This is a genomic window from Dorea sp. D27, assembly GCF_001185345.1.
Taxonomy (GTDB): domain Bacteria; phylum Bacillota; class Clostridia; order Lachnospirales; family Lachnospiraceae; genus Extibacter.
This window is the reverse complement of record NZ_KQ236745.1, coordinates 80326-137996: the sequence shown is the minus strand read 5'-3', so window position 1 is coordinate 137996 and position 57671 is coordinate 80326. Positions and strand designations below refer to the sequence as shown.

Sequence of the window (57671 nt, the reverse complement as noted above, 5' to 3'; positions counted from 1 at the left end):
CATGACACCAGGTACGATGACAGATACTGCCATACCTAAGAGCAGGCTTCCGATATGACACAATATCATATTGCCCGCGTAAGCCATGACGAAGTAAGACACCGCCAGCATCAGACAGCCGACCGCCACGGAACAGTGCCTGGACGCCCTGACAAGCCTGCTGTACAAAAGCCCCATCACAACTCCGCCCACTGCAAAGAATGCAAGTCCAAGGCCTGCGTCTGCCGCTGTCCCGAGCCCTCTTTCCTGAACGAGGAATGACAGGAAGATAGAGTATACCTGTATCGACACGAAGACTGCGAACATGAATACGACCCACAGCCATGTTGCTTTTGTCAGATGTACGGACTGCTTCTCCCCTGACACTTCATTTTTGGCTGCCACCTTCTGCATCGGAAGGACGAACAGCGCTGCCGCAAGCGTCAGTATAGCCATAATATGTACATAGAATACATAATTCCACTGGATATCCGCCAGCCATCCTCCTGCGAACACCATGACGGCCACTCCTCCCATCTGTGATGCCTGTAGCGTTCCCTGTACCTTCTGTTGTTCCTCTCCCGAAAAATTATCCGCAACCAAAGCGGTGCTCACAACCTGAGATATGCCTACCCCAACGCCGAGGACCGCCCTCATGACGAGGATAAGTCCGAAAGATGTCGTTAAGAACGCGGGAACCAGTCCTCCTGCAAGGAAGCAAACCGCTCCAGTAACCGCAATTATTTTTTTCGGCACATATTCCATCACTTTTCCTACAATCAGCGTTGTAGGTATGATAGCAAAACATGGCACAGATATAAGATTCTGAATCATCGTTTGTGACGCGTCGGGAAAGTTGGCACCAATCGTAGCCAGCGCGCTCGTAATCCCGATAACCCCCATCATAAGAAGTGCAATTGCATATATGCTTAATTTAATTCTGCCTTTTGCATTACCCATACCTTTCTCCTTCCTTTTTCTCTGATACACATATTGTTTAATTTCTAACGATATCGTCTATGTCACTATCTTACCTCATTGCACTTGTTAAATCATTATCAATACTTTTCAAAATAATATTTATTTTCAGTCTGAAATGAAAAATGTATTTGCAATATCTAACAGATTTGACGCAGCCCATTTGCAATAAACTGCAAATGAATTTCCTGCCGATTCCATTGTCTTTTTATTATCAAGAACGTATAATGGATATTAAATCAGTAGAAAGGTGGTTTTGTTATGACATTGACACTTACACGAATAGTGCATCATCTGGAAGCATACTCTCCCGACATCATAAAGGACTGTGATTATCCAATTTCTGCCGTACGCTTTTTCAGTAAAAGGGAGCTTTCTGTCGAACAAGGTGTGCTTTTTATAGGAAGTGCAAAAGAATTGCCGCCCATTCCTCCGGTAGGCCAGATATCTTTTATCGTGACTGGAAAGTCTGTTCCGGAATCTTATCTCTGCCCCGAGGCAGGATGTACCCTCGTCACCGTGCCTGACGGCACTGACCCGCATCAGTTGTGCAACACCGTGTGGAAGCTTCTGGAAGAAGAAGTCCATACTTCAAAAAATATTCTGAAACTGCTGAAAGTCAAAAAAAGTAAGACAACCTTACAGGAGCTGATGGATCTTGGATATGAAATACTTGGAAATCCGCTCCTTCTTGTAGATGTTTCCCTCTGCTTTATCGCGCACGCCGGAGGGAACAGCTCAAGCCAGGAGCCTCTATGGGAATGGACTTTGAGCAAAGGGTACGTCTCTGACCAATATATCAATCAGATTCATATGGATATGATGGAAGACCTGACCTCGGATTCTCCAAGAGATGATTTTATATGGGAAAAGGGAATCCTGAACCACAGCCAGCTCGTGTACAAGATCAACGACAATGGTAAGCCGCTGGCATATCTGAAAGTACTTGCTCTCAATAAACCGATTTCCAGAAGTGACGAGGACATCGTGGAGGCTCTCGGCAACTGCATCTTGTATTTCCTGCTCGAATCTACCAATACTTACACCCCCAGTTCGCCCCTCGCCGAATCCTTTTTCATTGCCCTGCTGAATGAAAAGCTGTATGACGAAGACGCCATAGAGGAACGTATACATCAGTTTAATATAAAGCTCTATGATTACATAACGATACTAGTAATCGAACTGGCGGAAGACTATATGCAGGATGTCAATAAGATCTATATGTTGAAAAGAGTTCTCCAGAACTTCCTTGCCAGAAACACGATCATCTACTATAAAGGCTGCCTTGTCGCCGTGTTCGACACGAAGACGGACACCTTGTTTACGGAATCGGATTACAGACAGTTCCATGGCCTTCTGGAAAAGCAGAACTGCCGGGCCGGAATCAGCTATACGTGCAGGAATCTCTACTCTCTGCCGGAACAGTTCTCCCAGGCTGTCTCCGCCCTGAATACATCTTGGAAGCTGCATCACAGGAACCGGATCGTCAGGTATTCGGATTACCTGCTCCAGCACATATTTTTAAACTATGCAGACCGGGAATCTCTGAATTATCTTATCCATCCGGCCATAACAGAGATATGGAAGATGGACACTGATAAACGGGATCTCTTTCTGGAGACGATACGGGGATATATCAACAGCGGCACAGAGATTTCGACCGCGTCAAAGAAAATGTACCTGAACTATAACACGCTGAAGTACAGGATAAACAGAATCGTGGAGATGACCGGCCTGGATTTTACGGATGCACAGACCATCTTCCGCCTGCAGCTCTCCTTCATGATACTCGACATGAAAAAGCAGATGCTGTCTGGCGATTCTTAGCACGTATTCTGCCATACTCTAAAGAAATGATAAGGCAGAAACTGATGCAGGAAGGAGAACGGCTGTTATGATGGTTATATCCGCTGCCGGAAACCGTGTCGAAGGACTTGCACTTTCAAAGCTGATGGGCCTTAGCTTTACAGGGCTTATCCTGATATGGTTTATACCTGCTCCCTATCATTATATCCTGGCTCTTCTCCCATCCTTCTGGATTGGAAAAATACTGATAGATGGAGCAGGTTTCCTTTGTATCCGGCTTGCTATCCTGCGCTATATGGATTGCCCTTTTTACAATAATATTCTTGAAAAGAGTGCAGTCCTGAATGGTGTTGGCAGCAGGATGCCACCGTTTGGGTTATACGCCGCTGGCATCGTTCAGTTCAAACAAATTACCTTCCGGGTCTCTGAAATAAGTACAGCGCATCCCCCATGCTTCGATGTATTGTGGTTCGCCAAGAAATGGCACGCCTGCTTCTTTCAGACGTAAATAGTCTCCGTCCAGGTCAGTCGTAGGGATAACCGCTGTGACAGTGTCCGGCTGCGTACCGGACTCCGGCTGTTCATACCCCCGGAACATCGGCATCGCTTCACCTGCAAATATAGCAAAGCAAGGTGCTGCATCCCTGCCTGCTGCAAAAGAAGTGTAAGGTCCGTTCCTATCGCCCCAAACCGGAATCAGGCCGATCTTCTCCGTGTAGAAGTCAAAGCATTCCCCATAATCTTTCCGCACGAGAACGCGGATTGTCGTTTCATTAAATTTCATCTTTGTAATTCCTCTCTTTCTGTGATACATTACAGAACTATTATAGATTTAATATTTTGCAATTTCACTGTAAAAATCGGACATATTCGACCTGTAAACCTGGGGCGTAATGCCGCACACGAGCCTGAAGTCCTTTACAAAATGGGATACATCATAATAATGCAGCTTTTCACATATGAATGCCAGGGGATTGCCCTTTTCATTCAGAAGCCGGATGGATCTGTTAATTCTCACCAATCTGGAAAAGGATTTCATACTCATACCGAGGTAAAGGTTAAACAGCCTGTTCAGATGTCTGGGTGAATAATAAGCCTTATCTGATATCTCTATAGAAGTTAGAATGCCTTCCATACGGATGATATCTCCAATCGCATGTGCAAGCTCCTCAGGGTATGGAAACCGAACACTCTGAATCAGCTTCTCTTCCATTCCACACAATAACTCATCTACCGTAACAGATGTTCTGAAAATGTCCATCATCGCCTTATCCAGAGAGCAATCCACCTCTGAAAAGGGCACGATCTTGTCAGTCAGCTCATTTTGATTCATCTTTTTAAAAGTGGAAAAGCCTGCAGGTTGAAATTCAATAATGAATATGACGTCACATCTATTTGCAATGTCACCTACTCTGACCGGCTTCGTAGCCGGCCCGAATATAAAACTATGAAGCTCAGTATGATAGTCAAAGAGCACAAGTGTAACGCTGCCATGGGGCATGACAGTATACGCGTCTGATATGGCCTGCCGGTCAGGAAAAGTGACCGTGAAATTGGATATGAGATTCCTGAGCTGCCCACATGGGAGCATGTATGCGAAATTATCTTCGCGTATCAGTATCTCTCTGTTTTCATTTATATGCTGTAAACTGCTTTTATCTATCATGATTATCCTTTTTATGTCATCTCCGTCAGGTAGAAGAAAGTCGCTTTTTCATCGTCTTTTCCACTGCATTCAGTATATTTTCGTAGCCGGTGCATCTGCACAGATGGCCAGACAGCTGCTTCTTGAGCTCCTCTCTCGTATATTCCCTGCCTGATTCCAGTATCTCTACAGCACTCATAATAAATCCCGGGGTGCAGAAGCCGCACTGTACGGCAGCCTCGTCTATAAATGCCTGCTGGATATCCGACAGCTCCCCGTCCGGTCCCATGAGCCCCTCCAGCGTGCGGATATCCCTTCCGTCCGCCCACACTGCGAGATAGATGCAGGAATTATAACACTCGCCGTCTATCATTACATTGCAGGCTCCGCATTCGCCGACCTCGCAGCCTTTTTTTACGCTCGTCAGACGATAGTCGTTCCTCAGCATATCCGTAAGAGACGCGCGAACGTCTACCATGGTCTCCACTGCTTTCCCATTGATGGTACACGTCACGAGTCTGTACTGCTTACCTGGAACGCTTCTGCTTTCACTTCTGTTCATCGCTTCTCACCTCCTGCCCGGTTAACTGCTTCTTCCATCGCTCTCCTTGCAAGCACCTGGGAGATATGTTCCCGGAACGCCTTGCTTGCCCTCCAGCTTTCTCTCGGGCGGATATCCTTCAACACTTCCGCCGCAAACTGACGGTATGTCTCATCCTCCGCCTTCTTCCCCTTTGCCGCACGCTCTGCGGCCGGACAGCGGAGCGGAACCGGTCCGGCCACGCCGAAGGCTATCCTCACATCTTCCAGACATTCCTTATCCTCCGAAAGCTTTACGTTGACGGAACAGCCGAGCGTCGCAATATCCATTGCATTTCTCATGGCGTATTTGATATAGTGTCCTGCATACCCTTCGTAAGAGGCTTTTGGTATCAATACGGCGGTCTCAATTTCTCCATGTCTCAGATCAACGCATCCTGCCTTAAGGTAAAAGTCCTGGATAGGAACGACGCGCACCCCGTCCGGACCGGCCAGTTCAACAAGCGCGTCATATGCGAAAAGCGTGGACGCGGAGTCCGCCGATGTGACACCGTTACACGTATTTCCTCCGATAGTTCCGATGTTGCGTATCTGGGGGCCACCGACTTTATCTACCGCCTCTCCGAGCACATGCATATGTCTCTGGATGAGCGGGTTCTTCGTGACATGTGAAAAACTTGTGAGGGAACCGATTCTCAGCGTCCCATCCTCTTCCAGCATAACCCCGCGCAGTTCATCCAGCCCGTAAATGCTTACAAGCTCCGGTTCCTTCAGCTTCCCTTCCCGTATCTTAATCAGGATATCGCTGCCTCCTGCAATCACTTTTGCATCCGGGTGCTCTTCCAGCAATCGTATTGCATGCGATACACTTTCCGCCTCATACAGTGCTTTTAAATCATACATCAAGCAGCCCTCCCTTCTTAAATTCCTCAAACAGGACATGCGGGCTCAGGGGTATCTGACTGATGCCGATGCCAGTAGCCTGAAGTACCGCGTTGCGAATGGCAGGCGCCACCGAACAGACCGGCGGCTCACCGAGCGCCTTAGTGCCAAAGGCACTCGTAGGCTCATAATTCTCCACGAACTGTCCTTCCAGATGGGGATGGTCCATAGCCGTAGACAGTTTATAGTCGAGCAGGTTGCCGTTCAGCGTCCTGCCTGTCACTGCATCGAACTTTTCCATTTCGGACAGTGCATATCCTATTCCCATGCTCATACCGCCGTGCACCTGCGCCTTCGCCAGTGCAGGGTTGATCAGCCGTCCGCAGTCATGGACATTCACGATATCGATCAGTCTTACTTTACATGCCTCGATATCTACTTCAACTTCCGCCATCGTACAGCCGAAGGAATAAGCATTGCTTTTAATCTGATAGGTGCTCTCCGCTGTCAGGTGTTCACTGTGGCTGAGGCTGTAGAGTGCTTCTGTTGCCAGTTCCCCCAGCAGCAGCATTGGACGGCCGTCGCTCTTTCGCACGATGACGCCTTCCTGCAGGTCAAGCTGGCTGACTGGCATACGTGTAAGTTCCTGAGCATAGGCCAGTATCCGTTTCTTCAAAAGTCCTGCTGTCTGTTCTATGGAGAAGCCGGCGGTATAAGTCTGCCTGGACGCATACGCTCCCGTTCCAAAGGGTGTCACATCTGTATCCTGGGATGATATGATATGTACATTTTCAAACGGTATGCCGAGCGCATCCGCCGCCATCTGGGAAAACGCCGTGTCTGCCCCCTGCCCGATCTCTGTTTCACCGACCTGCACCTGTACGGATCCGTCTTGATTGAGCACCATCCTGCACGAAGATGTCTCCAGAGAGATGGGCCAGACCGCCGTATTGTACCAGAATACGGCCAAGCCTATCCCTCTGCGGATATTCCCGGTCTGCACGGCATATTCCCGTACCTTCCTTTCATAATCCATATATGCCGAAGCCTTATCCATACACTCATTAAACGTGTCGTAATAATTTTCATTCTTGGAAAATACGTCCACATATCCCTGTGGCATCACGTTCTTTCTTCTGAATTCAATGGGGGACATGCCGACTGCTCTTGCCACATCGTCCGTGTGGCTCTCTACCGCGAACATAGCCTGTGGTATTCCATAGCCTCTCATGGCTCCGGCCACCGGCCTGTTGGTAAATACGGTATAACAATCCGCCTCCACATGCGGGCAGGGATACAATTGTGGAAAAGCTCCCATCCCCTTAGCCACGACGCCGTGGCCGTGTGACGCATAGGCTCCCTGGTTGGAGTATGCCGTCAGCTTGCGTGCGGCATACGTGCCGTCCGGCCTGACCCACGATACGATGTGGCTTCTGATTGCGTGCCGCACCCTCGTACAGTTGAACGCCTCTTCCCTGCTTATGTCCAGCTTCACGAGATGCCCGCCGCACTGCATGCTCAGATATGCACAGAGCGGCTCATAGAGGACATCCTGCTTGTTGCCGAACCCGCCGCCGATATACGGCTTGATGACCCGCACCTTCCCCCACGGAATTCCAAGCGCCTGCCCTACGACCCTGCGCACGATGTGGGGAATCTGGGTGGAAGCCGTGACATTGATCTTATGGTCTGCCTCATACGCATAACAGACAAAGTTCTCGATATGGCAGTGCTGCACCGATGGAGTATCATACCACCCCTCTATCCTGATGAGTCCCGGTTCCTTTATAGCCTCTTCGTAATTGCCGCTGCGGATGCCCGTATGATTCAGCACATTGCCCGGATATGCGTCATGCAGCTGTGGCGCTCCGTCCTTCATGGCATCCTCTACGTCCAGAACGAACGGATATTCTTCATATGTTACTTTGACGAGCCGCGCTGCCCTGGCTGCCGTCACTTCATCTTCCGCTACGACTGCCGCCACGTCATCCCCATAAAACCGCACCCGGTCCGTCAGCATGAGCCGGTCCGAGACATCTTGATGGGCCTCATCCGTAGACCACGGATGCCCCGCTGTAGGGTAATAGTTTTTCGGTACGTCAAAGCAGGTTATTACCCGGACCACGCCAGGGAGCTTCTTTGCTTCTTCCGTATCTACGGAAAGCACCCTGCCGTTCGCCACTGTAGAATGTATGATCCGGGCGGCATATGCCTCCCTGCCGCATAGGTCATCCGTGTACCTGGCCCTTCCGGTCACCTTGTCATACGCGTCCACCCGGTTTACGCTTGTACCGACTGCTCTCTTTCGCTGCTCCATCTGCTCACCTCCAGAACACTTCTTCACCGGCTGCATATTTGCCGGTAATCTCAGCCTCACTGCTTAAGTATATGAGCCGTTCGAGACGGTCAGAAATGTCCGTTCTCTCACGGTCTGATACCGCACTGTCATCTATGATAACCGCATCAAATTCATAACCTTGTTCAAAACTCCCCACTTTTCCGAAGAATGCACCGCCTCCCTTCGTCGCCAGATAAAAACTTTCCGCGGCCGTCAGAGGCTTCAGCCCGCTGTCCACCAGCCGCCACCGGAGCTTGGATGCCTGTATTGCATGTGCCATGGCCGTAAAGAGGTTCTCCGTCGAACCGCCCGCCACGTCGCTGCCGAGCCCCGTCGGAATTCCTTCTTCGAGAAAAGCCCGCACCGGAGCTATCCCGGATGACAGGTTCATATTAGATTCCGGGCAGTGGGCAATGAACACTCCATTCTCTTTCATCCTCCTGCGTTCCCGCTCATCCGAGTGCACACAGTGGGCCATCACAGTCGGTGCATCCGCTCCGAACAATCCGAACCTGTCATAGGCATCCCCATAGAACTCCGACTCCGGACATAGCTCCTGCACCCATTCCACTTCACTTACGTTCTCAGACAGATGTGACTGTACCGGAAGTCCAAACCGCATCTGTATCTTTTTCAGATGTTCCATCAACGCATCCGTGCAGGTAGGGATAAATCTGGGTGTCAGTATGGGCTTCGTATTCCTGTACCGTTTCCGGCAGTCCTTGATCCACTCCACCGTATCTTCCGCAGAAGCGTCAGCATCTGCTTCTGTCAGGTAATCCGGCGCATTGCGGTCCATATTTACCTTCCCCACCAGTGTACGAAGTCCGGACTCCTCCAGCTTATCCATCAAAAGTTCCGTGGCCGGCACATGTACCGTCCCAAAGATGCACGCCCGTGTCGTAGCACTGAACTTCAGCTTCTGCGTAAACCTCTCGTACGCTTCGGCCGCATAAACCGTATCCTCATATTTTGCCTCTTCCGGAAATGTATGTTCCTTCAGCCAGTCCAGAAGTTCCAGATCCATCCCAAGTCCCCGGAACGAGTACTGCGGTGCATGCATGTGCAGATCCACAAGTCCCGGCACGATAAGCGCACCTTCCGTATCCCGCACCGGACAGTCCTCATACCCCCCCGGAAGCCTCTCATACACGCCTTCCGATATTCCGTTTCTGCATACTACATACCCGTCCTTTAATTTCGTAAGCTCTGTCGGGGTCCTGCTGTAGCAGATGTCTCCTTTTAATATAAAAATAGATTCATTCACCGGTCAAACCTCCTTCTTCCTCAGCAGCCCGCAAATATCCGCAGACTGTTACATCGTGCGGATACTTATAGACAACTATTTACGGTAGTTGGTAGAAACGCTCAACCGATTATGAACCTATATAAGTCTCCATATTTTTTGTTGCTTCTTAATTTTATCGTATCACAGGAAAAGCTGTCAGTCAATGCTTAACTCTGGCTGTTCATCCTCTCATTCAGATCATTTAGATATACCCACCGTTCCATCTTCGTCTCCAGCATCTGTTCCGTATCTTGCTTCTCCTGCAGCAATGCATTCAAGGCTGCTGAGCTGGTGGCATTCTCAAGTATGCGTTCCTCCAGATTCCTGACCTGCTCTTCCAGCGCTGCAATCTCTTCATCAATCACTTCAAATTCCTGCTGCTCTTTGTACGTGAACTTCAGCTTCTTCTCACCCGTTTTCCATGATTTCGCAGTCTTTTCCTTCTGCTTTTTCTCCCGTTCAGATTCCTTGTATCCACTTCGGCCCCTCTTTAGCAGGTAGTCCGTGTATCCGCCCTCATATTGGACTATCCTGCCTTCTCCTTCGAACGCAAAGATTCTGCTAACGATGCGGTCCAGAAAATAACGGTCATGTGATACGGCTATCACAATTCCTTCGAACTGATCCAGATAGTCCTCCAACACGTTCAGCGTCTGGATGTCGAGGTCGTTCGTCGGCTCATCCAGCACCAGCACATTAGGTGCCCCCATTAGAATACGCAACAGATACAGCCTTCTTTTCTCGCCGCCGGACAGCTTCTCAATCCTGCTCCACTGAAGTGCACCGTCAAACAGGAACCGCTCCAGCATCTGGGATGCGCTTATCGTTCCCTCCGGTATGGTGACATACTCTCCGGCTTCCTTCACATAGTCAATGACACGCATGGAATCATCCATATACTCATTTTCCTGAGAAAAATAGCCCACCTTAATCGTCTCTCCCATCTCCACAGAGCCGGAATCCGGCTCAAGGTTCCCGGTGATTATCTTTAGAAGCGTACTCTTGCCGCATCCGTTTTCACCTACGATGCCAATCCGGTCATTCCTGAGGAAAATATAGGAATAATCTGCTATTACAGCCCGTCCGCCATATGATTTGGCTATATGTGCAGCTTCTACCGTCTTCTTCCCCATTCTGGAAGACATGGAACTCATCGCTATGCTTTTCTCCTGCTCAGGAGCGCTCTGTTCCTGGAGCGCCGCGATTCTACCGATGTGGGCTTTCTGTTTTGTGGATCTGGCCCGCGCGCCCCTGGCCAGCCATTTGAGTTCGGTCCGCAGCAGGCTCTGCCTCTTTCTCTCCGCCGCGCTCTCCATGTCCTGTCGCTGCATCTTCAGATTCACATATTCCGAATAGCTGCCGGGATAGTTATAGAGCCCTGCCCTCTCAATCTCTACGATTCTCGTTGCAACCCTGTCCAGAAAGTAACGGTCATGAGTCACCATCACGATGGCTCCCCGGAACTTGATAAGATATTGTTCGAGCCACTCTGCCATCGCACCGTCGAGATGATTGGTCGGCTCATCCAGCACAAGTATGTCCACAGGCGCAAGAAGCACTCCCGCCAGTGCCGTCCGCTTCTTCTGTCCCCCGGACAGCGTATCTACTTCCGTGTCATAGGAAGGAAGGCCAAGGCGGTTGATCATTGCCTTGGCTTCGCTTTCTATCGTCCATTCATTGCTCTTGTCTACATTGTCTTTCAGCACGGCTTCTAAAATAGTTGCTGCTTCATCGAAAACGGGATTCTGCGGCAGATAGCGCAGCTTTACGTTACTGCCCGCGCTTATGACGCCGCGGTCTGCCCCCTCTACACCCGCCACAATTTTGAGCAGGGTGCTCTTGCCGGTTCCGTTGACGCCGACGATGCCGATTTTATCATGGTCATGGATACTGAATTCCACACCGTCCAGCAGGATTTTATCTGTAAAGGATTTTGTGATACCTTCCATTGTCAGTAAGTTCATGGCTTATTCCTCATTTTTCTCTGCAAACGGGTCTTTCCCTTCCGGTATTGCTATATTCAGCACCATGGCTACCAATGCCGCAGGTACGATTCCGGAACCTCCGAACACATAGCCGACCCACTCAGGAAGCTGGTTCAGCACGTCTGCTGTTGAACCGAGCCCGTAACCGAAGCCGAGCGCTACCGCCACAATCGTGACGACCCTGTTATTGACGCCTCTCTTCGTCACAAGCTGGATACCGCTGACGACGATAGAAGAAAACATCATGACCGCTGCGCCGCCAAGCACCGACTGCGGCATCATCTCAAACAGCGCTGCAATCTTTGGAAAGAATCCGCAGAGAACGAGAATGCCCGCACCCATGGACAGCGCGAACAGATTGACGATCTTCGTCATTCCCACCAGCCCCACGTTCTGGCTGAAGGATGTGTTCGGCAGCACTCCGAAGAATGACGCTACAGAAGATCCAAGCCCGTCGCATATGACGCCGCCGGACATCTCCTTATCCGTAGCTTCTCTGCCGAGCCCTCCTTCCGTAATGCCGGAGATATCGCCTATCGTCTCAACTGCCGTGACAACGAACATAATCAGCATCGGAACGACCGCCTTGATGTCAAAGACGAATTTGACCGGCATGAACTTAGGCAGCGAGAACCATTCCGCACCTGCCACCTTCCCCCAGTCAAGCACCCAGGAGCACGTAGCGGTGACCGCCTTCTGCGTCCCGGCGTCCACATACTCGTATGTAGTCGGAAGGAACATTGCCAGCGCTGCACATAAGATATATCCGATGATGATGCCGAAAAGGATAGAAGCCGCGCTGCTGATTCCTCTTGTAAAGTGCTTCAGCAGGATGATGCTTACCAGCACGACGGCACCTACGAGCAGATTCACCGGAGAGCCAAAGTCGCCGTTCGTATTGCCGCCGCCGAATGAATTGATGCCGACTGATATGAGGGAAAGCCCGATAGCCATCACTACCGTACCGGTCACGACCGGTGGGAAGAACCGTCTCAGCGGCTTCAGAAAGAAACCGAGCACCCCCTCGAACAGCCCTCCAATCAGGCTTGCCCCGAGTATGGCACCGTAGGCAATCACGCCGCCGCCCATAGACGCGCAGATTCCCTTGCTCACACCGATGAATCCGGAGCTCGTCCCCATGATAATCGGCAGTCGCGCACCGACAGGCCCTATTGCAAAGAGCTGGACGAGTGATACTACCCCTGCTATGAGCATAGCGCTCTGCAGTACATCTCTCAGCACTCCCGCATCTCCAAGTCCGCACATCCCTCCGATAATCAGCAGAGGCGTCAGGTTCCCTACAAACATGGCAAGCACATGCTGCAGACCGAGCACAGCGGCCTGCCCGAATGGAATCCTGCCTTCCAGCTCGTAAGGGCTTGAATATGTCTTTACTTTTTCATTTCCCATTCTCTCTTCCTCCTGTGTAACACTCATACTTCAAAAGAGTACCATTGATGTCATGCCTTGTCAATGGTCTGGGATTCCATCCATACTTCTATCGTCCCGCCGCATACCATGCCCGCGTCTTCCGCTTCCCTTCCGGTCATGTCGACGGTGCACAATTCTGACTTTCTTCTTTCCCGCATCATCAGAAGCGCTTTTCTTATGACCTCATTTTCCGCACAGCCGCCGCCGATTGTTCCAATCGTGAATCCGTCCTCCTCCACGAACATCTTTGTTCCTGTCTCACGGGGCGCAGAGCCTTTTCTGGAGACGATGACTGCAAGCACGCCTCGTTTCCCGGCACAGGACTTATCCGTAAGATGAGCAAGCAGCTCCTGGTCATATGCCTCTATCCTTCTCATGCTGTTCTTCACCTGTATGACCTCCGCCATAATGGAGACGGCAATCTCCTCCGGCGTCTCTGCGCCGATGGCAAGTCCGATCGGGGCATGGATACTTTCCAGAAGCTTTCTGGGCGTCCCTCCTTCCATAAGCTGCTGCCTGACAATGCCGACCCGCTTCCTGCTCCCCATCATACCGACATAGGCATGAGGCTTTTTCACAGCCTGGTCAAGACAGATGCCGTCATACCGGTGGCCCCTCGTCACTATCACAAAATAGGTATCCTTGCCGCCTGTAATCCTGTCCATCCCTTCTGAAAATGGTTCGCAGATTACCTGATCCGCACCGGCTCTTCTCGCACAATCCGCAAACTTAGGGCGGTCTTCCAGCACGGTAACTGCAAAGCCCGCCATTTTCCCAATCTGTATGACGGGTATGGACACATGCCCGCCGCCGCAGACGATGAGCTCTTTCCTGCTGCCGATATATTCGCAGAATACCCTCTGCCCTTCAAGTTCTGCCACGCTGTTCCCCGCAACCTCTGCAAGTTCCGGCAGATGGCTCATGAGGAACGGGCAGGCGCCGGACTTCCATAAGACCTTTCCACCTGACAGAAATACCCTCTCTCCCGCATTCAAGCCTTCCATCACGACTGCCGTCATATTATCTTCATCATCTCTGCGGTTCTGTATATATTCATATAGTGTATCCATCGCTAAGCTCCCTTTCCAAATCCACAGTTTGGAAACGTACAGACAGGGCAGGAGAGGCACAGCCCTCCCCGGCCCAGCCTGCTGAAATCTTCCGCCTGCAGTCTCTCCCCCGCGAGCACCCGGGGAAGCACAAGGTCAAAGATGGTCCTCTTAGCGTACATGACGCAGCCCGGAAGCCCCATGACCGGAATATCTCCTCTGTACGCCAGCATGAACATAGCCCCCGGCAGAACAGGAGCTCCGTAGGTAACGACCGTATCTGCGCAGTTTCTGATAGCAAGAGGCGTGCGGTCGTCTGGATCCACACTCATGCCTCCGGTACAGATGACAAGTTCTGCACCGCCATTCACACAACTTTGTATGGCTCCTTCAATCATGGAGGGATCATCGTTACAAACAGCTGTGCTGATAACTTCCGCGTCATATTCTTTCAGCTTGTCGATGACGACCGGCGTGAATTCATCTTTAATTCTTTTATGATATACTTCGCTGCCCGTCGTAATGACAGCCGCTTTCACTTTCTTGAAAGGAAGTATGTGGAACATCGGCCTTTCACCGCACACCTTTTTCGCCTGTTCCATCTTCTCCTTCTCGATAACAAGCGGGATGACACGCATACCTGCAAGCTTATCCCCCTTTTCTACCGGGAAATTGCCGTGGCGGCTGGCGATTATCATCTCACCGAGCGCATTCACCGCGTCAACACGTACGGAATCCACCTTCAGGATGCCACTGCAGTCAGCGATAAGCTCGATCTTACCTTCCTTCACGTCAGAAGGATGCATATGATCCCCCTGGCTCAGTTCCCTGAGGATCTCTGCGGCGTCATTTTCATGCAGCATCCCTTCGTCCGGTTCCCAGACATAGATATGTTCTTTTCCCACTGACAAAAGTACCGGTATATCCTCTTCTTTTATGATATGCCCTTTGCAAAAGACCACATCCTTCGTCACTCCTCTTATAATCTGTGTTATGTCATGGCACAGCACGCTCCCTACGGCGTCTTCCACCTTTCTCTGCCTCATCGTGGCTTTTGCCTCCTTTTATACTCCGTCTCAATCCAGATAAGTCTTCTTGTATTCCTCCCGGATTTCTTCCGGCACGAGCCTGCCCCCGGTGGCCCATGCGATATGTACCGCGTCTTTCATCTTATCTTCCAGCCCGTGTTCCCGGATATAGGCCCGCGTCTCCTCATACTTAAGAAGTCTGGCTGGTCCTTCAAACGCCGCACATGCACTCGGCTCAAGGAAGATGTCCTCCGTTTCAAGAAGATTGCGCATGTACTCGTACAGCCACTTGTCTTTTAATGTAAACTCCCCGCTTAAAAGCGGCTCCATCACCTTGCCCACAAAACCTGACGGACGCCCTACGGCCAGCCCGTCTGCATGAGTCAGGCCCGTCAGGCCGACATCCTGCACAGAAATGCCGTTGTGCAGCCCTGTGGCCATGCCGAGCAGCATGCACGGGGCCTGTACCGGCTCCGCGAAGAAGCAGTGTACATTGTCCCCCCACAGTTCCTTGAGCCCGAACGTAACCCCGCCCGGGGCTCCGCCGACACCACAAGGGATATAGACGAACAGCGGATGGGCTTCATCTACGTTTACGTCCAGCTCTTCAAGCTGGCTTCTGAGCCGCTTTGCAGCCACCGCATAGCCCATAAAAAGGTTCTTTGAATTCTCGTCATCGATAAAGTAGCTCTTCGGATTGGCGTCTGACTCCCTCCTGCCGTTCTTTACCGCCTCGCTGTAATCGGATGCATACTCGACCACTTTCACCCCGTGGCTTCTCAGCATGTCCTTCTTCCACTGCCTCGCATCCGCGGACATGTGGACAATCACTTCATATCCGACGGCAGCGCTGGCGATTCCGATGCTAAGGCCCAGGTTTCCTGTGGAGCCGACCTGTATCGTATACTGGCTGAAGAATTTCCTGCACGCTTCAGACGCAAGAGCGGAATAATCATCTTCTATCGTAATCAGACCTGCTTCCAGCGCCAGATCCTCCGTGTGCTTCAGTACTTCATATATGCCGCCTCTTGCCTTTACGGAACCGGCGATTGCCAGATGGCTGTCCTGCTTTACCATCAGGCGTCCCTGGATGCCGCTACCATATGCCTTGTTCAGATACGCCTGCATCATCGGCACCGGAGTCAGCACAGACTCGATGAGCCCGCCCCGGTCGGCGGTCTCTGGAAAACATTTCACGATGAACGGGGCGAAACGCGCAAGTCTATTCTCAGCGTCTTCAATATCTTCCATCGTTACCTCCAGGCTCACCTCTTCATAAGGCCTGAGTCCGGGATTGATCCATGCAGCCTCTTCTGCGGCCGCAATCTTTTTTACAACAGGAATCTCCATAATCTTTTTATCCATAAGGCTTATCCTCCTCCGTTCATTTTATATATTTTAACACACATGGTCTGTTTTTACTATCCTGACAGATTTGAATTACATCCATTTGTTGACATCTTTTAGTATCAGTGATATAATACACGAAAATCAGAAACCGAAGATGAGGAAGTTATGCTGCCAAACGGTCTTCAGCGAATCCGGGACGGTGCAAGCCGGACAGACGCCAGTGACAGCAAGTGGGCCTCAGAGGGCGAGGTGAACGTATTCCAAGTAGCCGAGACGCAAAGGCCGGCGTTATAGGGCCGGGGATGTTGTCATGCATCCTGCTGAGAGGGTATGTCTATACCAAACAAGGTGGTACCGCAGGAGTTCAGCCTGTCCTTGAAAACAATTGTTTTCAAGGACTTTTTTTATTACACGCGCAGCTGCGTTTCACGATAATAACTGACAGAAAGGATGTTGTATATGAATGATGAATTTACACTGTATGATCTGAAGGTAGAGGTCGTCGGCTCAGAGAAGCCGATGGTATGCAGCCATGAGGAGGGAGACTATTTTCTCGTGAAAGGAGAGAATCTCGTATTTCCACAGACTTCTTCCTTCTCCATGTATTCTCTTGCAGCCCTTCTCCCTCTGCTTCCTGCTAAGCAAAGAGAACTGCATGAAAACGACTGGATGCTCTCGGACTCTGTCATCGCCTGCCCGGATCCCAATTGCGGCGCCAGGTTCAGAATAACACGGATTGGAACCCGTACGCTGCGGCATTCTGAATGTACCGTTGAAAGCATACATTCCAAAAACGATAACGATAGATACGGGACGGAGGAACAGGAGCATGCATGAGAGAATTGAACTGACGAAAGACTATACCATCAGCCGGGTACTGAACGGATGCTGGCAGCTGTCAGAAGGTCACAGCCTGCAGGCCGGCCTTGATTTCAAGGATGTGATGAACGCATTCCACATGCTGGCAGAGCAAGGTTTCACTACCTTTGACTGTGCGGATATCTATACCGGGGTAGAAGAATTTATAGGTAAATTCGTTACGGAATTAAAACACGGACACGGGATTTCCTCCGACGACATCCAGATCCACACAAAGTATGTGCCGGATATCAACCATCTGGCCCAGGTGGATTATGCCGCTACCGAACGGATCATCGACCGCAGCCTGAAGAGGCTGAACCGTGACACCCTAGATCTCGTACAGTTCCATTGGTGGGACTACGATGTGCCGGGCTGCGTAGAGACTGCCGGCAGCTTGCTGCGGTTGAAAGAGAAAGGGAAAATCCGTAATATCGGTGTCACGAACTTCGATACGGTCCATCTGAAGGAACTGGTGGATGCGGGCATACCGGTCGTTTCCATGCAGGCCCAGTATTCTCTGTTTGACAGACGTCCAGAACGCAGGCTTCTTGATTACTGTATGGATAATGACATCAAAATGCTCTGCTATGGTACGTTATCCGGCGGTTTTCTGGCAGAAAAATGGATCGGGGCAGCCGCTGCAGAACCTGAAACCCGTTCTCAGGTCAAATACCTCCAGATCATCGAAGATACCCTTGCATGGGACGGCTATCAGAGGCTGCTCGTTCTGCTGTCCGACATCGCCCGGAAATATAATGTGGGCATCTCAAACGTGGCATCCAAATATATCCTGAGCCGGCCCGGCGTGGCCGGTGCCATCATCGGTATACGCAACAGCCGCCACGTACAGTCTAACTCCAGAATCTTCAAGTTTGAACTGGAGGAAGAGGAAATTCAGATGATACGGGACTTTTTACAAACGTTTCCTTCTCCGGAGGGCGAGCCGTTTGAGCTGGAACGAACCGTCGGCTCCAAATACCGCGGTATCATGCACATGAATATTAACGAAAAGGAACAAAGCTAACCGCACAATAGGAGAATCACAGACATGGAAAAGAAAAAACTTGAATTTCGAGGAGGCTTTGCCGTGGCATTCCTCCCGGTATACATCTTCTTATTCTTCTGTATCTTATACTTTGTAGTATTAAAGACATTTGAGATGTACGCGCTTGCAATGGGGGCTTTTGTCGCGCTGCTGCTCAGCGCCCTCTTCACGAAGAAAGGACATTACGAACGCTTTTGGGAAGCCGTGTACTCCGGCGCAAAGGAGGCAGTCCCGGTGACGGTTCTTTTGCTCATCATCGGCATGTTTTCCGCCATGATCAAGGCCGCCAACATCTCAACCGGCTTCGTATGGCTTGCCGACAGCCTGAACGTGGACGGAGGCCTTTTTACGGCGTTTACTTTCTTTGCCGTATGTATCATCGCCTCTGCCACCGGTTCTTCCCTGGGGACGATGTTCACCTGCTTTCCAATCTTCTATGCCGCCGGCATCTTACTCGGCAGCAATCCGGCGGCTCTTGCAGGGGCTATCGTGTGCGGCGGAATCTTTGGAGACAACGTGGCCCCGATTTCAGATACGACTATCATTTCAGCCGGCACGCAGGAGTATACGAAAAAATCCGGATTTGCCGACGTGGGAGGCTGTGTTGCCAGCCGCCTGAAATATTCGCTGGCGGCAGGCGCCGTCTCCTTTGTCCTGTTCTGGATCTTCGGCGGCGGAGGAATGTCGGGCAGCGGCGCCAAAGAGATTCTTGCTGAGAACAAGAATCCTGTCGCACTCGTGATGCTCATACCGGTTGCAGTCATGCTGTTCACCGCCGTGAAGACACGTAATATCTATAAAGCCATTACCGTGGGACTCATACTTGGGACAATCACCGGCCTTGCTTTCCATCTGCTCACACCGGACAGCATACTGTCCGTAAAAGACGGAGCGCCGGCCGGATACCTGACAGACGGAATCAATGGTATGATTGCTACCATAACTCTCGTAATCTCTGTGTACGGAATCATGGGCGTACTCACAGCGGCAGGGGCGCTGGAAAAGGTTACTGACATGATTCTCAGGAGCAGGTTTGGCAGAAGCGCCTGCAGCGCCGAGATTGCCATGATGCTCGGCATCTCTGCCACCACGATGTTCTTCGGCGGCGTGACGAGCGCCTCCATGGCAACCTTCGGAAAAATCCAGAATGAAATCGGTAAGCGTGCCGGCCTGCACCCTTACCGCCGCGCCAATCTTCTGGACGGTTTTGCCAACTCCATCGTCCTGGCAGTTCCTTTCCTGAGCGTCTTCGTATTCATCGGCTCCTCCCTCACGGCAGGATACGAATACGCCGGGGCACTGTCCGTCACGCAGGTAAGCTGTTTCATGTTCTACTGCTTTTCTCTGTTTGCCGTATTGCTCTTCTCGGTAATCACCGGATGGGGGAGGACATACGAAGGGGACGGAGGGCGTCCCGAGAAAAAAGCCGAGGGTCAGGAGACAGCGCAGTCTCCCAAATAACAAAAAAGAGCCAGAACCGGTCTGACCGACCTGATTCTGGCTCTTGCTGCAGGCTGGGGCCTGCTACAGGAATATGTATTTTAGTATGAATAATATGGCCAGTATGTACATAAGTACACTGATCTTCTTTTCCTTCGCCTTTCCTGTGAGCAGATTCAGCACTACAAAAGAGATGACTCCCATGGAGATACCTTCGGATATGCTGTAGAAGAACGGCATCGCCAGAATACAGATATAACATGGAATCGACTCTGCATAATCTTCAAAATCGATATTTACTACGTTCGTAAGCATGTAGAAGCCTACGACAACAAGAGCCGGAGCCGTGGCAAAAGAAGGGATTGCCAGGAAGATTGGTGACAGGAACAGCGCGAGCCCGAAAAGAACGGCCGTCGTCACAGCCGTAAGTCCTGTTCTTCCTCCTTCCGATACGCCGGAAGCACTCTCTACATATGTAGTGGTCGTCGTCGTTCCCAATACCGCACCTGCCGTGGTGGCAACGGCATCTGCCAGCAGCGCACCTTTGATGTTCGGGAGCTTTCCTTCTTCGTTGAGCATATTTGCCTTGGAAGATACGCCAATCAGTGTTCCAATCGTATCAAACATATCCACAAACAGGAATGCAAATATGACGACAATAAAGTTAACAGAAAAGATTCCTGAAAAGTCCAGCTTCATAAATACCGGTGCCAGGCTTGGTATGGACAGCCCTCCGCTGAAATCCGGGAGCAGCCCGTAGAATCCAAGTTCCGGGTTGGGAACGTAAAGTCCGGCAAACTGGCAGATAATACCGAGCACCCAGGTAATAAGGATACCCCAGAGGATATTACCTTTGATGTTCTTGATGACAAGTATGCCGGTGATGATGATGCCGATAACTGCCAGAAGTACGGTGATGCCCACATCATTAAAGGTTGCTTCCACTCCTTTTGCCGCATTGTATCCGTCCAGCGTGAACAGCTGAAGCAACGTAGAGCCTCCCGTTACAACATTGGCATTCTGGAGCCCGATAAAGGCGATGAAGAGGCCGATGCCTACGCTCACTGCCGCCTTCAGGTTCTTCGGAATCGCGTTGAATATGGCCTCACGTACATTCGTAAGGGACAGGATGATAAAGATGATACCTTCCACGAACACTGCGGTAAGCGCTACCTCCCACTTATACCCCATTCCCAGAACGACCGTGTACGCAAAATATGCATTCAGTCCCATACCAGGTGCAAGGGCAAACGGATAGTTGGCGCAGATTGCCATAAGCAGCGTACCAACGAGAGCGGCAAGGGCGGTTGCGGTAAAGATTGCCCCTGAATCCATGCCGGTTGCCGACAGGATGCTCGGGTTGACAGCCAGAATATACGCCATTGTCATGAATGTCGTGATGCCGGCCAGAATCTCTGTCTTCACGTCTGTACCGTTATCACTGAGTTTGAATAGCTTTTCTAACATTAAATTCCCTCCTTTGTAGTATTTGTCTCTCTTTCCTACGTTAATAGTATAACATATTTCAGTGTAACAAAACAGACCCGTAATGTAAACGGGTCTGCTAAATTTTATGACTCCCGGATTTTCTTTCTGAGCGGAAGCACCATGCCGGGCGATACCGACAGTTCATCGATGCCCATGGATAGGAAGGTGCCGGTCAGTGACAGGTCTGCGGCCAGTTCTCCGCATATGCCGATCCATATGCCTTCTGCGTGTGCACTCGCGGCCGCCATCTGAATCATTGCAAGTATAGCGGGATGATGGGCGTCATAGAAGTCATCCAGCTTCTCATTCTGCCTGTCGATTGCCAGCGTATACTGAGTCAGATCGTTCGTTCCCACGCTGAAAAAATCAACCTCTTTAGCCAGCTCACGGCTTACCATGACAGCGGCGGGCGTCTCAATCATAATTCCAATCTCAACGTCTTCCCGGAAGCTGATGCCTTCTGTCCGGAGTTCCGCCTTCACTTCTTCGATAATTTCTTTTATCTTCTTTACTTCTGCCACTGATATAATCATCGGAAACATGATGGCTATCTGCCCGAAGGCAGAAGCCCGGTACAGCGCCCTGAGCTGCGTCTTGAAGATGCCGGTCTGCGTGAGGCAGATACGGATCGCGCGGTATCCAAGCGCAGGATTTTCTTCCCTGTCAAGACCGAAATACTCTGCCTGCTTGTCTGCGCCGATGTCAAGTGTCCGAATGATCACTTTCCTTCCCGCCATATTCTCAGCCACCGTCTTATAGACTCCAAACTGCTGCTCCTCCGTCGGGTACGTGCTGCTCTCCAGGTAGAGGAACTCGCTTCGGAACAGTCCGATGCCGCCTGCGTCATTCTTAAGTACAGCCCCGACGTCGGCCATATTGCCAATATTGGCATATACGTTGATCTTCTGCCCTCCCGCAGTAATATTTTCCTTTCCTTTCAACTGCTGCAGAAGTTCTTTCTGTGCCATATCTTCCCGCTGCCTCTTCTTCATCCGTTCCATCGTCGGCTCATCGGGTTCGATGTATATCCTGCCTTCAAAGCCGTCTACTATCGCGGTCTTGCCGTCATACTCCGGCCGGAGGCCCTCCCCCGCCCCAATGACTGCCGGTATATTCATCGTCCTTGCCAGAATCGCTGTATGGGAATTGGAAGATCCATACATCGTCACGAATGAGAGCACTTTCTCTTTGTCCAGCTGTACCGTCTCGCTCGGCACGAGATCATCTGCGGCGATGATGACCGGCTCATCGATTGCCATCCGGCTGCCCTGTCTCTCACACAGCACATGGAGAAGCCGTTCAGACACGTCTTTGACGTCAGCGGCACGTCCTTGCATATACGCGTCATCCATGGCCTTAAACATAGCCGCGAAATTGTCTGCCGTAGTACCGATTGCGTACTCGGCGTTCACTTCCTGGGTCGTAATTATATTGACGACGGACTCTACGTAATCCAGGTCCTCCAGCATCATCTGATGTATCTCGAAGATCATAGCATTCGCCTCACCTACGTCTTCCATCGCCTTGTCATGCAGTTCCTGAAGCTCTGAGGAAGCTTTTGCCCTGGCTTCCTCAAACCGCTTCACCTCCTGATTCGTATCCCCCACATGGCATCTCTTGATTGTAATCTCTTCTCTTCTATAGAATGCAATCTTACCGATTGCGATACCGCCGTATACACTTTTACCTTCTAACGTAATCATCTCGAACCATTCCCTTTTCTGCAGTGGATTATAAGTTTTCCTTCATAAATGCTTCCAGCTCGCTGACAGCCTTCTCTTCGTCATCACCTTCTGCCGTTATGAATACTTCCTCGCCGCACTTGGCACCAAGCCCCATCACGCCAAAGATCCGCTTGGCATCCGCGCTCTTCTCACCTTTTCCAATCTTTATCTCCGACTGGAATCCATTGGCCTTCTTGACAAGCAGTCCTGCCGGCCTTGCGTGGATTCCTTCCTTGTCCGTGAGTACATACCTAAATTCTTTCATAATCTTCTCTCCTTTTCTTCGATAATATGATACTGGCAAGTTCCAAATAGATTACGAAACCATGTGCCTGATGCTGCTACCGTTTTTCTTCCGGAATCGGCCGTTTCAAAAGCACGATACCAGCCATGGACACGACAGCGCCTGCTGCCATTGCCAGAATGAACATCGGTGCGTTTTCAATAATCCCAATGACAAAGATACCTCCATGAGGTGCCCTTGACCCACAGCCGAAGGCCATCGAGAGCGCACCTGCCACTGCAGAGCCAAGCACGCACGGGGGGATGATGCGAAGCGGGTCCGCTGCCGCGAAGGGAATCGCGCCTTCCGTTATAAAAGACAGACCCATAATATAGTTAGTTATAGTCGTCTGCTTCTCACTCTTTGTGAACCGGTTCCTGAAGAATGTTGTCGCAAGCGCGATTGCCAGCGGAGGTGTCATCCCGCCTATCATAACTGCAGCCATGATATCAATCTGGCCGCTCGCGATAGCTGCCGTGCCAAACACATAGGCCGCCTTGTTGAACGGTCCTCCGAAATCGATGGACATCATGCCGCCGAGCACCGCTCCGAGCAGTATCTTGCTGGATTCACCCATCCCCGCCAGCATGTCATTCAACCATGTATTAAAGGCTCCAATCGGCGGATTCACGATAAAGATCATGATGATGCCCATGAACAGTATCCCTAAGAAGGGAAATAGCAGTACCGGTTTCGTACCTTCCAGCGACTTTGGAAGCCTGCCAAGCAGCTTCTTAATGAGCACCATGAGGTAACCGGCCACGAAACCTGCTATCAGTGCACCGAAGAATCCTGATGAAATCCACTCCTCTTCCGGCAGCATGACGGAAGTACCCGCCTTGGCGAGAAGGCCGCCCACGATACCCGGCATGAGCGCCGGCCTGTCACCGATAGCCATAGCGATATATCCTGCAAGAATCGGAAACATCATTCCGAATGCCGTATTGCCGACCGTGTTGAAGAAGAGCGCCAGAGGGCTTCCCTTGCCAAAGTCTGCCCCGCCGGCATTGGCTCCGTCCACGAGGAAGGATAAGGCAATCAGGATACCGCCGCCGATGACGAACGGAAGCATGTGGGACACGCCGTTCATCAGACTCTTATATATCTTGCGTCCAAGGCTCTCCCCGTCGTCGGACATGCTCTCTTCCCCGCCGCCTCTGCTGTGGTAGACAGGGACATTGCCGCTGACGGCTTCTGTAATCAGCTGTTCCGCTTTGCTGATACCATTTGCCACCTTGGTCATAAGGACCGGCTTTCCGTCAAACCGGGCCATCTTGACATCTTTGTCGGCGGCGATGATGATGCAGTCACATGCTGCTATCTCGTCAGCCGTCAGAACATTCTTATCTCCGCCTGACCCGTTCGTCTCGACCTTAATCGTATACCCCATCTCTTCCGCTTTGTTCTCCAGGCTCTCCGCCGCCATATACGTATGGGCGATTCCGGTCGGACACGCGGTGACTGCCAGTATGCGGAAGCCTTCCTTGGCCGGTTTTTCTTCCTTTATTTCTTCTTCCTGCTCCTCCGGGAACTTGGCACGCTCTGCCTTGTCTATTACTTCCAGAAACTCATCTGCCGATTCTGCTTTCATAAGATTCTCCCGGAAGCTGTCGTCCATAAGCAGCATGGACAACCTGCTCAGCACGTCCAGATGTACATTGTCTTCTGTATCCGGTGCCGCTATCAAGAAAATGAGGTGTACCGGCTCCGCGTCAAGCGCATCATAGTCCACACCTTCTTTTACCACCATGGCGGCAAGCCCCGGAGCTTTGACCGCCTCCGTCTTGGCATGTGGTATGGCGATTCCCTCTCCGATGCCTGTAGTACCTTCTTCTTCCCTTTGATAGACACCTGCCCTGTACGCATCTACGTCGGCGATATTGCCTCCTGCCGCCATAAGTCCCACCATCCGGTCGATCGCCTCTTCCTTCGTGTTCACGGCACCATCCAATTCAATGCTCGCCTTCTTGAGCAAGTCTACGATTTTCATGATATACATTCCTCCTATAATCCATACTCTGACGGTTCTTCCCCGAGAAGCGCCTCTATCTCTTCTTTTTCTGCCAGCCAGCCCGTAAATGCTGTTGCGCTTCCCGCCGCAATCCCAAGCTTAAATGCCTTTTCATAATCTCCCGTGTTCAGCCATCCGGTGAGGAACCCTGCTACCATAGAGTCTCCGGCGCCTACAGAATTTTTGACTTCTCCCTTGGGCGGCCGGCTCCTGCATATTGTTTTGTCCTCCGTCACGAGGATAGCTCCATCCCCCGCCATAGATACGAGCACATTCCGGGCTCCTCTTTCTTGAAGCATGCCGGCATGGCGAATGATCTCTTCCTCCGTATTCAGCACCGTGCCAAACATCTCTCCCAGCTCATGGTTATTCGGCTTTATTAGGAATGGGTGATATTTCAGCACATTCAGCAGCAAGTTCTTCGTCGCGTCTACCGCGATGCGTATCCCACGTCCATCAAGCCTGGCCATAATCTTCTCATAGATATCCGGCGGCATGGTATCCGGAATGCTTCCGGCCAATACAAGAACGTCGTCTGCTTCCAGCCGGTCCAGCCGGTCATACAGCTCGTCCAGCGCCTCTTCCGTAATGGCAGGACCTTGTCCGTTAATCTCCGTTTCCTGTCCGTCATTGATCTTGACGTTGATTCTCGTGAATCCCTGCCCGAGCCTGATAAAATCTGTATAGCATCCGCAGCCGTTCAGCATCTTTTCCAGCGCATCCCCGGTAAAGCCGGCCACAAATCCAAGCGCCCTGCTTTTGAGCCCAAGATTCGAGAGGATGACAGAGACATTGTTGCCTTTGCCTCCTGGATAGATATGCTCGCCTGTTGTCCGGTTGATTTCACCCGGGGTAAGCTTCTCCGTCCGGATTACATAATCCAGCGACGGGTTGAACGTTACCGTATAAATCATCACTCTACCTCCACTACATTTCTGCATGCCCTGTATGCATCGTCATTCAGCCTCGTCGTCACCACAGTACAGGCAGTAAATTCTGCAAATGTCACGGATGAGATCTGATTGATTTTGCTTGAATCTGACAGTATATAGCTTCTCCTGCACTGTGAAACTGCTTTTTCCTTCACAAGGGCTTCTGTGATATCCGGTGTCGTAAACCCTTTGTCCCTGCTCACCCCGTTCGTCCCAAAAAATCCCTTCGTAAAGTTGTATTTTTTCAGGCTCTCTATAGCCTCTGCCCCGACAATCGCTTCCGTCGCCTCTTTGAGCTGTCCCCCAAGGAGATAGACCGTGCATCCTTTTTTCAGCAGCTTCTGCGCCTGTCCGATGGCATTCGTCACAAATACGGCATCCACCACTGTTATATAGTCAATCAGCAGATCCACGCTGCTCCCCGCATCCATATAGACGAAGTCATCTTTTTCTATGAGCGCGGCAGCGTACTTTGCAATTGCCACCTTCTCTTCTATATTCAAGTCTCTTCTCACAGACAGCAACGCGTCTTTCGTCATTGTCTCCAGATTCACTGCAGTCGCTCCGCCGTGCACCTTGATAAGGCTGCCTTTCCGGTGCAGCGCGGTCAAATCTCTCCTTATGGTGGATTCCGACGTATCAAGCTGCTCTGTCAGTTCCTGAACCGTAACGGTCTTTTTGTCGTTTACCAGCCTAAGTATCTCGTTATAACGTTCTTCTGCCAGCATATTAGTACCTCCAGTCTTTAAGATAGTCATTATCATTCACATTCATCCATTTTCGTTCATTTCTGATATTATAATATAATCATTTTCAGTCAATGTCAATTAAAATCCGCCAATAATAACCACCAAAAAGGACTTTATTTTATTATGCACATTTGACAAAGAGATTATCAGAATAGTTTTTCTTTTTAAAATGTTCTATACTGTTAATCAGTGGCAGTACTATCTGACCAGGATTTGGAGAGTTGTTGATATGAGATATGTAAAAATTATTCTGGGAAACATTCTGATAACGTCAGCTTATGCTTTTCTGACCGTCCCCCATGAGATAGTGAATGGAGGCGTGACGGGATTTTCCATGATTGCCGCCTCCTTCCTCCACGCAGACACGGCGTTGATTGCCAATGTACTCACACTCCTGCTGCTTGCCTTATGTTACATTTTTCTCGGTAAAGATTATTTTAAAGGTACCATCATCAGCGGCATCTGCTATATGGTATTTTTTACGGCGTTCCATTCTCTTGGCATAAGTTTCATTTCCAACCGCCTTATTGCAGCTCTGGCGGCCGCGCTTATGGTAGGTGCCGGATATTACCTCTGTATCAGCCAGCATGCAACCGCTATCAGCTTTGACACGATTGCCCTCGTCCTGAACAGAAAAAATCCCGCCATCAATGTGGCGGGGGCTATCTTCTGTATCAATATGCTTGTCATCCTGCTTGGAGTCTTCCGGTACGGCATGTGGGCCGTTCTTCTCGGGGCAGCATTTTCAGGGGTCCAGGCATTCACGCTGAATCTGCTGCAAAAAATGGGGGGCGTAAACTAAGACGCCGCTGGGGAGGCAGGGGGCATCTGCTTTACTGGCACGGCGGGGGTGGCCGTGTGGCGATACTGGCGGCCGGAAAAAATTGGCTTGTGTGACTATGAATAAAAGATGCGTCAAGTTGAAACCTTTGGCGAAATGGAATTATAATGAGGAAGAGGCGGAGAATCCTTTCCGTAGCCCTTATCCTGCGGGATGCAAGCCGCTTTCGGCGCGCATTCTGCAGGGTTAGGGATACGTGAAATAGTCGGAGCCTCGGACGCATCGGAGCATCTGCCACCCGGCTCCCCGCACGCCGCCTAATTTACTTACCCCCACTCTTACTGGATATCCCGAATCTTCTTCCTGAGCCCAAGTACCTGAGGTGGTGTCACGGATAATTCATCTATGCCTATCTGGATAAAAAATTCCGTCAACGTCAGATCTGCTGCCAGATCTCCGCAGATACTGATTCTCTTTCCCTCCAGATGGACATTGTTCGTCACGATGCGGATCATCTTGAGCAGCGCGGGATGGTGCGGGTCATAATATCTGCTGATTCTGCCGTTCTGCCGGTCTGCAGCCATCGTATACTGGGACAGGTCGTTCGTCCCTATGCTGAAGAAATCTACCTCTCTGGCAAGCTCCCCGCTGATCATGACCGCGGCCGGCGTCTCTATCATTACGCCAACCTGTATATTTTCATCAAAAGCCGTCTTTTCATCTTTGAGCTCGCGCTTGGCGGCTTCCAGCATCACCTTCGCGCTCTGCACTTCATCAATCGATGTAATCATCGGGAACATGATGGATACATTGCCAAATACCGACGCGCGCAGTATAGCCCGCAGCTGCGTCTTGAACATCTCATCCTTATCAAGGGAGATGCGGATTCCGCGGTATCCCAGCGCCGGATTGTTCTCCTCTCCGAAATCAAGGCACTCTGCCTGCTTGTCACCGCCCAGGTCCGCCGTCCTTATGACGACAGGCTTTGCTCCCATGGCCTCTGCCGCCAGCTTATACGTCTGAAACTGCTGTTCTTCGGTCGGCAGCTTATGCCTGTTCTCCATATAGAGGAACTCGCTCCGGAACAGGCCGATACCGCCGGCATCGCTGCGCAGTACATTTTCTATGTCTTCCCGTTTGCCGATATTGGCACAGATGTCAATCCTCTGTCCGCTCTGGGTAACGTTATCCTTTCCCTTGAGACGCTCCAGATTCTTCACCTGTGACACATTGCTTTCTTTCTTCTGCTTCATCCTCGTAAGCGTCGTGTAATCCGGCTCTATGTATATCTTTCCCTCGAAACCATCGATGATGATAGTCTTTCCGTCATAATCCTTCTTCAGCGCCTCTCCAAGTCCGATGACAGAAGGAATCCCCATCGTTCTCGCCAGCACGGCGGTGTGTGAGTTGATTGCACCGTATCTTGTAACGAACCCGAGAATCTTCGTCTTATCGAGCTGCACCGCCTCGCTCGGATATATCTCATTGGCCGCCAGCACGATTGGTTCATCTGTAAGCAGCTTGTCTTTCCAGCTTCTGGACAGAATGCGCACGAGCCTGCTTGACACGTCCCGGATATCCGTGTCATGCCCCTGCACATAATTCTTCCCCTCCTGCACGCATGTCTCAATAAACTGTTCTGACGCAGACTGAACCGCATACTCTGCGTTCAGCTTCTGTTCCAGTATCACGCCGGTAATCACGTCAATATAATCCTGATCCTCCAGAATCATCTGCTGCATCTCAAAAATGGCGGCGTTAGCCTCTCCGACATCTTTAATGGAATCTGTGTACAAATCTTTCAGTTCCAGAAGGGCTTTCTCCCGCCCTTTCTGGAACCTCATGATTTCCTTTTCTACATCTTTGACATCAAATTTCTTGATCTCTTTTGTATCTCTCCTGTAAAACGACAGCCGTCCAATCGCGACGCCTTCCGAAACTTTCTTCCCTGTCAGTGTAATCATAGTCTCTCTATCCTTTACTGCCTCTTCATGTTTAATAAGATAACTTTACACGTTAAAGCAGCTTCCGTCAAGAACTAATATTTTACTCAAACAGCGGAGTTGACAGATATCTCTCCCCCGTGTCAGGAAGCAGGGCCACGATTGTTTTTCCTTTATTTTCCTCCCTCATAGCCAGCAACATTGCCGCGTGCAGCGCAGCCCCTGATGAGATGCCGGTGAGAATCCCCTGCTTTGCCGCCAGAAGTCTGGACGCACTGTAGGCCTCTTCATTTTCTACTGCTATTATCTCGTCATAGATATCCGTGTCCAGGATGTCCGGCACAAATCCTGCGCCGATTCCCTGCAGGCCATGCGGCCCCGGCGTCCCTCCCGAGAGTACAGGGGAAGCAGCCGGCTCGACGGCGACCACCTTTATATCTGGATTCCTTTCCTTCAAGTATGCACCCGTACCTGTGACCGTACCGCCGGTACCAACGCCTGCCACGAATATGTCTACCCTTCCGTCCGTGTCTGCCCATATCTCTGGTCCTGTAGTCTCCCTATGTGCTTTCGGGTTCGCCTCATTGACAAACTGGCCGAGTACGATAGCGTTTTCTGTTTCAGCCGCCAGCTCTTTTGCTTTTGAGATGGCCCCCGGCATTCCTTTGGCACCTTCGGTGAGGACAATCTCAGCCCCATATCCTTTCAAAAGCTTCCTGCGCTCTATGCTCATCGTCTCGGGCATGGTAAATATGGTCCGGTATCCTCTCGATGCGGCAACCGAAGCCAGCCCGATTCCTGTATTGCCGCTAGTCGGTTCGATAATCGTCGAGCCAGGGGTGACAAGCCCTTTCTCCTCCGCGTCAAGCAGCATGGATAAAGCCGCTCTGTCTTTGACACTTCCCGCAGGGTTAAAAAGCTCCAGCTTTACGAGAACTTTTGCCTCAAGCCCCTTTTCCTCTTCTATTCTCGCCACTTCCAGAAGCGGCGTCTTTCCAATCATTTCTTCTACGTTCTTATATATCTGTCCCATCTTGAATCTCCTTCTTTTCTGCTGCCTGATTTCCTTGCTTTACTGTTATATGGTTATATTGCCGCCAATGCCTGATCCAAATCGTAGATAATATCGTCAATATGTTCTGTCCCTATGGACAGGCGTACGCTGTTCGGACGTATACCGGAGTTGCCAAGCTCCTCCTCCGTCATCTGGGAATGTGTCGTGCTGGCCGGATGAATGACAAGTGATTTTACATCTGCTACATTTGCCAGCAGGGAAAATATTTCCAGCCTGTCAATGAAGCGTTTCGCTTCCTCTTCACCACCTTTCACTTCAAATGTAAAGATAGAGCAGCCCCCTTCTGGAAAGTATCTGCCGTATAGATTATGGTATGGGCTGTCCGTCAGCATCGGATGGTTCACCCGCTCCACTTTCGGATGCCTGCTCAGATAATCGACCACCTGAATCGTATTCTGTACATGGCGTTCTACTCTGAGAGACAGCGTTTCAAGTCCCTGTAGAAACAGAAATGCGTGCAGCGGGGCCATGGTGGCTCCTGTGTCTCTCAATATGACTGCCCGGATCCTTGTCACAAATGCCGCTTCTCCGGCCGCCTCGGAAAATATGACGCCGTGATAGCTCGCATCCGGCTCCGTAAGCTGCGGGTATCTGCCGGAAGCCTTCCAGTCAAATCTACCTCCGTCTATGATTACGCCGCCGATAGCCGTTCCATGTCCCCCGATAAACTTTGTGGCTGAATGTACGACGATATCCGCACCATGTTCCATCGGCCGCAGCAGATACGGTGTCGCGAACGTACTGTCCATCACGAGCACGATTCCATGCCTGTGGGCCGTCTCCGCCACTTTTTCTATATCTGCCAGGTTGGCGTTTGGATTGCCGATAGACTCGAGGAACAGTGCCTTTGTGTTATCTTGTATGGCGGCTTCCCACGCCCCCTCTTCATCGGGGTCGATGAAAGTCGTCGTAATCCCCTGTGCGGGGAGCGTATGTTCCAGAAGATTAAAGCTTCCGCCATATAGGTATTTGCTGGCTACGATATGACCTCCCCCATGGGCAAGATTCTGAAACGTATACGTTATCGCCGCTGCCCCCGAAGCTACTCCCAGCGCAGCCACACCTCCCTCCAGCGCGGCCATGCGCTTCTCGAATACGTCCTGTGTCGAATTGGTGAGCCGGCCGTATATATTCCCTGCGTCCGTAAGGGAAAAACGATCCGCCGCGTGCTGACAGTCCCGGAATACATAAGATGTAGTCTGGTATATAGGAACCGCCCTGGCGTCGCTCGCCGGGTCCGGCTGCTCCTGTCCAACATGTAGCTGCAATGTCTCAAATCTCCAATCTCTGTTCATAACTGATGTCCTCGCTTTCCTCTTTTTTTACCATAGTATTGTTCTGTCTGTGATGTCCTCTGTACGCCGACGCTACAGGTAATACATGGGAACGGCTTGTTCCTGCTTCTCCCGATATTCTTCCACGAGCCTGCCAAGCGTGCGTTCCTGAAACAATTCATTCACCCTCCTGTCAATCTCATCCCAGACGAGTTCTCTGATAGCTGCTTCCACTTCATCTTCACATTCATCCGGTATTTTGTTGACAATCGAGAATTGGCCCTCCAGAGCCTCCAGAATCTCTTTCACCGTTATCTCAGATATATCTTTCGCAAGCATGTATCCGCCACCGGCTCCCTTGACGCTTGCCACGATCCCTGCTTTGCGCAAGGTGCCGAATACCTGTTCAAGATAATTCAGCGACAGGTTCTGCCGGCTTGCCGTCTGCGTGAGGGAGACCGGCTGCCCATTTGAATTTGCCGCCATATCCACCAGCGCTCTCAGCCCATATCTGCCCTTTGTTGATATCTTCATCGCAAGCACCTCCGTTTCAATTCCTACTAAATTGATAAGAATTATATGTTTTATGTTATACACCTTTTTTCCTACCATGTCAATATACTTTTTGAAAAATATTCCAACTCGTGGAACATGAAGAACGCCCGGCGTAAGAATGTATCAAAAAAACATTCTTACGCCGGGCGCCTGCTCTGCAGTCTATCCTCTCTTCGCCGCCACTCGGACGATCTCACTTACGGTTACTCCGTCTGCAACGCTTACCATCACATCCCAGAGCATCCCCCACGTATCTTTTGTCGGACAGAGGCTGCAGTCGATACCGCAGCTGCTCCCTTTTGTCAGGCATTCTACAGGCACGAGTTCTCCTTCTACTGCTTCCAGCACCTCCCGCACTGTAAGCTGCTCCGGGTCCTTTGCCAGGCAGTATCCGCCCTGGGCACCGCGTACGCTGGACACGATTCCTGCAGTTTTCAGCGCTTTGACGATACGCTCCAGGTATTTTTCCGAGAGCTTTCTACGCTCCGCTATATTTTTAAGGCTTTCCAAGTGCCCGGGGTCCGAATGCATCGCCAGATCTGCAGCAATCTCCAATGCATAGATTCCCTTCGTCGATATCTTCATGTGCTGGCCCTCCAAGCTTACGCTATAATGCCTTCCACAATCTCACGTTTCAAATCCATTATATCATCTTTCAGCACTTCTTTTGCTTCTTCCAGATTCCGCCTTTCCAAGGCTTCTATCAGCAATATGTGCCGCTGGGCCGTCGTTTCGTTTCTGTGGACGCTGGAAGAGAAGTAATACTGTACCGCACTCCTGGAAGAAAACTTCAGCGCCCGTTCAACCGCTTCGCAGATTTTTTCATTACCGCAGAAGCTGCACAGGAGCAGATGGAAGCTGATATTGCTTTTCCAGTATCTTGCTATCTTCTTTTCACTGTGAATCTTCGTTGCTTCCAGAACATCTTTCTTCAACAGCTCAATCTGCCTGTCCTCGAGTTGAGCAAAGGTCTTATCCAGCGCTGCCGTCTCCAGAATGACGCGCATCTCCACAATATCGGAAATCTCCTTAATCGAAATCGGACATATCTGGTATCCCATCCTGGGACGGCTTTCAAGAATCTTCTCGTTGCACAATTCAACAAGCGCCTCCCGCACCGGAGACTTGCTGACCCCATGCTTCTCAATCAGCTCGCGCTCCGTGATGATGTCATTCTGCCTGTAATTCCCATCAATAATCTCATTCAAGATATTTTCATAAATCTGGTCCTTTAGCTTTATATTACCTGACATTACTGTCCTCCTAAGTTCGCATAATTTCCGCCTTACATTGTATTTTGCTTATGTATTATTCTACCAGAAATCTCCTGTGTTGGATACCCCTTCGTATGTTGCGCGCCTAACATATGCTACTTGTGGAAATGCAGCCTGCATGTGGCGCATCCTTCAGCAATCGCGCCGTTCAGGTCGAACTTAAGCCCCATTGCACTGGCGATATTGCGGTCGCCGTCCATGGCGATATCGCATAGCTTGGCACATTGGCCATCGTCCATTCCAAGATCCTTCCATGCTGCCAGCAGCGGACAGTAATGGAACTGGATTTTCAAATCATCGGCGGTGCATTCATCTACCTCCATATCAAAGGTGCTCATGCCAAGGTCATCGAGGAATACCTCACGGAAACTGCTTAAGTCTGAGGTGTCCTCACATCTGGCCCGAAATTTTTCTCCGTCCTTCTCTCCTCTCTTGGCGATGGCTTTTCTCATTACGTCCTCGATATCCATGCCTGCTTTTACTGCTTCTTCGTAGATGAGGCCCATCCATGCTGCCCTGTGGCCGATTGCATTGCGGTTGATCTGCGTCTCCCGTTCGTTTCCCATTCTTTCTTCTGACATGATTCATATCCTCCTTGATTGTTTTATTTCTTATCAGCCAACACATTGCATCATGATGCTGATAATCTCCTTATCCGTCTCTCTCATTCCATCTTTGCCCAATTTCCCCACATTATAGATAGTGCCGTCCACGTCATTTGTGACTATTCCATCACCGCCCTTGAACTGTCTCCCATCCTCGTACATCTGGTATCCAAGTATTCCGGCGTCCACGGAGGCGGCAATCTTTCCGGCACAGGAAGGCTTGGCGCCATCGCAGATGATGCCAGAAACGATAGCCAGTGAATTAACGATTGTATGTGCAATCTCTTCATAACGGCCGCCCATAAGATATGCGATGCCTGTTCCGCTGGCACATCCCGCGTTTACCGCTCCACAGAAGGCAGACAGTTTACCGATTCGCAATCTCTGGTATATCGTCATAAGATTGGACACTGCCAATGCTTTTACGAGAGTCTCCTGTGAGCTTTCCAGATATTTCGCATATGTGATGACCGGAACGGATGCCGCGATTCCCTGATTTCCGCTTCCCGATACGATAATGACCGGAGATTCGCAGCCGCCCATCCTGGCATCGGCACCGGCGGCAGCCATCGCTTTTGCCCTGTTCCTTATGCTGTCCCCGTCATGCGCCAGTATCACCTTGCCTACGCCGGCCCCGTATCCGCCTTCGATTCCTTCTTCCGCAATTGAATAATTATACCGGATCTGCGGTTCTATTATTGGATAGACGTCCTCTATATGCAGGGCATCCGCAAATGCAACAATGTCTTTGACATTCAGCAGGTTATCTTCGTCCCCGCTTTCATCTTCTGCCTTTTCCAGCTGTTCAAATATGATATTCCCGTCTTTTTCAATCCGCACAATATTCGTGTGGTAGCGGGCAATCTTCAACAGGACATAGCTGTCCTTGTGAATCAGCCTGACGCCAATCTCGAACAGTGATTCTCCCTCAGCCGGCACTGCCCTGACCTCATGCGTACGCAGATACTCCCGGATGCTCTCACGCTTATATGCGGACACTTCCGCTATGACTTCCAGACGTCTGCCGGCGTCCCCTGCGATTACCCCTGCCACTGCCGCGGCCTCGATGCCTTTCAGGCCTCCGGTGTTCGGTATAATTACGCTTTTGACATTCTTGATGATATTGCCGCTGACAGAGACTTCCATGCGTTCCGGGATGGTTCCCAGTATTTCCCTTGCTTTTGCCGCCCCGTATGCTATAGCTATCGGTTCGGTGCACCCCATCGCGGGAACCAGTTCCTCTTCCAGTATCTGAAGATATTTCCGGTATTTGTAGTCTTCTCTTTTCATTTCATACATCCTTTTGTAGTTTTAATAATAGCTCTATTCTTCACTGTATTCATCTACTCCTTGCCCTCCTCTGCAGCCAGATGGCATGCCACGCTGTGCCCATTCCCGATTTCCCGCATGAGGGGTGTCTCTTTTCTGCACCGCTCGTCTGCATATCTGCATCTTGTATGGAATGCGCATCCTGACGGTACATTGACCGGATTTGGCACATCGCCTTCCAGTATGATTCTGTTCCGTTCCATCTCTGGATCCGGCAGCAAGATGGCAGAGAACAATGCCTGCGTATAGGGGTGCATCGGATGATGGTACAGCTCCTCACATTCTGCAATCTCCACCATTCTCCCGAGATACATGACCATCACGCGGCTGCACATATGCCTTACGACGGACAGTCCATGGGAGATGAACAGGTAGGTGAGGCTGAACTCCTCCTGGATATCGTCCAGCAGATTGATGATCTGGGACTGTGTGGATACGTCCAGTGCTGATACTGCCTCATCGCAGACGATAAGCTTTGGATTCAATATGAGCGCGCGGGCTATGCCGACCCGCTGCCGCTGACCGCCAGAGCACTCAAACGGATACCTGCCGTAATAATCAGAAGACAGCCCTACCACCTCCAGCATGTGCATTACCTTCTCCTGTACCGCTTTCTTATCCGCAAGCTTTTGGACGAGCAAAGGCTCACCGATTATCTTGCCGATCGTATTTCTCGGATTCAGGGATGTGTACGGATCCTGGTACACTATCTGGGCATACCTTCTGAAATCCCGTAACTGCTGCCCTTTCAATTTCAGCACGTCCTGTCCTTCGAACAGCACTTCCCCGTTTGTCGGTTCGAACAGGCGGAGCACCAGTTTTCCCAGTGTCGTCTTGCCGCAGCCGGATTCTCCCACGATTCCTATCGTCTCTTTCGTATACACTTCAAAACTGATATCCTCGACCGCTCTGACCACCCTTCTGTCCCTCGAAAACGCACCTGGCTTCGCGGAATAGTGTTTGGATACATGGCTCACTTTCAGCAAAGGCGCGCCGTCAGGTCCGTACTTTTGATTCATCATATGTATCACCTGTCTTCCATGGCATACTGCCAGCACAATACGCTCTGTCCCTCTTTGGCCTCCACGAGCGGAGGTTTTTGTTCCCTGCAGATATCCGCGGCACAGCCACACCGGCTGCAGAACTTGCAGCCTCTGATTTCCTCCGACAGTTTCGGAACCGTTCCTTCTATCATGAACAGACGTTCCTTCTTCTCGTCCGGCCTCGGAATCGCCTTTAAAAGTCCTCTCGTATATGGATGCAGCGGATCGGCAAAAAATTTCTTTACAGGCGCTTCCTCTACAATGCTGCCTGCATACATGACCATAACCCGGTCCGATACTTCCGCTATCACGCCCATATCGTGAGTGATGAACATGACGGCCATCCCAAGGTCTCTGCGGAGCCTCTTGATGATATCCAGTATCTGCGCCTGAATCGTCACATCCAGTGCTGTCGTCGGTTCGTCGGCAATGAGCAGTTTCGGACTGCAGGCAATCGCCATCGCTATCATGACCCTCTGGCGCATACCGCCGGACAGCTGATGCGGATATTCTTTTGCCCTTTTCTCAGGCATCGGGATACCGACCATGTCAAGCAGTTCCACTGCCTTCTCCCACGCCGCCTTTTTACTGATCGTCTCATGGTAACGTATCGTCTCCACTATCTGATACCCACAAGTGAGCAGAGGATTCAACGAGGAAAGCGGCTCTTGAAATATCATCGAAATCTCCTTCCCCGTAACTGCCGAAAATTCTTTCCTGCTCATTTCCAGCGTATTTCTGCCTTCAAAGGTAATCGAGCCTTCCGCGACTCTTCCAAGGTTATCCGGAATGAGCCGCATAACCGACATGGACGTCACGCTCTTGCCGCATCCGGATTCTCCGATTACACCGAGAATCTCGCCTTTATCCACGTGGAAGGACACATGGTCAATCGCTTTGACGGTTCCGGCTTCTCCATAGAATTCCGTAACGAGATTATCCACATTCAATAAAGTATCGCTCACAAAATGTCCCTCCCTTCTAATCTACGATGAGGATTTCATGCCCAAGCCCTGTCAGGCATCTTGCTTCTTCCGGCCCGACATACAGATCATCTTCCAGCCGGACTCCAAAGCGTCCCGGCAGATAGATGCCCGGCTCATTGGAAAATACATTCCCCTCTTGTAACACACTCCGGTTACCCGCGACTATATACGGTGGCTCGTGGATATCGAGGCCGATGCCATGTCCGAGGCGATGTGTAAAAAACTGGCCGTAGCCGGCTTCCCGGATTATCTCTCTGGCCGATTCATCAAGGCTCTCACACGGAACGCCCGGTTTCGCCTTCTTAAAAGCCGTCTCGTTTGCCGCACGGACGATTTCGTATACTTCCTCAAACCCTTCCGGCGGCTTCCCTACAGCTGCCGTTCTCGTGATATCGGAGTAATATCCTTCATAGCTTCCTCCAAAGTCTATGATGACTGCATCCTTGGGACAAATCTTGATATCTTCTGCCTGATGGTGGGGCATGGCGCCATATTGCCCGGATGCCACAAGAGGCATCCCCTGGCATACAAGCCCCTCTTCCTCCAGATGTCCTTTCAGCCGCAGCGCCACTTCCCGCTCGGTGTAACCAGCCAGTCCCTGTTTGAGCGTTCTTGACAATGCAGTTTCTGATTTTTGCTGTGCTGCCGTCAATGCTTCTAATTCCGTTGCATCTTTTGTAGCTCTGAGTTCCTCCATCACCTCTTGGCCAAGACGCCAGGTTACTTGTTCCATCTTTCGTGCCAGCCGGTAAGCCATCACATTCGGCATCGTATCGCCCGCTGCGATACGGAGCTTCTTATTTCCGATGCACGCGGCGGCCTTCTCGTATGGATCTTCGGTTTCCTGCCATAGGATACATGGAATCTGTTCCTTTATCTCCTTCTGGAGATTATCAGCCTCAAACCGGGGCAGGATAAAACAAGCGTCCTCCTGCCGCACGATAAGGAAAATGGGACGTTCCATGGCAAGCCCGCAGAATCCGGTCACATAGTACAAGTCCGTGGACGGAGCGAGGATCAGGCAGTCAACCTGCCTTTCCCCCATCACCTTCCGTACGTCCTCTATCCTCTTCTTAATGTTCATCCTGCATCCTCCTTTTCTACCCTGTCTATAGGTTCCTTAGTTCCGGATTTGTCGCTTCCTGCAGCGAATCTCCCAACAGGCTGAATCCAAGAACCGACAGGAAGATGAACACTCCGGGTATCATGGAGTACCAGGGCGCATTGAATATGAACAGACTTCCGGCTGATATCATCGCTCCCCACTCCGGAGTGGGCATTTGCGCGCCCAGACCGATAAAGGAGAAACCGGATGCGGCTATCAGCGCATTGCCGATTCCCATCGTAATCTGCGGAATCACCATGGACATTGTCTGGGGGATGATTATGGTAAAAACAATCTTTGCCGGATGCATACCGATTGCCTTTGCAGACTCTACGTATAGCTTTTCCTTGATGACAATTACCATACCGCGCACCATCCTGGCGTAATTCGGCCACCAGGACACTGCCAGAGCGAAAATGGTCGGCCCGATTCCCGCTCCGATTGCCGCCGCGATGATCATAGCGAGAAATATCTGCGGGAAAGACATGAATACATCACATATACGCATGACCAGATTGTCGAACCAGCCACCGATATAGCCGGCAATTCCGCCTATCACGATACCAGCTGCCGCCGCACACAGGACGACCGCCAGAGCGGTACCCATGGAATACCATGAGCCATATGCCATCCTGCTGAACAGGTCTCTTCCCATCTCATCTGTACCGAACCAGTGGGCGCTGCCTGGCGCCACCAGCTTCGCGTTCATATCTACGACAAGCGGCTTATATCTCGCTATAAATGGCCCTGTAACCATGAACAGCACAATCATCACTGATATGAGAGTACCTATCGTGGACGGCAGGTCTCTGAAAAAATATTTTTTATCTTTTTCATCAGCTTAACCTCACTCTTGGATCGATCAGGACATATGATATGTCAACTAACAGGTTGATTAATATGAATATGACTGCCATCGTCAGCGTAATCCCGGCCACAACCATCAAATCCAGCGATGCGATCGCATCCAGGGCATAAGAGCCAAGCCCCGGCCAGCTGAATATCTTTTCTATGAGCACCGTGCCGCCAATCATACCTCCCGCCTGCATCCCTAACAGTGTCAGTATAGGTGAAATTGCATTTTTCATAGCATGGCGTCCTATCACCGTATGTTCTGGAAGCCCCTTGGACCTTGCGGTCCTTATGTAGTCCTGACGCAGTTCCTGCAAAAGCTGTGTCCGCATCATCCTCGCCGTAATGCCGCAATAGCCGAGCACAAGGCTTAATACGGGAAGGAGCAGATGTCTGGCAGCCTGCAAAAACAATGCCCAATCTCCTGCAAGCGCGCTGTCCAGCAGATAGAACCCCGTGACGGCGTCCGGAGGCAGCGTCCCTACAGGCAGCCGGTAGCCGGCCGGCAGCCATTGAAGCCTGTAGTAGAATACATACTGGAATATGAGCGCCAGCCAATAGGGTGGAACTGCCATGCCCGCCACCGAAAAGAACCGGATGATGCCGTCCAGCACCCCGGCCCGCTTCAAAGCCGCTATGCTTCCCAGAATAAGGGCAAGGACAAAGAATACTATGAGTGAAACAGCAGTCAGCTCGAGCGTGGCGGAAAGCCTGGACGTTATCTCCTGGGCTACCGGCTGCTTCGTCTTGAAAGAAGTTCCCATATCAAACTTCAGCAGACCCTTCATGTAATTGAGATACTGGACGTAGACCGGCTTATCAAGGCCCAGTTCCACCCGTTTCGCCTCTACCTGCTCATTCGTTGCGGACGGCCCTGCCGCCGCCCTGGCCGGATCCGACGGAAGATAGTAGGTTGCAAGGAATACGAGCATCGTAACGCCGATGATGACGAGCACAAGCGATGCACATCTTTTCAATAAAAATTTTCCCATAACGGTTCCCTCCGTTTTATCTCCTAGTCACCTACAGTCAGCTGGTAGAACCGGATGGAATAGAAGTAGTCGAGCGGATGCAGCACATATCCTTTGTACGTATGATTGATTGCTTCCACCGTGTTCGGGGATGCCGCATATACTGCCGCACAGTCGTCTGCCAGCATCTGCTGCGCCTGCTTCAGAAGTTCCGTCTTCTCGGCCGCGTCGACGGTTGCCGCAGCGGCGTCCAGAAGCTCGTCGAACTCAGGCTTTTCATAAAAGCTCCAGTTATAAGAACCCCCGCTGTTGATACTGTGGAAGTTCTGCTTCAGGAAGAAAGCCGCGTCCCCTGTGAACGCCCCCATATTAAGCGCCGACATTTCCGGTGCCGTTTCCGGAGATGTATTTTCCTCTACGAGGGAAGTCCATGGCATAATCTCGATTTTGACCGTTATGCCGATTTCTGCGAGATTGGCCTGAAGAATCTGCGCCATCTGTACCTGGTCGTCACTGCCCTCGCAGAGGTGCACCCTAATCTCGCAAGGGCCGGTTCCCGACTCCTCCATGAGCTGTTTTGCCTTCTCCATATCCTGCTTCTGCTCCGGTATATCTGTATTATGCTCTGCAAAATCTGCCGGCATGAATCCGCTTGGTATGGTGGCTTGTCCATTGTATACCGTATTCTTGACACCTTCATAATCAAAAGCATAGGATACCGCCTGTCTCACCTTCGGATTGTCAAACGGCGCCTTCTTCATGTTGAAGGTAAAGATGTTCGTCTGCAAAGAGCCGCCCTTTAATATATCGATATCAGGATTTTTTTCCAGCATGTCAAGATTTTCTGTCAGCGGAATCTGAAGCTTATCCACCTCCCCGGAATTCAGCATCTGAATCTGTGTCGCGTTATCCTTGACAATCAGTGTCTGGACCACGTCAATCTGATTGTCTTCCCATCCTTGCCAGTAATCGTCGAATCTGGATAACGTCACATACTGATCATCTACATAATCCGTCACCTGATATGCCCCGGTTCCGCAGGAGTACTTCTTCAGATGCTTCTGTGCCCAGTCTCCGCTCTCCTCGTTTTCCTTGCAGAACGTGGGGGAAATGATGCCAATTTTGGCAACGTTATATAAGAATCCCGAATTTTCCGCCTTCAGCGTCATCTTCACCGTCATATCATCCGTCGCCTCTATCGTGTCAATCTCCTCCACACAGGATGATACAGAATTTACAAATGCCCTTGCCCGCTCGAACGAATACACGACGGCCTCGGCATCCAGGTCTGTGCCGTCATAGAACTTTACGCCGTCACGGATGTGGAAGATGTATGTCCTGGCATCTGGTATCTCCCACTCTTCGGCCAGCCACGGCTCCAGATCCGTAGTTCCACGGACCTCTTCCACCAGTGGCTCATAGCAGTTTCTCGTCGCATGCATATCTGCCGCGTTCATAAGGTTGGTCGGGTCAATGCTGTCCGGCATGAATGCAAGGGCGGCGACAAATGTCTTGTCATCTTCCGTATCCACTTTTCCCTCTTCGCCGGATGTCTTCTTTCCACCACCGCAGGCGCACAGCGAACAGGCCAGTGCCGCTGCCATGCCCAGTACCAGAGCTCGTCTCATAACATTTCTCTTCATCCTTTTTCCTCCTTTATCCATAATCCCGGCTATGCTTCATAGCCATAATACTCCTTTGCATGTTCCACGGTTATATAGCCGTTCTCGATATCTTCCCGCACCGCCCTTTGATCTCTGTCAAGAGGATTGCCATACCCCCCGCCGCCTCCGGTCCGTAACTGTACGATATCACCTTTATTAAGAGAAAGCGTGTTCGTCTTCAGATACGTGCGCTCATCCGGCGTTCCCGGGTTCACGATTGCGACAGGCGCCTTCCCGCTCCCGCCGCCGAACAGCCCCCAGGCTGTCGTCTTCGTCCGTTCGATCCACAGCATCAGATGGCATTCCCCGTCTGTCTCCACACGGTATGTGCGGACGACGCCTGCACCTCCGCGCCATTTCCCCGGTCCCTGCGAATCACTCCGGATCTCGTAGGAGAGCAGACGGAGCGGAAACTTATCTTCTATGAATTCAACGCTCCAGTTTTTCAAGTCCCCGTTGACTACGTTGATCATACAGTTCTGCCCGTCTCCTCCGGCATATGCACCCCATCCCCCGGAGGTGGCTTCACAGATGCCGAACGGTTTGTCCCGAACCGAATCGTACCCGCGGAAGATTATAAGGCTGGAATCCCCATAATGGGCTGCCGCCGCCTCTTTCTCCATAACGGGTGACAGGGCTTTTCCTATCAGATCAATCAAAAGGCCCAGTCCTGTGAAGTACCATCCGCAAGGTGCCGGTTCTTCCGCTGCCAGAAATGTCCCCGTTTCCACTACGACCTTCAAGTTCTGGAATGTGCCTCCCGACACCTGGCTCTTCGGGTTGATCATCTGCTTATATCCGACTCTGCACGCCGCAATGGTCTGTGCCTTTCCGCAGTTGATCGGGCCGCTTCCCATCCCGGAACTTCCGCTCAAATCAATCTTCATCTCGTCACCATGTATCGATATCTTCACCTTGAGCCTGCGCGGTTCCTCTGTCAGTCCGTCATTATCGAGACAGCCTTCCGCTTCATACACGCCGTCGGGAATCGCCGATACCGCCATTCTGTCCAGTTCTTCCGACTGCCGGAAGATTTCTTCTGCCGCTTCTTGCATCACGTCTGTGCCGTAACGGTCAAAAAGCTCTCCCATCCGGGTTCCGCCTGTATAGCACGCCGCGATGCAGGCATTCAAATCTCCTTTCATCATCGTATGGTAGCGGCTGTTGATAGCGATAATCTCCATCACGTCTGTACACAGTTTTCCTCCCGAACAGAGGCGGATTGGCGGAATCCGCAGGCCCTCCTGGTATACGTCCGTAGAATCCGCGTTGCCAATCGGATCCTTGCCTCCCATATCCTGCATGGCCGCCCGCACTGCCGTAAAGCCGTGAAGCTCTCCCCCGTAGAATATCGGGGCCAGCACTGTGACATCCGCCACATGGGTTCCCTGCAGATAGGGTTCATTCATAACGAATACATCGCCTTCACGGTAGCCGTCCATCCCAATCCGCTCTGTTACGATGTTAATACATATCTCCAGATTTCCCAGGAATATCGGGAGTCCCGACGACTGTCCGAGAAGTCTGGCATCCTTGTTGAATATACCTACACTGCAGTCTTTCATCTCATATATGCCCGGACCGAAGGAACTCTTAATCAGACAGCTGTTCATCTCCCGCGCGGCAGAATTTACTGCATTACGAATGATTTCAACGACAATCGGACTTACTTTTGCTCTCATCTCATCTCCTCCTTACACTTTTGTGATAATCATGCTTCCGGCCCCGTCTACTGCCAGCCTCCACTTTGGCGGAACTACGGTCGTGGATGTCAGCTCTACAATAATCGCCGGACCTTCGACCATGCTTCCCGTCGTAAGCTGTTCTCGTGCATATACGTTCATATCATGCCGTGCACCGTCAAAATATCCGGGGAGCCGCTCGATGACGTCCGCCTGGCCTCCGCCTTCTCTCCCTGCTGCCTGTGACTTTTTGACCGGCACGACGACCGTCACCCGGTAATTCACTACTTCAATAATGTCGTCCGGAGAATGATGTCCGTACAGCCGCTCATATATGCCGTTGAACTGCTCCTCTATATAATCTCTGCAATATCCCATGCCCTCCGGTATGTCCACGGATATGGTGTATTCCTGGCCGAAATATCTCATATCCAGGGAACAGATATATTGTTTTGCCTGCTGCGCGATACCTTCCTTTTCCAAAACCTTCTGCAGCTCTTCTTTCAGAAATTCAAAGTTTCTTTCGTATGCTTCCTCCTTCAGACGGTCCAGCAGGCACAGGCTTGTGACTGCGGCATCGTGCCGGATATCTGCCTGCAGCATGCCCCATGCGGAGAATACGCCTGGGTTGGCGGGAACGATTACTTCCTCTATGTCCAATTCCTCTGCTATGAGCGCCGCATGCATCGGTCCCGCCCCGCCGAATGCCAGGATAGAGAAGTTCCTCGGGTCTATGCCTCTGCGTACCGTCAGCTCCCTTATAGCGTCTGCCATCTTGTGGTTTGCAATCGTACACACCCCCTCTCCGGCCATCACCATATCGAGTCCAAATCTCTTTCCGTAGCTTTCAAAGGCTTCTTTTGTCTTTTCCTCATTTATCTTCATCCGTCCTCCGAGAAAATGTCTGGGTGACAGATGCCCCAGCACGAGATTGGCGTCCGTTATCGTGGGAGCTGTTCCCCCTTTGTCGTAGCAGACCGGACCCGGCACCGCACCTGCACTCTGTGGACCGACCCGCATGCCGCCTGCTTCCTCCCAGGCGATGCTTCCGCCGCCTGCTCCGATGCTGAATACATTCACTGTAGGAGCAAGGATTGGAAATCCTTCCATCTCTGCCTCCACTGCCGTCTCAATCTTGCCATTTACCACGAGGCTGACATCAAAGCTCGTTCCTCCTATGTCAAACCCGATGATGTTCTCCCTCCTGATGGCACTGGCTCCGATGGCTCCGCCTACCGGTCCGGACATCAGTGTCTGTACCGCTTTGACAGCCGCCATCTCCGCGCGTATCACACCTCCGCTTGACTGCATCATATACAGGGTGCCACTGAACCCTCTCTTCTCAAGCTCACCGGCCAGTGCGTACACATGGTGCCTCGTGCTCGGTGCCACATAAGCGTTCATCACCGCCGTACTAACCCTTTCATACTCACGAGACTCCCGGGCAATTTCATGAGACGCGGTGACAATCACATCCTCATCCAGATGCTCCTTCAGAATCCGGCATACCTTCTGCTCGTTCTCTGTATTGATATAGCTGTTTATGAGGCATACCGCGATTGCTTCATACTGCCCCTTCAGCAAAGGAATCAGTTCCCTCATCGTCTCATATGTAGCTTCCTTCTCTACCTTACCCTCATAAGTAATCCGTTCATCAATTTCATAGATATCTTTGCGGGGTATGAGCGGCTCTGGTTTCCTGTAATGGCTGTTATAGATTTCCGGACGGTTGGCCCTCGCAATCTCATAGACGTCCCGAAACCCTCTCGTAGTAACCAATGCACAGTGCGCGCCTCTCCTTTCTATCACAGAATTTAATCCGGATGTCGTGCCATGTACGATACTGGCAACCTCTTCGTAATTCCCTGACGTAAGCTCATCGAAACCCTTAAGCATTCCTTCCTCCAGCGCCTGAGGGGTCGTAAGCACCTTCGTGGTCGTCAGGCTGCCTGTCTCATCGTCAATCAGCACGACATCTGTGAATGTCCCGCCGACATCGGCTGCTAATCTGTATGACATATCCCTTCCTCCTTATGTTTCTGCAGTATCTGCTGTCATGTGAATTTGCTGCATTCATTGATAATCGCTGTAATAATATCTCTGATAATATCAGAAAGGCTAAAAAAAATTGACCGGTCAATAGCCATTTCTTTTTTAATTTGATTAAATATTAGCATCCGTACATCTTTTTGTCAATACAATTCTGTAATTCAATTTAGCTGCATTACTGTTCATTAACCAATTATAATCTGCATATATCTCGCAAATTTAGTAATATTGCAAAAAAGATTGTCGAATGCATTGACTTTTTTATAAAAATATGCTAATCTGACGAGGTATTATCTATAGATTCATTTTATAGGTGATACGGTATCTAATTATTTATTTTATTTTTTATGGAGGTAACACAATGAACAGAGGTACAGTAAAGTGGTTCAACAACCAAAAAGGTTATGGTTTCATCTCTGATGAGACTGGCAACGATGTATTCGTACACTACTCAGGTCTTAACATGGACGGATTCAAGTCTCTGGAAGAAGGACAGGAAGTAGAGTTCGAAGTAACTGAAGGCTCTAAAGGTCCTCAGGCTGTTAACGTAACAAGAGTTTAGTCAATTGCATTAATCAGAATTTGGATGTACCTTTTTATATATAAAACAAGACTTGAATGATTGATTTAGATATTAAAAAGTAATACATGAAATGAGATTAAAGAAAAGGGGGATGTCTGAAATGACATCCCCCTTTTTTGTCTTTACATATTCGCCCTGTACGCCTCATCCGCGCTGTACACGTCAAATCCGCTGCCCTTCAGGATATCGATGACCCTCGCCGGATCGTCGCTTTTGAGTACCGCCGCGGCATCGCTTCCGTTGGCAAACGCATACATATATTCGATATTGACTTCACCTTCCACAATCTGGTGCATCGCTTTGCTCAGGGAACCGGTGGCGTGGGGCACACGCAGCGCCACTACATCTGTCAGCATAGCCGTAATATCTGCTTCCTTCAGAACCGCCCTCCCTTTGTGGGGATCGGACACAATCATACGGAGCATACCGTAGTCGGATGTGTCTGCCAGGCTAAGAGCTACTATATTCACTCCACCTTCCGCAAGTATGGCAAGCACTTCGTCAAGACGGCCCTCTCTGTTTTCCAAAAATACTGATAACTGCTGTACTGTATTACTCATACCCATCTCTTTACCCTTCCTTCTTACAAGTCTCTCTTATCGATGACACGCTTTGCCTTGCCCTCGCTTCGTTCTATCGTCTTAGGCTCAACGAGCTTCACTCTTGCAGACACGCCGAGAGCCTGCTTCAATACTGCACCGACCTTATTCTTCAATTCATCCAGCTTACGAATCTCGTCTGAGAAGTATCGTTCGTCCACCTCTACCATGACAGTCAGGACATCAAGATTGTTCTCCCGGTCCACAATCATGAGATAATGAGGAGCCACCCCGCCGCCAATGGAGAGAAGTGCAGTCTCTACCTGTGTCGGGAATACATTGACGCCGCGGATTACTTTCATGTCGTCCGTACGGCCTGTGAACTTCTGTATTCTCGGCAGCGTCCTCCCACATTCGCATGTGCTGTATTCGATGCTTGTCAGATCCTTTGTCCTGTAACGAATCAACGGCATCCCTTCCTTGGCAAGGGTCGTAAATACAAGTTCTCCTGTCTCTCCGTCTGCGCAAGTAGTATAATCTCCAGGATTCAGAATCTCAGGATAAAAATAATCTTCATACACGTGGAGTCCTTTGTGGTGGATACAGTCCATGGCGACCCCCGGCCCAGTTATCTCGCAAAGCCCGTATATATCGAAGCTGTTGATATGCAGGATGCCCTCTATCTTCTTGCGCATCTCATCTGTCCACGGCTCCGCCCCGTTAATGCTTGCCTTAATCTGGAGGCGGTCCACAATTCCAGCTTCCTGCGCCGCCTCGGCCAGATAGAGCGCATAGGACGGTGTACAGGCGAAGGCTGTCGCCCCGAAATCTTCCATGCACATGAGCTGGCGCTTCGTATTGCCGGACGACATCGGTATCGCCATCGCTCCGAGCGCCTTCGCCCCGAGATCCAGACCCATACCTCCTGTGAACAGGCCGTATCCGTAACATACATGAATACGGTCGGCCTCTGTAAGCCCTGCCATCGTAAGCCCTCTCGCAACACATTCGCCCCACACGTCCACGTCATTCTGCGTATAAGAAGCCAGGGTAAGCTTCCCGGTCGTCCCGGATGTCCCCTGCACTCTCGCAATCTTCTCCTGAGGAACCGCCAGAAGTCCGAACGGATAGTTGTCTCTTAAGTCTTCCTTGGTCGTGAACGGAAGCTTGCCTATATCTTCAATCCCCCGGATATCACCCGGCTCCACTCCGATCTCATCCATCTTCTTCCGGTAGAACTCCACATTCTCATATACGTTCTTTACCTGTTGTACGAGACGCCCGCTCTGAAGCGCGCTCATCTCATCCCTGCTCATACACTCTATCTTCGGGTCCCTGATCTTTTCCTTCCAGTCTTTTAATGCTACTCCTGCCATGTCCATCTACTCCTATTCTTAATCTTATAAATCTGACTCTTCTACAATCTTTACACCTGCATCCTTAAGAATCTGAGCTGCTCCCTCATAGTCATCCGTGCTGAATACCAGAACCGGCGCTTTTCCTTCGCGGATTACAAATGAATAGATGTAGTTTACATTTATTCTGCCTTCTGCAAGTATTGCCAACATCTGATTAAGATTGCCTTTCTTGTCTTCCAGCTCTACGCCTATCACGTCATGAAGCCTGACGACAAATCCCTTCTCAGTCAAACACCCCTTCGCCTCTGCTGGCTTATCGACTACGAGACGAAGGATACCAAACTCTGGTGTGTCAAAAGACGCGACAGCCCGGATATTAATGTGAGCCTCTGTGAGACGCGACGTAACATCCATAAGACTTCCCGGCTTGTTCTCCACGAATACTGATAATTGCCTGATCATACCACACCTCCTTAATTTTCATCAGGTACCCCGGGGACTTCTACCTGGCTTCCAGATTATATCCCACATCAAACGCCTGCCTGTTTATATCAACCGTTTTCGGCGGCACTGTCTTTTCTATCACATCGTACCACTGCTCTTTCGTAAAGTCCATGTGCCTCGCGGCGACGCCGAGCACAATCATGTTGAATACTCTGGAGTTTCCGAGCTTCCTGGATTCCTCTGTAGCATTGACGCTGTATAGCCTGTACTCTTTGCTGAGCTCTTCCAATATATTGTCCGGATATTTTGCAGCCCCGATGACGACCGGCATAGGATCGATCCTCCAGTCATTTACAATCAGGGCACCGCCCTTTTTGAGATAATGCGCGTACCGATAGGCCTCAAGCCGCTCGAAGGCAATGACGATATCTGCCACGCCCTCTTCTACGATCGGCTCTGCCACCTTATCGCCATAGCGGACGAAGGTGACGACACTCCCGCCCCGCTGTGCCATTCCGTGCACTTCCGAAAGCTTGACATCATAGCCGAGCTCTATCGCAAGCCCCCCGAGTATCCTGCTCGTGAGAAGCGTTCCCTGACCGCCTACACCAACTATCATTATATTTTTTGCCGTCATTACCTGTCACCTGCCTTTACTATTTCTATCGCGTCGAACTTACATAAGTCCTCGCACAAGCCGCAGCCGGTACACATCGTATCATCGATATATATCGTTCCGTCCTCATTTCTTGTCATGGCCGGACACCCCGGTTTCATGCACATTCCACATGTTTTGCACTTGTCCCTGTGAGCAGTGTAAACCGGCTTTCTTGCTTTGCTCAGAAGCACGCACGGTGATTTCGTTATAATGACGGACACTTCCTCTCTGGCCGTCTCTTCTTTGATGACATGTTCAAGAGTACCTATATCAAACGCGTTGACCTCCACTACATGCTTGACACCTACGGCACGGCACAGCCCTGGTATGTCAATCGCATATGTCGGATCTCCCTGCAGCGTCTTTCCCGTTGCCGCATGATCCTGATGCCCGGTCATCCCTGTCGTGGAATTATCCAGTATCATGACCGTTCCCGTAGCATTGTTGTACATCATGTTCATGAGAGAATTGATACCTGTATGTAAGAAAGTAGAGTCACCAATCACTGCAACCCAGTTCTTGATATACTCTTTTCCCTTTGCTTTTTCCATCCCGTGCAGGCTGGAGATGCTCGCTCCCATGCAGATAGTAGTGTCCACTACGCCAAGGGGGGCAACCGCTCCGAGCGTATAGCATCCGATATCTCCGGCGGCGTGCATCTTGAGCTTCTGCAGCACGTAGAACACACTCCTGTGCGGGCATCCCGGACATAATATCGGGGGACGCATCGGTGCCGGCTTCGGAGCAGCGATTTCCAGCTCCTGTCCGAGAACAGCTCTGCGGATCATATTGGCGCTGTATTCTCCCTGTACGGTAAATATCTCTTTTCCGATGGCTTCAATACCCCACGACTTCACCTGTTCCTCTATTACCGGGTCCAGCTCTTCCACGATATAGAGCTTATCTACTTTGGACGCAAAGTCCTCTATCATCTTCCTCGGCAGAGGATTGACCATGCCGAGCTTCAATACGGAAGCCTCCGGCATCGCCTCTTTTACATACTGATAAGGGATACCGCTCGTTATGACTCCTATCTTAGTGTCATTGAATTCTGCCGTGTTGATTGGCAGAGACTCCGCGGCTTCTGCCAGCTCCAGATTCCTCTTCTCAATCTCCACATGCCGGAGCTTTGCATTACCCGGCATCATGACTGTCTTTTTGACATCCTTTACATAAGGCCGGTCTTCTATCTCCTCACGGTCCGATAGCGCTACAAGTCCCTGGGAATGTGCAAGCCTTGTCGTAATACGGAATACGAAAGGACGGTCGAACTTCTCGCTCAGCTCATATGCCGTCTTCATGTACTCCTTCGCCTCAGAGCTGTCGGATGGCTCCAGAACCGGCAGCTGTGCCGCGCGGGCCACCATGCGGGTATCCTGCTCATTCTGAGAACTGTAAAGACCCGGGTCGTCGGCCACGACGATGACCAGTCCTCCGTTCACCCCCATATACGATACGGTATAAGCCGGGTCGGCCGCTACATTGAATCCGACATGCTTCATACATGCCATCGAACGCACCCCCGAGACAGAGGCTCCAATTGCCACTTCTGTCGCCACTTTCTCATTTGGTGACCACTCACAGTACAAGTCGTCTTTATACTGGACGAGATACTCGCTGATCTCCGTGCTCGGTGTTCCCGGATAAGCCGCCGATACCTTCACCCCGGCTTCATATGCCCCTCTGGCAATCGCTTCATTCCCGAGCATTACTACTTTCTTTCCCTCTGACATATCTTATAGTCCATCCTTTCTCATATCGGTCACTCTCTTTGCCTTTCCCTCAAATCTCTGCAGAGAATACGGGGCGACAAGCTTAATCTGTGTCGCAAGGCCAAGCTGCGCCTTCAGTCCCTTCTTAATCCGCTGCTCCAGCTCGCTCAGCTTGCTGTAGCTGTCAAGCAGACGGTCATCTATCAGTTCTACCGTTATCGTCATCACGTCCAGACGGTTCTTCCGTTCTACGACAATCTCGTAATGAGGTCCTATCTCCGGAACCTGGAGCAGGACTTCCTCTATCTGTGTCGGGAATACGTTGACGCCCCGGATGACAAGCATATCATCCGCACGCCCGGACAGATTCTCCATTCTGACCGTCGTCCTGCCGCATTCGCACGGTTCGTACATCAGCTTGGTCAAATCGCCGGTACGGTATCTCACAAGCGGAAGGGCTTCTTTGCCGAGACAGGTCACGACCAGTTCCCCGTGTTCCCCCGGCGGAAGCACCTCTCCCGTCTCAGGATCGATTACTTCCGGTATGAACCAGTCCTCGTTGACATGCATGCCGCACAATCTCTCGCACTCCCCCGCCACACCAGGGCCGCACAGCTCGCTCATGCCATAGTTCTGGGTACATAAAAACTGCTCTCCCCATACTTTATGCATCTCGTCTCGCATCGGCTCCGTCATTCCTTCCCCACCGAACAATCCTATATGTACCTTCAGGTCTCTGGAAGGGTCAAGCCCTCTCGCCCTGATTTCTTCACCGAGATGCAGCGCATAGGACGGTGTCGCCACGAGAAGCGTCGTCTCCATGTCCTGCATAAACATAATCTGCTTCTTCGTATTGCCCGATGACATCGGGATAACGGAGGCTCCTAACTTTTCCAGGCCGCCGTGAAGCCCGAGCGCTCCCGTGAACGTCCCGTACCCGAAAGCGATCTGAGCCACATCGTCCGGCGTGGCGCCGCCCATACAGGCAATCCTTGCCACGTTGTTAAGCCATACGTCGAGATCCTTCTTCGTATAGCCTACTACCGTAGGTTTTCCGGTCGTTCCGGAGCTGGCATGGAAACGCACCAGTTCCTTTTTATCTACCGCAAAAAGTCCCATTGGATAATTATCTCTGAAATCTGCTTTATATGTAAATGGAAGTTTCCGCAATTCTGTCAGGCTGGTGATATCATCAGGCTTTACGCCCGCCTCGTCCATCTTCTTCCGGTAAGGCGCTGATCTTTCATATATGTAATGCACCGTCTCCTTAAGCTTTTCAAGCTGTATGTCCTCAATCTCAGCTCTCGGCAGGGTCTCTTCTTTCGCCCAAATCATGTTATTTCCTCCTTCATACGATACATGCTTTTTTTAGTATAGCACATTGCTTTCACAGATTAAAGCATTAATTTGCGAAAAAATCTTCCCTTTCTGAAATTTCCTGATACAGATTCCTTGTCTTTGAAGGCGTCTTTCCGTTGATTACGACCGTACCATATACCGTGTCCATGACGACATATTCATCGCAGTCTGTATAGGAGTACAGATGATATGCGCCAAATTCGCTGTTCTTAAAGCCACCTGCCTGTATACGGAAGCTGCCGATACCCCCGGTACGTCTGCCCACCTCCATATCGTCTTCATATGCGATAGACTTGATATCGCCATATGCTACTCTTTTATTCCCTAACATAGACGTATGGATATTCATACTCTCCTCTTCAAACCGCACCTTGACATCCCCCGTATAAAGCACTGCTGCCACGATGATGCCTATTACTACAAGTACCGCCACGGTAACCTTCGTCATGAACGTATCTTTCCTCCCCGCCACCGTGCCCGCCGCAGGCTTCTTTTTCCTGCAGATCGTATTCGTCGCTATGGCAAGGAAGATGACGACACCGAAGATGCCGACCGGCATGATCCATCTCAGGCCGCGGGGAAGGTCGTATTCATATATCCCACATAGCAGAAGGATAGCTGTTATGACAGACATGCCCGCCCCCATGACACGGCAGAGCTTCTTCTCGTCGTATCTTGCCTTCTCCTCTTTATCTGCGGTATTATAGCCCGCTATGAGAAAGCTGCCTCTCCCGGACAGCAGGATTATAGATAATACCGCGCATATGGCCGTGACAATCCACATAAAACCACCCCTTTTTCATCAGTTGGTGCCGTCGTGATGCTTGCAGGCATATTCCTGAAGCTCCACCTTTATGACGGCCACGGCGTTGATCCATTTCTCGTCAAAGTTATCAAAGTCTTTCCCCGTCTGGTGCTTCATGATTACTTTCAATGCCTTCCGCTTTTCTTGCGCGTCTTCTTCTATGACAGCCCTGCCCGTGCCGATAAGGCTCGCAAAGCAATAGCTGTGGCTGCACGGCTTGTCAGCAGGCAGAAGCCCGTGCCTGCAGTCAAGCTCTATGCCCACATGAGGATTCTCTTTGAGCACTTCCATCTTCCTTCCGACTTTTGAGCTGTGCAGATAAAAGGTAAGCTTTCTCTCCTCGCGTATGTAGCCGAAATTCATCGGCACGATGTACACGCTGCCCTTGTCGCACAGCCCCATCCGGCACACGCTGCACTCGTCAATCACCTTGCATATCTCCGCCATATCCTTGATTTCACGTTTTGGTCTTCTCATCGTCATCATCCATCCTTCTTGTATTATTAGCCGAAGCGGTCGCCCGCACGTTATAGTTTCAATTATAATAAGAAAACTCCCATATTTCAATGTGAAATCATGGGAGTAAGATTATTCCATAATATAAGCCGTCCGGCTCTTACGCTCTGTTCCTGCTATCTGTCATTATATTTCTCAAAGATTTTCCCCGCGATATCATGAAGGCGGCTGCGCAGCCCAGCTGGTTCCAGCAGCTCCGCTTTATCTCCAAAGCTTAAAATCCAGCTGAATATATTTTCCTCGTCCGCAAAATCAAACCGGAACAGCAGTCTTTTGTCCTCCTGTTCCTCAAAGCAGTCCGCTCCATATTCTTCGATAAGCCTCCATCTCATTTCAGGAGCAAATACAGCTTTTACCGGTATGTGCCTGTCATATGCCGAATCCGCCGGCAGCTCATAGGGCTCTGCCTCCCGCTCCGCAAACTGCTCCGGGAGCACTTCCAGCTCCAGCATGCGGTTCAGCTTGAACAGACGGTAATCCTTCCTGTCCGGGCAGTATCCGCGGACATACCATGACGCCCACTGGAACACGAGAAGGCACGGTTCGATCTTCCTGACACTCTCCCCCTTGGGCGCATAGTAGCGAAAAGCGATATATCTCCGGTTTTCTATCGCGTCCTGTATCTTCTCTATCTTCGGTGCCAGTGTCGTTTTGTAGTAGGAGGACAGATCTATGAGTATGTGGCTGTTGGACGCAAGTGTAGTGCTCCTTACATCGAGCTTATCCATCAGCTGTCTGTATCTGCTCGTCCCGGCCACGCTGTCCAGGCTTTTCAGCCCTGTCAGTATGGCCTGCATCTCTGAAGAAGTGAGAAGCGTCTTCTCCAGCTTATAACCTTCCATGATGGATATGCCGCCCCCGCTTCCCTGCGTGGTGACAAGCGGTATCCCTGCCTTGCACAGATCCTCGATGTCTCTGTTGACCGTCCTCCTGGACACTTCGAACTTTTCCGCCAGATACGGGGCTGTCACCTTTTCCTGCTGCAGCAGCACAGATAAGATACCTATCAGCCTGTCTATTTTCATAAAAGCAGCCGCCTTTCTATTTTCCCATTTTACACGGGCAGATTCCTGCCTTACAGATGGAATACCATTGTCGCAATCTTGAAGAAGATGATGATGGAGCATGTATCTACTATCGTCGTGATGAGCGGTGCCGCCATAATCGCCGGATCCAGCCTGAGCTGTTTCGCGAAGATTGGCAGCATGCAGCCCACCATCTTCGCCACGATAATCGTGCCGATAAGAGAGATGCCTATCACTGCCGCCAGTCCCAGATCCCGGTGCATGACGTAGATTCGGATACCGTTGGCCGCCGCCAGCACTGTCCCCACTACGAGCGATACCCGGAATTCCTTCCATACGACGGTAAACAGGTCTTTAAAGTGCAGTTCGTCAACTGCCAGGCCCCGGATGACGAGCGTAGAGCTCTGTGAACCACAGTTGCCGCCTGTATCGGTAAGCATCGGTATAAATGATACGAGAAGCGGAACGGCAGCGATTGCCGCTTCATACCGGGTGATGATAGTGCCTGTTATAGTAGCCGAGAACATCAGGAATAATAACCAGCCGATGCGGTTCCTGGCATGCCGGAACACTCCTGTCTTTAGATAGGATTCTTCATTTGCCGCCATTGCCGCCATCTTGTGCATATCTTCTGTCGTCTCGTCCGTAAGGACTCCGATGGCGTCGTCAAACGTCACGATACCGACAAGACGTTCCTCAAGGTCCAGAACCGGTATGGCTATGAGGCCATATTTGCGGAACAGCTTCGCTGCATCTTCCTGATCGTCGGTCGTCCGCACGGAGATAAAGTTATCCTGCATCAGATCCGCAATTTGGACTGTCTCTGCATTTGTCATGAGTGCTTTGGCCGTCACGATGCCGACAAGCTTCTTGCGCTCTACCACGTAGCACGTGTATACCGTCTCGCTCTCGATTCCGACCCGGCGGATCTTTGCAAGCGCCTGGCCGACTGTCATCTCTGGAGACAGCTCCACATACTCTACCGTCATGATGCTTCCTGCACTGTCTTCCGGATACTTCAGCAGCCGGTTGATATCGGCCCGTGTCTCCCCGCTTACGTGTTCCAGAAGCTTCGTTACAACGTTGGCAGGCATATCTTCCAGGAAATCCACTGCATCATCCGTGTACATCGTATCCAGAATATACGAAATCTCCTGGCTCGTGAAGCCTTTAAGCAGCGTCTGTCTCTGATCATCCTCCATATAGGAAAATACCTCCGCGGCCTTCTCCTTGTCTATCATGCGGAATATGGCCGCCAGCTCCGAATCATCCAGCTCCATAAGAAGTTCTGCCAGGTCGACCGGATTATATTCTTCCAGCATGTTGTGGATTTCTTTATACTTCTTTGCAAACAGTAAATCTCTCAGCGTGTTTCTTATCATCTTGCGCCTCCTTGTCCCGGACAGAAAAATGCTGTCCGCCCTGGTACCGGACAGACAGCACAAAGTAAAGTCTGGCTCTATTATAAATCTGTTCGAACAAAAGACGTACTTTTTTCAAAAGAACGATTCAAAAAGGGCAGACTCCACGTACATGCCATATCCGGTTGTCATCTTCAAGTTACAACTTCGTCCCGAATGACCATCCATGTAGGTTCGCCTCCCTTTCTTTTTAATATTCTTTCGTGACTTTAATCAGCATAGCTCACTTATCCGTAAAAGTCAAGTCAGCTCCCGCTGTTTCTTATCCGGACCAGCGGTGTTATCGATACAGCGCCCGATATGTCTATGTTCCGTGTGGTAGACGGATACGTCAGATGGAATGACAGCCTTGCCTCCGAGACAGCTGCCTCATTTGTCGTGAAGCTGCCGGACGCGGAAGCATTACGCTCCGTCCCTGTCGGCGCAAAGAAGGAATACAGTCCCCTTAAGCTCCCGTTTATCCTTGGAACTATCTGCATATATCCGTTCGGTTCCGGCGTTGCCAGAAATATATAATCTACAAGATAAAGCCAGCCCGGTTCGAGCATAATATCCGAGTCCCCCTCAAGGCGTATCCCCTCTCCCACGTTAAAAAGCTGTATAAGCGGAAGGCTGCTCCCTGATGCAGGACTGCTGGTCACACCGAACTGCGCAAAAAAATCCGGCCTCTCTTCCGGTGCCGGAGGACAGACCGGCGGTTTGTTGCCATTGCAGCATCTTAACTTCATATTCTACACTTCCTTTAATCCTTTAGTATAAAGTATAAGAAGCTGCCTGCTTTTGTTACTTTTCTCTTCTCAAATTATAGAAGAACATGAGAACTGCCATAGCACAGATAATGAGATAGCCAAGCCAGCTTAAGATGTCCGGTATCTGGCCGAAGACGAAGAATCCGAGCAGGGCCGAAAATATAATCTGTGAATAGTCGTACACCGATATCTCCCGCGCCGGTGCATGGCTGTACGCCGCAGTGATTCCAAACTGTCCGCCCGCGGCGGCAAGGCCTGCGAGCAGGAGCATCAGTACCTGCATCCATCCCATCGGATGAAAGTCGAACAGGAGGAACGGAAGTGTCACCAGGCAGGAAAACGCGGAGAAGAAGCATACGATGAGCGGCCCCTTCTCTCCCCTGAGGCTCAGCTTCCGCACGAACGTATATGCCGCTCCTGCCCCGAGGCCGCCTGCCAGACCAATCAGAGACGGAAGCAGGTCCATGTTGGAAAATGTCGGC

53 protein-coding genes and 1 riboswitch (2 of these 54 only partly in view) are annotated in these 57671 nt (G+C 50.8%); of the genes, 7 read left to right on the top strand and 46 right to left on the bottom strand.

The features are described from left to right. A protein-coding gene (locus HMPREF0980_RS11970) for an MFS transporter (RefSeq protein WP_049729327.1) crosses the window boundary here: on the bottom strand, nucleotides 1-939 show its 5' portion. The gene continues 243 nt to the left of window position 1, outside the view; the window shows 939 of its 1182 coding nt (coding positions 1-939); its start codon is at nucleotides 937-939; the stop codon falls past the left edge of the window. Nucleotides 940-1218: 279 nt separating this feature from the next. On the opposite strand from HMPREF0980_RS11970, the gene HMPREF0980_RS11965 reads away from it, so the two are divergent. Then, nucleotides 1219-2784, top strand: coding sequence for a PucR family transcriptional regulator (locus HMPREF0980_RS11965; RefSeq protein ID WP_049729326.1), 1566 nt, complete (start codon nucleotides 1219-1221; stop codon nucleotides 2782-2784). Between the two features lie 355 nt (nucleotides 2785-3139). Here HMPREF0980_RS11965 and HMPREF0980_RS11960 read toward each other — a convergent pair whose 3' ends face one another. From HMPREF0980_RS11960 to dsdA, 11 genes are all read right to left on the bottom strand, one after another. Then, the gene (locus tag HMPREF0980_RS11960) at nucleotides 3140-3547 is read right to left on the bottom strand and encodes a VOC family protein (protein WP_049729325.1); all 408 of its coding nucleotides are present in this window, start codon (nucleotides 3545-3547) and stop codon (nucleotides 3140-3142) included. Between the two features lie 48 nt (nucleotides 3548-3595). Further along, on the bottom strand, nucleotides 3596-4429 hold the full coding sequence (locus HMPREF0980_RS11955) for a helix-turn-helix domain-containing protein (protein WP_049729324.1): 834 nt from the start codon (nucleotides 4427-4429) through the stop codon (nucleotides 3596-3598). A gap of 25 nt (nucleotides 4430-4454) precedes the next feature. Further along, on the bottom strand, nucleotides 4455-4970 hold the full coding sequence (xdhC, locus tag HMPREF0980_RS11950) for a xanthine dehydrogenase subunit XdhC (protein WP_049729323.1): 516 nt from the start codon (nucleotides 4968-4970) through the stop codon (nucleotides 4455-4457). Then, nucleotides 4967-5851 (bottom strand): xanthine dehydrogenase subunit XdhB, encoded by an 885-nt coding sequence (xdhB, locus tag HMPREF0980_RS11945; protein ID WP_049729322.1) that lies wholly within the window; start codon nucleotides 5849-5851, stop codon nucleotides 4967-4969. Before xdhB ends, xdhC begins: the two co-directional genes overlap by 4 nt. Next, on the bottom strand, nucleotides 5844-8147 hold the full coding sequence (xdhA, locus tag HMPREF0980_RS11940) for a xanthine dehydrogenase subunit XdhA (protein ID WP_049729321.1): 2304 nt from the start codon (nucleotides 8145-8147) through the stop codon (nucleotides 5844-5846). Before xdhA ends, xdhB begins: the two co-directional genes overlap by 8 nt. Nucleotides 8148-8151: 4 nt before the next feature. Beyond that, on the bottom strand, nucleotides 8152-9435 hold the full coding sequence (locus HMPREF0980_RS11935) for an amidohydrolase family protein (protein WP_049729320.1): 1284 nt from the start codon (nucleotides 9433-9435) through the stop codon (nucleotides 8152-8154). 48 nt (nucleotides 9436-9483) lie between these two features. After that, nucleotides 9484-9580, bottom strand: a riboswitch (purine riboswitch). A 43-nt stretch (nucleotides 9581-9623) separates the two neighbouring features. Further along, nucleotides 9624-11420, bottom strand: a complete 1797-nt coding sequence (locus tag HMPREF0980_RS11930) for an ABC-F family ATP-binding cassette domain-containing protein (protein WP_049729319.1) — start codon at nucleotides 11418-11420, stop codon at nucleotides 9624-9626. Nucleotides 11421-11423: 3 nt separating this feature from the next. Continuing rightward, nucleotides 11424-12851: a uracil-xanthine permease family protein gene (locus tag HMPREF0980_RS11925; protein ID WP_049729318.1), complete on the bottom strand. Its 1428-nt coding sequence runs from the start codon at nucleotides 12849-12851 to the stop codon at nucleotides 11424-11426. A gap of 50 nt (nucleotides 12852-12901) precedes the next feature. Beyond that, nucleotides 12902-13942, bottom strand: coding sequence for an XdhC family protein (locus tag HMPREF0980_RS11920; RefSeq protein WP_084002755.1), 1041 nt, complete (start codon nucleotides 13940-13942; stop codon nucleotides 12902-12904). A 2-nt stretch (nucleotides 13943-13944) separates the two neighbouring features. After that, on the bottom strand, nucleotides 13945-14967 hold the full coding sequence (locus HMPREF0980_RS11915) for a molybdopterin-binding protein (protein WP_049729316.1): 1023 nt from the start codon (nucleotides 14965-14967) through the stop codon (nucleotides 13945-13947). A gap of 30 nt (nucleotides 14968-14997) precedes the next feature. Next, the gene (dsdA, locus tag HMPREF0980_RS11910; RefSeq protein WP_304437662.1) at nucleotides 14998-16314 is read right to left on the bottom strand and encodes a D-serine ammonia-lyase; all 1317 of its coding nucleotides are present in this window, start codon (nucleotides 16312-16314) and stop codon (nucleotides 14998-15000) included. Between the two features lie 150 nt (nucleotides 16315-16464). On the opposite strand from dsdA, the gene HMPREF0980_RS19600 reads away from it, so the two are divergent. From HMPREF0980_RS19600 to HMPREF0980_RS11895, 4 genes are all read left to right on the top strand, one after another. Next, nucleotides 16465-16593: a hypothetical protein gene (locus HMPREF0980_RS19600; RefSeq protein ID WP_255351355.1), complete on the top strand. Its 129-nt coding sequence runs from the start codon at nucleotides 16465-16467 to the stop codon at nucleotides 16591-16593. A gap of 165 nt (nucleotides 16594-16758) precedes the next feature. Then, nucleotides 16759-17136, top strand: coding sequence for a TIGR04076 family protein (locus tag HMPREF0980_RS11905; RefSeq protein WP_084002754.1), 378 nt, complete (start codon nucleotides 16759-16761; stop codon nucleotides 17134-17136). Next, nucleotides 17129-18184, top strand: a complete 1056-nt coding sequence (locus tag HMPREF0980_RS11900; protein ID WP_049729314.1) for an aldo/keto reductase — start codon at nucleotides 17129-17131, stop codon at nucleotides 18182-18184. Before HMPREF0980_RS11905 ends, HMPREF0980_RS11900 begins: the two co-directional genes overlap by 8 nt. A 24-nt stretch (nucleotides 18185-18208) precedes the next feature. Next, nucleotides 18209-19666 carry a Na+/H+ antiporter NhaC family protein gene (locus HMPREF0980_RS11895; RefSeq protein ID WP_049729313.1) on the top strand — a complete coding sequence of 486 codons (1458 nt, stop codon included), beginning with the start codon at nucleotides 18209-18211 and terminating at the stop codon, nucleotides 19664-19666. Nucleotides 19667-19729: 63 nt separating this feature from the next. Here HMPREF0980_RS11895 and HMPREF0980_RS11890 read toward each other — a convergent pair whose 3' ends face one another. The 6 genes from HMPREF0980_RS11890 to HMPREF0980_RS11865 all read right to left on the bottom strand — a co-directional run bounded on the left by HMPREF0980_RS11890 (nucleotide 19730) and on the right by HMPREF0980_RS11865 (nucleotide 26811). Next, nucleotides 19730-21112, bottom strand: coding sequence for an NCS2 family permease (locus HMPREF0980_RS11890; protein WP_049729312.1), 1383 nt, complete (start codon nucleotides 21110-21112; stop codon nucleotides 19730-19732). A 104-nt stretch (nucleotides 21113-21216) separates the two neighbouring features. After that, entirely contained in the window at nucleotides 21217-22836 is a 1620-nt protein-coding gene (gene ptsP / locus HMPREF0980_RS11885) for a phosphoenolpyruvate--protein phosphotransferase (RefSeq protein WP_049729311.1), read from the bottom strand. A gap of 28 nt (nucleotides 22837-22864) precedes the next feature. Next, a complete protein-coding gene (locus HMPREF0980_RS11880) occupies nucleotides 22865-23122 on the bottom strand; it encodes an HPr family phosphocarrier protein (protein ID WP_049729310.1) in 258 nt (85 codons plus the stop codon). 76 nt (nucleotides 23123-23198) lie between these two features. After that, a complete protein-coding gene (locus tag HMPREF0980_RS11875; protein WP_049729309.1) occupies nucleotides 23199-25130 on the bottom strand; it encodes a PTS fructose transporter subunit IIABC in 1932 nt (643 codons plus the stop codon). 14 nt (nucleotides 25131-25144) lie between these two features. Next, nucleotides 25145-26065 carry a 1-phosphofructokinase gene (pfkB, locus tag HMPREF0980_RS11870; protein ID WP_049729308.1) on the bottom strand — a complete coding sequence of 307 codons (921 nt, stop codon included), beginning with the start codon at nucleotides 26063-26065 and terminating at the stop codon, nucleotides 25145-25147. Beyond that, nucleotides 26065-26811, bottom strand: coding sequence for a DeoR/GlpR family DNA-binding transcription regulator (locus HMPREF0980_RS11865; RefSeq protein WP_049729307.1), 747 nt, complete (start codon nucleotides 26809-26811; stop codon nucleotides 26065-26067). The genes pfkB and HMPREF0980_RS11865 overlap by 1 nt, the downstream gene beginning before the upstream one ends. A 250-nt stretch (nucleotides 26812-27061) precedes the next feature. Between HMPREF0980_RS11865 and HMPREF0980_RS11860 the strand changes: the two genes are divergently transcribed. Continuing rightward, a complete protein-coding gene (locus HMPREF0980_RS11860) occupies nucleotides 27062-27634 on the top strand; it encodes a YitT family protein (protein ID WP_049729306.1) in 573 nt (190 codons plus the stop codon). A gap of 317 nt (nucleotides 27635-27951) precedes the next feature. Here the strand turns inward: HMPREF0980_RS11860 and ptsP (HMPREF0980_RS11855) are convergent, their stop codons facing one another. From ptsP (HMPREF0980_RS11855) to HMPREF0980_RS11780, 16 genes are all read right to left on the bottom strand, one after another. Beyond that, nucleotides 27952-29577 carry a phosphoenolpyruvate--protein phosphotransferase gene (gene ptsP / locus HMPREF0980_RS11855; RefSeq protein WP_049729305.1) on the bottom strand — a complete coding sequence of 542 codons (1626 nt, stop codon included), beginning with the start codon at nucleotides 29575-29577 and terminating at the stop codon, nucleotides 27952-27954. A gap of 82 nt (nucleotides 29578-29659) precedes the next feature. After that, nucleotides 29660-30589 carry a cysteine synthase A gene (gene cysK, locus HMPREF0980_RS11850; RefSeq protein WP_049729304.1) on the bottom strand — a complete coding sequence of 310 codons (930 nt, stop codon included), beginning with the start codon at nucleotides 30587-30589 and terminating at the stop codon, nucleotides 29660-29662. 53 nt (nucleotides 30590-30642) lie between these two features. Then, complete coding sequence (locus HMPREF0980_RS11845; protein WP_049729303.1) at nucleotides 30643-31926, bottom strand: O-acetylhomoserine aminocarboxypropyltransferase/cysteine synthase family protein; 1284 nt, start codon at nucleotides 31924-31926, stop codon at nucleotides 30643-30645. 72 nt (nucleotides 31927-31998) lie between these two features. Then, nucleotides 31999-32439 (bottom strand): RrF2 family transcriptional regulator, encoded by a 441-nt coding sequence (locus tag HMPREF0980_RS11840; protein WP_049729674.1) that lies wholly within the window; start codon nucleotides 32437-32439, stop codon nucleotides 31999-32001. A 183-nt stretch (nucleotides 32440-32622) separates the two neighbouring features. Continuing rightward, nucleotides 32623-33045 carry an RrF2 family transcriptional regulator gene (locus HMPREF0980_RS11835; protein ID WP_049729302.1) on the bottom strand — a complete coding sequence of 141 codons (423 nt, stop codon included), beginning with the start codon at nucleotides 33043-33045 and terminating at the stop codon, nucleotides 32623-32625. Nucleotides 33046-33062: 17 nt separating this feature from the next. Continuing rightward, entirely contained in the window at nucleotides 33063-33713 is a 651-nt protein-coding gene (locus HMPREF0980_RS11830) for a GntR family transcriptional regulator (protein WP_049729301.1), read from the bottom strand. A gap of 116 nt (nucleotides 33714-33829) precedes the next feature. Continuing rightward, nucleotides 33830-34315 carry an L-2-amino-thiazoline-4-carboxylic acid hydrolase gene (locus HMPREF0980_RS11825; RefSeq protein ID WP_049729300.1) on the bottom strand — a complete coding sequence of 162 codons (486 nt, stop codon included), beginning with the start codon at nucleotides 34313-34315 and terminating at the stop codon, nucleotides 33830-33832. Nucleotides 34316-34348: 33 nt separating this feature from the next. After that, entirely contained in the window at nucleotides 34349-35629 is a 1281-nt protein-coding gene (locus HMPREF0980_RS11820; protein ID WP_049729299.1) for an L-cysteine desulfidase family protein, read from the bottom strand. Between the two features lie 53 nt (nucleotides 35630-35682). Next, a complete protein-coding gene (locus tag HMPREF0980_RS11815) occupies nucleotides 35683-36690 on the bottom strand; it encodes an ABC transporter ATP-binding protein (RefSeq protein ID WP_049729673.1) in 1008 nt (335 codons plus the stop codon). 5 nt (nucleotides 36691-36695) lie between these two features. After that, the gene (locus tag HMPREF0980_RS11810; RefSeq protein WP_049729298.1) at nucleotides 36696-37676 is read right to left on the bottom strand and encodes an ABC transporter ATP-binding protein; all 981 of its coding nucleotides are present in this window, start codon (nucleotides 37674-37676) and stop codon (nucleotides 36696-36698) included. A gap of 16 nt (nucleotides 37677-37692) precedes the next feature. Beyond that, the gene (locus tag HMPREF0980_RS11805) at nucleotides 37693-38781 is read right to left on the bottom strand and encodes a M24 family metallopeptidase (RefSeq protein WP_049729297.1); all 1089 of its coding nucleotides are present in this window, start codon (nucleotides 38779-38781) and stop codon (nucleotides 37693-37695) included. 25 nt (nucleotides 38782-38806) lie between these two features. Next, complete coding sequence (locus HMPREF0980_RS11800) at nucleotides 38807-39574, bottom strand: ABC transporter permease (protein ID WP_049729296.1); 768 nt, start codon at nucleotides 39572-39574, stop codon at nucleotides 38807-38809. Nucleotides 39575-39638: 64 nt separating this feature from the next. Continuing rightward, complete coding sequence (locus HMPREF0980_RS11795) at nucleotides 39639-40646, bottom strand: ABC transporter permease (protein ID WP_049729295.1); 1008 nt, start codon at nucleotides 40644-40646, stop codon at nucleotides 39639-39641. Nucleotides 40647-40669: 23 nt separating this feature from the next. Next, on the bottom strand, nucleotides 40670-42268 hold the full coding sequence (locus HMPREF0980_RS11790; protein ID WP_049729294.1) for an ABC transporter substrate-binding protein: 1599 nt from the start codon (nucleotides 42266-42268) through the stop codon (nucleotides 40670-40672). Nucleotides 42269-42297: 29 nt separating this feature from the next. Continuing rightward, the gene (locus HMPREF0980_RS11785) at nucleotides 42298-43971 is read right to left on the bottom strand and encodes a hydantoinase B/oxoprolinase family protein (RefSeq protein WP_049729293.1); all 1674 of its coding nucleotides are present in this window, start codon (nucleotides 43969-43971) and stop codon (nucleotides 42298-42300) included. 12 nt (nucleotides 43972-43983) lie between these two features. Beyond that, the gene (locus HMPREF0980_RS11780) at nucleotides 43984-45990 is read right to left on the bottom strand and encodes a hydantoinase/oxoprolinase family protein (RefSeq protein WP_049729292.1); all 2007 of its coding nucleotides are present in this window, start codon (nucleotides 45988-45990) and stop codon (nucleotides 43984-43986) included. 391 nt (nucleotides 45991-46381) lie between these two features. Between HMPREF0980_RS11780 and HMPREF0980_RS11775 the strand changes: the two genes are divergently transcribed. Beyond that, on the top strand, nucleotides 46382-46582 hold the full coding sequence (locus tag HMPREF0980_RS11775; RefSeq protein WP_006441829.1) for a cold-shock protein: 201 nt from the start codon (nucleotides 46382-46384) through the stop codon (nucleotides 46580-46582). 143 nt (nucleotides 46583-46725) lie between these two features. On the opposite strand, the gene HMPREF0980_RS11770 is transcribed toward HMPREF0980_RS11775, so the two are convergent. The 12 genes from HMPREF0980_RS11770 to HMPREF0980_RS11715 all read right to left on the bottom strand — a co-directional run. Beyond that, a complete protein-coding gene (locus HMPREF0980_RS11770) occupies nucleotides 46726-47169 on the bottom strand; it encodes an amino acid-binding protein (protein WP_049729291.1) in 444 nt (147 codons plus the stop codon). Nucleotides 47170-47186: 17 nt separating this feature from the next. Continuing rightward, entirely contained in the window at nucleotides 47187-48518 is a 1332-nt protein-coding gene (locus tag HMPREF0980_RS11765; RefSeq protein ID WP_049729290.1) for a phenylacetate--CoA ligase family protein, read from the bottom strand. A 24-nt stretch (nucleotides 48519-48542) separates the two neighbouring features. After that, the gene (locus HMPREF0980_RS11760; protein ID WP_049729289.1) at nucleotides 48543-48962 is read right to left on the bottom strand and encodes an ACT domain-containing protein; all 420 of its coding nucleotides are present in this window, start codon (nucleotides 48960-48962) and stop codon (nucleotides 48543-48545) included. Nucleotides 48963-49002: 40 nt separating this feature from the next. After that, nucleotides 49003-49581 carry an indolepyruvate oxidoreductase subunit beta gene (locus tag HMPREF0980_RS11755; protein WP_049729288.1) on the bottom strand — a complete coding sequence of 193 codons (579 nt, stop codon included), beginning with the start codon at nucleotides 49579-49581 and terminating at the stop codon, nucleotides 49003-49005. Then, nucleotides 49581-51335 carry an indolepyruvate ferredoxin oxidoreductase subunit alpha gene (iorA, locus tag HMPREF0980_RS11750; protein ID WP_049729287.1) on the bottom strand — a complete coding sequence of 585 codons (1755 nt, stop codon included), beginning with the start codon at nucleotides 51333-51335 and terminating at the stop codon, nucleotides 49581-49583. The genes HMPREF0980_RS11755 and iorA overlap by 1 nt, the downstream gene beginning before the upstream one ends. A 3-nt stretch (nucleotides 51336-51338) precedes the next feature. Then, a complete protein-coding gene (locus HMPREF0980_RS11745; RefSeq protein ID WP_049729286.1) occupies nucleotides 51339-52649 on the bottom strand; it encodes a phenylacetate--CoA ligase family protein in 1311 nt (436 codons plus the stop codon). Nucleotides 52650-52716: 67 nt separating this feature from the next. Then, nucleotides 52717-53457 (bottom strand): DUF3784 domain-containing protein, encoded by a 741-nt coding sequence (locus tag HMPREF0980_RS19165; protein WP_198146264.1) that lies wholly within the window; start codon nucleotides 53455-53457, stop codon nucleotides 52717-52719. A gap of 18 nt (nucleotides 53458-53475) precedes the next feature. Next, a complete protein-coding gene (locus HMPREF0980_RS11735) occupies nucleotides 53476-53955 on the bottom strand; it encodes a pyridoxamine 5'-phosphate oxidase family protein (protein WP_242847400.1) in 480 nt (159 codons plus the stop codon). Between the two features lie 155 nt (nucleotides 53956-54110). Continuing rightward, complete coding sequence (locus HMPREF0980_RS11730; protein WP_049729284.1) at nucleotides 54111-55019, bottom strand: helix-turn-helix transcriptional regulator; 909 nt, start codon at nucleotides 55017-55019, stop codon at nucleotides 54111-54113. Between the two features lie 50 nt (nucleotides 55020-55069). Then, nucleotides 55070-56401 carry a magnesium transporter gene (gene mgtE, locus HMPREF0980_RS11725; protein WP_049729283.1) on the bottom strand — a complete coding sequence of 444 codons (1332 nt, stop codon included), beginning with the start codon at nucleotides 56399-56401 and terminating at the stop codon, nucleotides 55070-55072. A gap of 284 nt (nucleotides 56402-56685) precedes the next feature. Next, nucleotides 56686-57168 carry a hypothetical protein gene (locus HMPREF0980_RS11720; protein WP_049729282.1) on the bottom strand — a complete coding sequence of 161 codons (483 nt, stop codon included), beginning with the start codon at nucleotides 57166-57168 and terminating at the stop codon, nucleotides 56686-56688. Nucleotides 57169-57223: 55 nt separating this feature from the next. Then, nucleotides 57224-57671 carry the 3' portion of a DMT family transporter gene (locus HMPREF0980_RS11715; RefSeq protein ID WP_049729281.1) on the bottom strand. It continues 419 nt past the right edge of the window, so 448 of the gene's 867 nt are visible here — the last part of the coding sequence; its start codon lies off the right edge, out of view; the stop codon is at nucleotides 57224-57226.

What these genes read in the sequence shown, in the direction of transcription:
- HMPREF0980_RS11965 (WP_049729326.1), top strand. Translation starts at nt 1,219, where the DNA reads ATGACATTGACACTTACACGAATAGTGCATCATCTGGAAGCATACTCT.
- HMPREF0980_RS11960 (WP_049729325.1), bottom strand. Translation starts at nt 3,547, where the DNA reads ATGAAATTTAATGAAACGACAATCCGCGTTCTCGTGCGGAAAGATTAT.
- HMPREF0980_RS11955 (WP_049729324.1), bottom strand. Translation starts at nt 4,429, where the DNA reads ATGATAGATAAAAGCAGTTTACAGCATATAAATGAAAACAGAGAGATA.
- xdhC (WP_049729323.1), bottom strand. Translation starts at nt 4,970, where the DNA reads ATGAACAGAAGTGAAAGCAGAAGCGTTCCAGGTAAGCAGTACAGACTC.
- xdhB (WP_049729322.1), bottom strand. Translation starts at nt 5,851, where the DNA reads ATGTATGATTTAAAAGCACTGTATGAGGCGGAAAGTGTATCGCATGCA.
- xdhA (WP_049729321.1), bottom strand. Translation starts at nt 8,147, where the DNA reads ATGGAGCAGCGAAAGAGAGCAGTCGGTACAAGCGTAAACCGGGTGGAC.
- HMPREF0980_RS11930 (WP_049729319.1), bottom strand. Translation starts at nt 11,420, where the DNA reads ATGAACTTACTGACAATGGAAGGTATCACAAAATCCTTTACAGATAAA.
- HMPREF0980_RS11925 (WP_049729318.1), bottom strand. Translation starts at nt 12,851, where the DNA reads ATGGGAAATGAAAAAGTAAAGACATATTCAAGCCCTTACGAGCTGGAA.
- HMPREF0980_RS11920 (WP_084002755.1), bottom strand. Translation starts at nt 13,942, where the DNA reads ATGGATACACTATATGAATATATACAGAACCGCAGAGATGATGAAGAT.
- HMPREF0980_RS11915 (WP_049729316.1), bottom strand. Translation starts at nt 14,967, where the DNA reads ATGAGGCAGAGAAAGGTGGAAGACGCCGTAGGGAGCGTGCTGTGCCAT.
- dsdA (WP_304437662.1), bottom strand. Translation starts at nt 16,314, where the DNA reads ATGGATAAAAAGATTATGGAGATTCCTGTTGTAAAAAAGATTGCGGCC.
- HMPREF0980_RS19600 (WP_255351355.1), top strand. Translation starts at nt 16,465, where the DNA reads ATGCTGCCAAACGGTCTTCAGCGAATCCGGGACGGTGCAAGCCGGACA.
- HMPREF0980_RS11905 (WP_084002754.1), top strand. Translation starts at nt 16,759, where the DNA reads ATGAATGATGAATTTACACTGTATGATCTGAAGGTAGAGGTCGTCGGC.
- HMPREF0980_RS11900 (WP_049729314.1), top strand. Translation starts at nt 17,129, where the DNA reads ATGCATGAGAGAATTGAACTGACGAAAGACTATACCATCAGCCGGGTA.
- HMPREF0980_RS11895 (WP_049729313.1), top strand. Translation starts at nt 18,209, where the DNA reads ATGGAAAAGAAAAAACTTGAATTTCGAGGAGGCTTTGCCGTGGCATTC.
- HMPREF0980_RS11890 (WP_049729312.1), bottom strand. Translation starts at nt 21,112, where the DNA reads ATGTTAGAAAAGCTATTCAAACTCAGTGATAACGGTACAGACGTGAAG.
- ptsP (WP_049729311.1), bottom strand. Translation starts at nt 22,836, where the DNA reads ATGATTACGTTAGAAGGTAAAAGTGTATACGGCGGTATCGCAATCGGT.
- HMPREF0980_RS11880 (WP_049729310.1), bottom strand. Translation starts at nt 23,122, where the DNA reads ATGAAAGAATTTAGGTATGTACTCACGGACAAGGAAGGAATCCACGCA.
- HMPREF0980_RS11875 (WP_049729309.1), bottom strand. Translation starts at nt 25,130, where the DNA reads ATGAAAATCGTAGACTTGCTCAAGAAGGCGAGCATTGAATTGGATGGT.
- pfkB (WP_049729308.1), bottom strand. Translation starts at nt 26,065, where the DNA reads ATGATTTATACGGTAACGTTCAACCCGTCGCTGGATTATGTAATCCGG.
- HMPREF0980_RS11865 (WP_049729307.1), bottom strand. Translation starts at nt 26,811, where the DNA reads ATGCTGGCAGAAGAACGTTATAACGAGATACTTAGGCTGGTAAACGAC.
- HMPREF0980_RS11860 (WP_049729306.1), top strand. Translation starts at nt 27,062, where the DNA reads ATGAGATATGTAAAAATTATTCTGGGAAACATTCTGATAACGTCAGCT.
- ptsP (WP_049729305.1), bottom strand. Translation starts at nt 29,577, where the DNA reads ATGATTACACTGACAGGGAAGAAAGTTTCGGAAGGCGTCGCGATTGGA.
- cysK (WP_049729304.1), bottom strand. Translation starts at nt 30,589, where the DNA reads ATGGGACAGATATATAAGAACGTAGAAGAAATGATTGGAAAGACGCCG.
- HMPREF0980_RS11845 (WP_049729303.1), bottom strand. Translation starts at nt 31,926, where the DNA reads ATGAACAGAGATTGGAGATTTGAGACATTGCAGCTACATGTTGGACAG.
- HMPREF0980_RS11840 (WP_049729674.1), bottom strand. Translation starts at nt 32,439, where the DNA reads ATGAAGATATCAACAAAGGGCAGATATGGGCTGAGAGCGCTGGTGGAT.
- HMPREF0980_RS11835 (WP_049729302.1), bottom strand. Translation starts at nt 33,045, where the DNA reads ATGAAGATATCGACGAAGGGAATCTATGCATTGGAGATTGCTGCAGAT.
- HMPREF0980_RS11830 (WP_049729301.1), bottom strand. Translation starts at nt 33,713, where the DNA reads ATGTCAGGTAATATAAAGCTAAAGGACCAGATTTATGAAAATATCTTG.
- HMPREF0980_RS11825 (WP_049729300.1), bottom strand. Translation starts at nt 34,315, where the DNA reads ATGTCAGAAGAAAGAATGGGAAACGAACGGGAGACGCAGATCAACCGC.
- HMPREF0980_RS11820 (WP_049729299.1), bottom strand. Translation starts at nt 35,629, where the DNA reads ATGAAAAGAGAAGACTACAAATACCGGAAATATCTTCAGATACTGGAA.
- HMPREF0980_RS11815 (WP_049729673.1), bottom strand. Translation starts at nt 36,690, where the DNA reads ATGATGAATCAAAAGTACGGACCTGACGGCGCGCCTTTGCTGAAAGTG.
- HMPREF0980_RS11805 (WP_049729297.1), bottom strand. Translation starts at nt 38,781, where the DNA reads ATGAACATTAAGAAGAGGATAGAGGACGTACGGAAGGTGATGGGGGAA.
- HMPREF0980_RS11800 (WP_049729296.1), bottom strand. Translation starts at nt 39,574, where the DNA reads ATGATTGTGCTGTTCATGGTTACAGGGCCATTTATAGCGAGATATAAG.
- HMPREF0980_RS11795 (WP_049729295.1), bottom strand. Translation starts at nt 40,646, where the DNA reads ATGGGAAAATTTTTATTGAAAAGATGTGCATCGCTTGTGCTCGTCATC.
- HMPREF0980_RS11790 (WP_049729294.1), bottom strand. Translation starts at nt 42,268, where the DNA reads ATGAAGAGAAATGTTATGAGACGAGCTCTGGTACTGGGCATGGCAGCG.
- HMPREF0980_RS11785 (WP_049729293.1), bottom strand. Translation starts at nt 43,971, where the DNA reads ATGAGAGCAAAAGTAAGTCCGATTGTCGTTGAAATCATTCGTAATGCA.
- HMPREF0980_RS11780 (WP_049729292.1), bottom strand. Translation starts at nt 45,990, where the DNA reads ATGTCATACAGATTAGCAGCCGATGTCGGCGGGACATTCACAGATGTC.
- HMPREF0980_RS11775 (WP_006441829.1), top strand. Translation starts at nt 46,382, where the DNA reads ATGAACAGAGGTACAGTAAAGTGGTTCAACAACCAAAAAGGTTATGGT.
- HMPREF0980_RS11770 (WP_049729291.1), bottom strand. Translation starts at nt 47,169, where the DNA reads ATGGGTATGAGTAATACAGTACAGCAGTTATCAGTATTTTTGGAAAAC.
- HMPREF0980_RS11765 (WP_049729290.1), bottom strand. Translation starts at nt 48,518, where the DNA reads ATGGCAGGAGTAGCATTAAAAGACTGGAAGGAAAAGATCAGGGACCCG.
- HMPREF0980_RS11760 (WP_049729289.1), bottom strand. Translation starts at nt 48,962, where the DNA reads ATGATCAGGCAATTATCAGTATTCGTGGAGAACAAGCCGGGAAGTCTT.
- HMPREF0980_RS11755 (WP_049729288.1), bottom strand. Translation starts at nt 49,581, where the DNA reads ATGACGGCAAAAAATATAATGATAGTTGGTGTAGGCGGTCAGGGAACG.
- iorA (WP_049729287.1), bottom strand. Translation starts at nt 51,335, where the DNA reads ATGTCAGAGGGAAAGAAAGTAGTAATGCTCGGGAATGAAGCGATTGCC.
- HMPREF0980_RS11745 (WP_049729286.1), bottom strand. Translation starts at nt 52,649, where the DNA reads ATGATTTGGGCGAAAGAAGAGACCCTGCCGAGAGCTGAGATTGAGGAC.
- HMPREF0980_RS19165 (WP_198146264.1), bottom strand. Translation starts at nt 53,457, where the DNA reads ATGTGGATTGTCACGGCCATATGCGCGGTATTATCTATAATCCTGCTG.
- HMPREF0980_RS11735 (WP_242847400.1), bottom strand. Translation starts at nt 53,955, where the DNA reads ATGAGAAGACCAAAACGTGAAATCAAGGATATGGCGGAGATATGCAAG.
- HMPREF0980_RS11730 (WP_049729284.1), bottom strand. Translation starts at nt 55,019, where the DNA reads ATGAAAATAGACAGGCTGATAGGTATCTTATCTGTGCTGCTGCAGCAG.
- mgtE (WP_049729283.1), bottom strand. Translation starts at nt 56,401, where the DNA reads ATGATAAGAAACACGCTGAGAGATTTACTGTTTGCAAAGAAGTATAAA.
- HMPREF0980_RS11720 (WP_049729282.1), bottom strand. Translation starts at nt 57,168, where the DNA reads ATGAAGTTAAGATGCTGCAATGGCAACAAACCGCCGGTCTGTCCTCCG.